Origin of the sequence: Pseudomonas sp. PDM27 (genome assembly GCF_019219205.1) — a bacterium.
GTDB lineage: Bacteria > Pseudomonadota > Gammaproteobacteria > Pseudomonadales > Pseudomonadaceae > Aquipseudomonas > Aquipseudomonas laurylsulfatiphila.
Genome location: NZ_JAHUWF010000003.1, coordinates 1 through 57,114, shown reverse-complemented (window position 1 = coordinate 57,114; position 57,114 = coordinate 1). Strand labels below are relative to the sequence as shown.

Genomic DNA, 57,114 nt, shown 5'->3' with positions numbered 1-57,114 from the left:
AGGAAGGAGCGCAGATGCTCGCTTCTCGTCGGGTGGCGCAACTTGCGCAGCGCCTTGGCTTCGATCTGACGAATCCGCTCGCGGGTCACGTCAAACTGTTTACCAACCTCTTCGAGGGTGTGGTCGGTATTCATGTCGATACCGAAACGCATGCGCAGTACCTTGGCTTCACGGGCAGTGAGGCCGGACAGCACTTCGCGAGTCGCTTCTTTAAGGCTCTCAACGGTTGCAACATCGATTGGCGACTGCATGGTCGAGTCTTCGATGAAGTCACCCAGATGGGAGTCTTCGTCATCACCGATCGGGGTTTCCATGGAGATCGGCTCTTTAGCGATCTTCAATACCTTGCGGATCTTGTCCTCAGGCATTTCCATGCGTTCGCCCAGCTCTTCCGGGGTCGGTTCGCGACCCATTTCCTGCAGCATCTGCCGGGAAATGCGGTTGAGCTTGTTGATCGTCTCGATCATGTGCACCGGAATACGGATGGTGCGGGCCTGGTCGGCGATCGAGCGAGTGATCGCCTGACGGATCCACCAGGTGGCATAAGTCGAGAACTTGTAGCCGCGACGGTATTCGAACTTGTCTACCGCTTTCATCAAGCCGATGTTGCCTTCCTGGATCAGATCGAGGAATTGCAGGCCACGGTTGGTGTACTTCTTGGCGATCGAGATCACCAGACGCAAGTTGGCTTCAACCATCTCTTTCTTCGCGCGGCGGGCCTTGGCCTCACCGATCGACATGCGACGGTTGATGTCCTTGATCTCGGCGATGGTCAAACCTGTTTCGGTTTCCAGCGCAGTCAGCTTCTGCTGGCAACGGACGATGTCCGGCTGCAGGCGGCCAATGGCTTCAGCGTATTTGCTTTTGCCTTTGGCCAGGGCGTCACTCCAGCTTTCGTCGACTTCGTTGCCCGGGAACTGGCGCAGGAAGTCTGCACGCGGCATGCGTGCATCACGAACGCAGAGCTGCATGATTGCACGCTCTTGCTGACGCAGGCGATCCAGGGCGCTGCGAACACGCTCGACCAGGGCTTCGAATTGCTTCGGCACCAGTTTGATCGGCATGAACAGGTCGGCCAGGGCCAGCAACTCGGCAATCGCTGCCTTGTTGTGACGACCGTGCTTTTTCAGCGCCTTGCGGGTGATTTCCATCTGATCGGCCACGGCGCCAAAACGCTGGGCGGCGATGATCGGATCCGGACCGCTTTCGGCTTCTTCCTCGTCATCCGAGGCTTCACCGTCTTCGTCGTCGGTGTCGTCATCCGCCTTGACGGCTTTCGCGTCAATCGGTGGCGGCACTTCTGCCGCAGGCGGCGCGATGCCGTCGTCCGGGTCGATATAACCGCTCAGGACGTCGGACAGGCGGCCACCTTCGGTGGTGACGCGGGTGTACTCGGAGAGAATATGATCAACCGTGCCAGGGAAGTGCGCGATGGCGCTCATCACCTCACGGATGCCCTCTTCAATACGCTTGGCGATTTCAATTTCGCCTTCACGCGTGAGGAGCTCCACCGTACCCATTTCGCGCATGTACATGCGCACCGGGTCGGTAGTGCGACCAATGTCGGTCTCGACCGCAGCCAACGCTGCAGCGGCCTCTTCGGCTGCGGCTTCGTCGGTATCGGCGTCGGCCAGCATAAGGGAATCCTTATCTGGCGCAACCTCGAATACGTTGATCCCCATGTCATTGATCATGCGGATGATGTCTTCCACCTGTTCCGGATCTGAAATATCCTCCGGCAGGTGGTCGTTGACCTCCGCGTAAGTCAGGTAGCCCTGCTCACGACCAAGTGTGATCAACTCTTTGATACGAGACTGCTGTTGCGCTTTTCCGGACATAACACCCTATCCACTGAAGGTCTTGGCGGGCAAAAAACAAGCCGAGGATTATACCTGAGCTATGACCTCACGCGCCAGTTGAGGTCGGGTTTGATGCGGAAACATTGCGACTTAAAAGGTCGCGCAGTTGGTTTTTCTCTTCGGTGCTCAATTCACTTTGACGTGCTTTTCGAAGAAGTTGTTCCAGGTTTCGCTCGCGTTGGCGGGCTGACAAGCTAGTAATGGTGTCGAAAAACTGTTGTTCAAGGTTGTCTCCATCAATCAGCCATTCCTTTTCCGCCAGGGCCTTGAGCAAGCGGCCCTGCTCTGTGCCGTGCCAGCGGGCAATCAGCTGAATTGAGTTTAGCTTGGGATTCTTCTGCACGGCCTCGAGCAGCGCCACCAGCAATTGTGTGTTGGTGTGATCCTCGGCGGCGAAGTGCCCGGCATCCTCGACTTTCTCGGCCAGTTGCGGGTGATGCAGCAGCGTGCGCAAGGCGGCGAGGGTCGGCGGTTCTACGGCGGCGGGCACCCGTGGCGCGCGGGGTTGATCGCGATCACCGCCCCGTTTGCCATTCTTGTCCCACGGTTTCTTGTCCCATTTCTTGCCTCCTGCACCGGGCTTCTTTGGCGTCCATTCCTGCTGCGGCACATACATGTCCTGTGCCTGCGGCTGATGATAGTCGCTGTAATCGGGCATCGCGTCGTAATCGATGCCCGGATCGTAGGCCGGCGGTGCTTCCTGCGGGGCGCTTTGTGCCAACTGGCTCACCGCTTCGCCGCTCAAGCCGGTGATTTCGCTCAGGCGCTGGCGCATCAGGGTGCGCAGGTTGGCGCCCGGGACTTTGTCGATCAGCGGTGCGGCGAGGGTGGCCATGTGGGCCTTGCCCTCGAGCGAGCGCGGGTCGGCTTCTTCCGTCAATTGCTGGAAGAAGTAATCGGCCAGAGGTTGTGCATGCTGGTTGATCCGTGCGCGGAAGGCGTCAGTGCCTTCGGAGCGGACCAGGGTGTCCGGATCCTCGCCCTCGGGCAGGAACAGAAAACGTGCACGACGACCGTCCTGCAGGCTCGAAAGTGTTGCCTCCAGTGCTCGCCATGCCGCATTGCGACCAGCCTGATCGCCGTCGAAGCAGAACAGCACGCTGGGCACGACGCGAAACAGCCGCTTGAGGTGCTCTTCGCTGGTGGCGGTACCCAAGGTCGCGACGGCATTGCGCAGGCCTTGCTGGGCCAGGGCAATGACGTCCATGTAGCCCTCGACGACGATGATCTCGTCGAGGTTGCGGTTGGTCTTGCGCGCTTCGTACAGGCCGTAGAGTTCCTGGCCCTTATGGAATACCGGGGTTTCCGGGGAGTTGAGGTACTTCGGCTTGTCGTCGCCCAATACCCGGCCGCCAAAGGCAATGACACGCCCGCGGCTGTCGCGGATCGGGAACATCACTCGGTCGCGGAAGCGGTCGTAACGTTTGCCGCTTTCGGCGTTTTCGATCAGCAGGCCGGCATCGATCATGGCTTTTTGTTGCAGGGTATCGCTGCTCAAGTGCTTGAACAGGTTGTCCCAGCCGGGCGGTGCAAAGCCCAGGCCGAAGTCCCGGGCGATTTCGCCGGTCAGCCCGCGACCTTTCAGGTAGTCCACGGCGGCCTTGCGCGATGGATGGCTTTTCAAGGCCTGGCGATAAAAGTCGGCGGCGGCGCTGAGCAGCGGATACAGCGGCGAATCGGTCGGCTGCCGCGGCTTGTGCGGGCGGCCGCTTTCTTCGCGGGGGATTTCCATGCCGGCGGCTTTGGCCAGTTCTTCGACCGCCTGGACGAAATCCAGGTTGTCGTGGTCCATGATGAAGCCGAGGGCGTTGCCGCCAGCGCCGCAGCCGAAGCAGTAATAGAACTGCTTGTCGGGGCTGACGCTGAACGAGGGTGTCTTTTCCTTGTGGAACGGGCAGCAGGCGGTGTGGTTCTTGCCGGCTTTTTTCAATTGCAGGCGCGAGCTGACCACATCGACGATGTCGGTGCGGTTCAGAAGGTCGTCAATGAAGCTCTGGGGAATTAGCCCGGCCATGGCGTTCTCGTCATCTGCGCTGAAAGGAGCCCGAAACGTACGGCGACCGAACGCGGGCATTGATTGAGGCGCGCAAAGTATGCGGCTCGACCAGTGTCGTCTGCGAAATCGCTGTCGGGAAGTGTATCTGCCGAAAATCCACTGACGTTAATGCCATTCAGTATTCGACTGTTTGAATGTGTTGCGCTGAATCCGCTGCGGCCAATCACAGGCCTCGGATAGCTCATCATTCGGCACGCAAGCAGGTGCCTTGGGCTGATCGTCGTGAGAGGAATCAGTGGGTGTGCTCGTCAGTAGCCTTGAAAGGCTCGTCAGAAAAGACGTGCACCGCTGGCAAAAGAGCCAGGTCTGACGCGGTGAAGCAGATTTGTCTCGGTCGCGTCTGCGGCTTCGACAGTGAAGCATCAAGCGTTTTACGCAAATGCCATAAGCCCGGCTGAGGGCCGGGCTTGGCAGAAGCTTGCTACGGTCGTCTGTGTATTAGTACAGACGAACGGCGCGGCGCTGTTCGCGCTGAACTTTCTTGGCGTGACGCTTAACAGCAGCAGCTGCTTTGCGCTTACGCTCAGAAGTTGGCTTCTCGTAAAATTCGCGGCTACGAACTTCAGCCAGTACACCGGCTTTTTCGCAGGAGCGCTTGAAACGACGCAGAGCTACGTCGAAGGGTTCGTTCTCTTTTACTTTGACGGCTGGCATCCAGAGCTACCTTCATTCATTACCGGGGTCAACATCCTCGCGGCAAAAGAGCACTTGAAGACGTCGGTTTTTAAGGGTTGCGGATGTTAACCCCTCATCGCTCGGAATGCAAAGCCTCTGATCGAAAACCGCTGGTCGGGGCATCCCGCGACGACTATTATGCGCGCCTTCGAATTCAGCCTAAACAAGGCGCAAACCCATGCTAGTACTGGGATTAGAAACCTCCTGCGACGAAACCGGCGTCGCATTATATGACAGTGAACGCGGGCTGTTGGCCGATGCGCTTTTCAGTCAGATCGACCTGCACCGCGCCTATGGTGGCGTGGTGCCAGAGCTGGCTTCGCGCGATCACGTCAAACGCATGCTGCCCTTGATTCGTCAGGTGTTGGCCGAGGCCGACTGCGTGCCGACCGAGATCGACGCCATCGCCTATACCGCGGGTCCTGGCCTGGTCGGTGCCTTGCTGGTGGGGGCTTCCTGCGCCCAGGCGCTGGCCTTTGCCTGGGGCATTCCGGCCCTCGGCGTACACCACATGGAAGGCCACTTGCTGGCACCGATGCTGGAGTCGCAACCGCCGGAATTCCCGTTCGTCGCTTTGTTGGTCTCCGGTGGTCATACGCAGCTGGTTCAGGTCGACGGAATTGGTCAGTACACGCTCTTGGGCGAGACCCTGGATGATGCGGCCGGCGAAGCTTTCGACAAGACGGCCAAGATGATGGGGCTCAATTATCCGGGGGGACCTGAGATCGCTCGCCTTGCAGAGCAGGGTGTTGCAGGGCGTTTCGTCTTCCCGCGTCCGATGTGCGACCGCCCGGGCCTGGATTTCAGCTTCAGTGGCCTGAAAACCTTTGCGTTGAATACCTGGCAACAATGCGTCAGTGCCGGGGACGACGGCGAGCAAGCCCAATGCGACATCGCACTGGCGTTCCAGCAGGCCGTGGTGGAGACTTTGACCATCAAGTGCAAGCGTGCCCTTAAAGCCGCCGGCATGAAGCGCCTGGTGATCGCCGGGGGCGTCAGTGCCAACAAGGCGTTGCGCACTTCTCTGGAGAAAATGCTCGGCGATATGAAGGGCGATGTGTTTTATGCCCGTCCGCAGTTCTGTACCGATAACGGCGCGATGATCGCCTTTGCCGGCTGCCAGCGCTTGCAGGCTGGTCAGCAGGAAAGCCTGGCGATCAGTGTGCAGGCACGCTGGCCGATGGAGCAGTTGTCGGCGTTGTGATGAGCGGTGCTCATGTCCGGCCGCTAGAAATGCCGTTCGCGCCCGGCAAACAGGTCGCGTAGATTGCCGCGATGGCGCCAGACGATCAGCCCGGTGAGCGTGCTCATGGGCAGCAGGGCCGCTGGTTCTTGCCAGGCCAGCAACGGCAGGGTCAGCGGCGTGGCGATCAGGGCGGCCAGGGAGCTGGTGCGGGTCAGGTAGAACGTCAAGAGCCAGGCGCAGACCGCCAGAAGGGCGGCGGGCGGATACAGCCCCAGCAACATGCCGGCAGCGGTGGCGACACCCTTGCCGCCGCGAAAGCGGAAGTACAGCGGAAACAGGTGGCCGATGACGGCATAGACGCCGATCCAGGCTTGCTCCTGCTGCGAAAGGCCCGCAAGGCGCGCTATCAGTACCGGCAGCAGGCCTTTGCAAAGGTCGCCGAGCAGGGTCAGGATGGCGAGTTTCTTGCCGGCCAGGCGCAACATGTTGGTGGCGCCGGCATTGCCCGAGCCACTCATTCGCGGATCGGGGTTACCGGTCAGGCGGCTGAGCAAAATGGCAAAGGACAGAGAGCCGAGCAGGTAGGCGAGGATCGCCAATAACCAAAACATGCTAACTATTCCGGGCGAGGAAGCCCTGATTCTAACGGCGCATTGCGCCCTTGTCGTGTAGCGGAGAGAAGTGCTTGGACAGAGTGTTTATCGAGGGCCTGGAAGTCGACACGGTGATTGGTGCCTACGACTGGGAGCGAGGCATCCGACAGTGCTTGCGTCTTGACCTGAGCTTCGCCTGGGATAATCGCCCGGCCGCGGCCGGTGATGACCTGACCCTGGCGCTCGACTACGCCAGTGTTTCCTCGCGCATCCAGGCGTTTGCCGAGCAGGCGCAATATCAGCTGGTCGAGACTTTTGCCGAGCGTCTGGTTGAAGTGCTGATGAGCGAATTCAAGATCACCTGGGTGCGTCTGAAGCTGACCAAGCCAGGCGCGGTCCCGGCTGCCACTGGTGGTGTGGGCGTGGAGATCGAGCGCGGATGTCGCTGACTCAGGTGTACCTCGGGCTCGGTAGCAATATCGAGCGTGAAACCCATTTGCGGGCGGGGCTCGATGCATTGGCGGCGTTCCTTGTCGATATCCGCTGTTCGGCGGTGTTCGAAAGCCAGCCGGTGGGCATCAAGAGCGGGCCGTTCTTCAATTTCGTGGTGTCGGCGTATACCGATCTGCCGCTGATGGAGCTTGATCGTCGACTGAAGTTCATCGAGGCGGATAACGGTCGTTACGCACCGGATCGCCGAGGTTTGCCGCTGGATATCGACGTGTTGTTGTTCGGGGAGCTGGTGGGCAACTTCGATGGCTTGATTCTGCCGCGGGCCGAAATTCTGAAAAATGCCTTTGTGTTGTGGCCGTTGTCGCTGATCGCGCCAGACAGAGTGCATCCAGGTGTAGGCAAAAGTTTTGCTACTTTGTGGGGTGAAGCTCAGATCGATCAGGTCTTGGCGCCGGTGGCATTCGAGTGGCGCGGCGAACAGTTGACCCCTTCGAATTTGTTGTAAGGCAAAAGATCGCAGCCTTCGGCAGCTCCTACAGAGGATTGATGTGCACCCTGTAGGAGCTGCCGAAGGCTGCGATCTTTTGCTCTTCAGGCATTGTCTTTGTAGGCCTTCAACGCCTTGAGCCGCTCACGCTTGATCGCCTCACCCAACTCCGGCCCCTTGAACCCCTTCTCCAGCAACGGCTGAACCGCAACGGTTCGCGCCGCAGTCGCCGCCCCACGCAGATAATCCGCCTGTGGATAACTTCTCTGCTCCAGTCCTTCGCGTCCGCGCGCATCCATTTCGCATGCCGCGATGAACTCCTCGAACCGCTGTGGCCGACGGTAAACGTCGAAACTTTGCAACAATTCCAGCAATGTCGATGGTTTCAACTCCAGGGCGCGATGCCCGTGGGTGTGGTACTCGCCCACCAGCATTGCCAGTTCCTGGCAGTCTCTCGGCGCCTTGAAGCGTTCGTTGACCGCTTTGATCAGCTTCAGGCCCTTGAACTCGTGGGCAATGTGCCGCGGCCATTCCTCCTCTGGCGTCAGGCCCTTGCCCAGATCGTGCAGCAGGCAGGCCCAGCGCACGCTCAGCGGCTGTTTGTGCAGTGCTGCTTGCTGCAACACGCTCAGGGTGTGTGCGCCAGTATCGATTTCCGGGTGATGGGCCGGGGGCTGCGGGACGCCGAACAGTGCGTCGACCTCCGGCATCAGCACCTTGAGTGCGCCACATGCACGCAACACCTCGATAAACATCTGTGGCTGATCTTCCATCAGGGCGCGGGAGATTTCCTTCCAGCTGCGCTCGGGAGTCAGCGCCTCAAGCTCGCCTGACTCGCTGAGTTGACGCATCAGTTCAAGGGTTTCCGGGGCGACGGTAAAACCCAGCGCGGCATATCGCGCGGCAAAGCGGGCTACACGCAGGACTCTGAGCGGATCCTCGGCAAACGCCGGGGAAACATGGCGCAGCAGGCGCGCTTCGAGATCGCGCTGGCCGTGGTAGGGGTCGGTCAGGTTCTGCTGATCGTCTTCGGCCATGGCGTTGATGGTCAGGTCGCGACGGATCAGATCTTCTTCAAGGGTGACTTCAGGACTGGCGTGAAAAGTGAACCCGCCGTAACCGCGCCCGCTTTTGCGCTCGGTGCGGGCGAGGGCGTATTCCTCACCGCTTTTTGGATGAAGGAACACCGGGAAATCCGCGCCCACCGGACGAAAGCCCTTGGCAAGCATTTCTTCGGTGGTGGCGCCGACCACGACCCAGTCGATATCGGTGACCGGTATACCCAGCAGGCGATCACGTACCGCACCGCCGACTTTATAAATACGCATAAAAAACCTCCGTTAGCTCGACAGGATAACCCTTGCATCGAGCTTTCGGAGGCGCAAAGCGGATCAAAGATGGATGACAGCCAGGTCCAGTCGACCGTAATCACCTTCGCCGTGCTCGTTTCGGGGCGGCACATGGTGGGTTTTCATCACGGTGTCCCCTTGCAGGGTTTCCAGGTGAATGTCGAAACCCCAAAGGCGGTGCAGGTGTTTGAGCACTTCTTCGGTCGAGTCGCCCAGCGGTTTGCGGTCGTGTTGCTGGTGACGCAGGGTCAGGGAGCGGTCGCCACGCCGGTCGATGCTATAGATCTGCACGTTAGGTTCGCGATTGCCCAGGTTGTACTGCGCGGCCAGGGTTTCCCGGATGATGCGGTAGCCACCTTCGTCGTGAATGGCGGGCACCAGCAGGTCGTCCTTCTGATCGTCATCGAGAATGCTGAACAGCTTGAGGTCGCGGATCACCTTGGGTGAGAGGTACTGCAGGATGAAGCTCTCATCCTTGAAGCTGCTCATGGCGAACTTGATGGCTGCCAGCCAGTCGGTACCGGCAATGTCGGGGAACCAGCGGCGATCTTCTTCCGTGGGCTCTTCGCACATGCGACGGATGTCACGGTACATGGCAAACCCCAGGGCGTAAGGGTTGATGCCGCTGTAGTAGGGGCTGTCGAAGCCAGGCTGGAACACCACGCTGGTGTGGGACGTCAGGAACTCCATCATGAAGCCGTCGGTGACCAGGCCCTCGTCGTACAGATCGTTCATCAGGGTGTAGTGCCAGAAGGTGGCCCAACCTTCGTTCATCACCTGGGTCTGGCGCTGTGGATAAAAATACTGGGCGATCTTGCGCACGATGCGCACGATTTCCCGCTGCCATGGTTCCAGCAGCGGCGCATGTTTTTCGATGAAATACAGGATGTTTTCCTGAGGTTCGGCGGGGAAGCGCGCGTTGTCCTTGTCGCTGTACTTGTCCGCGCCCTTGGGAATGGTGCGCCACAGATCGTTGATCTGTTTCTGCAAATGTTCCTCCCGGTCCTTTTGCCGGCGGCGCTCTTCTTCCGCAGAAATCGGATAGGGGCGTTTGTAGCGGTCGACGCCATAGTTCATCAGTGCATGGCAGGAGTCGAGCAGGTCCTCGACCGCGTCGATGCCGTGGCGCTCCTCGCATTGCATGATGTACTGCTTGGCAAACACCAGGTAATCGATGATCGAGCTGGCGTCGGTCCAGGTGCGGAACAGGTAATTGCCTTTGAAAAAGCTGTTGTGCCCGTAGCAGGCATGGGCCACCACCAACGCCTGCATGCAGATGGTGTTTTCTTCCATCAGGTAGGCGATGCACGGGTCGGAGTTGATCACGATCTCGTACGCCAGACCCATCTGGCCGCGGGTGTAGGATTTTTCAGTGCTGAGGAAGTGCTTGCCGTAGGACCAGTGGTGATAACCCAGAGGCATGCCGACGGAGGCGTAGGCATCCATCATCTGCTCGGCGGTGATCACTTCGATCTGGTTCGGGTACGTATCGAGGGCGTAACCCGCCGCAATGCGACTGATTTCGCGGTCGTACGCCTGGATCAGCTCGAACGTCCATTCGGAGCCGGTGGAAATGGGTTGGCGCTTCTGCTCTTTGGCGGTCATGTCACTAACCTGCGCTGGAAGAGTTCACGGAAGACCGGATAGATATCCCCGGCCGAGACCAGTTGTTGCTGGGCAAACGTGTCGGAAAAGGCTTCGGCGATGCGCTCGTATTCGAACCAAAGGGCCTGGTGTTCGCGCGGGGTGATCTCAACGTAAGTGTAGTACTGCACGAATGGCATGATCTGGTTGATCAGGATGTCGCGGCAGATCGGAGAGTCGTCGTTCCAGTTGTCGCCATCGGAGGCCTGGGCGGCGTAGATGTTCCACTCGTTGCTCGGATAGCGTTCGGCCATGATCTCCTGCATCAGTTTCAGGGCGCTGGAGACGATGGTGCCGCCGGTTTCCCGGGAGTAGAAAAACTCTTCTTCATCCACTTCGCGGGCACTGGTGTGATGGCGGATGAACACAACGTCGATCTTGTCGTAGTTCCGCTTGAGAAACAGGTACAGCAGGATAAAGAAGCGCTTGGCGATGTCCTTGGTCGCCTGGGTCATCGAGCCGGACACGTCCATCAGGCAGAACATCACGGCCTTGGAACTGGGGTTGGGCTGCTTGATGAGCAAGTTGTACTTGAGGTCGAACGTGTCGAGAAACGGCACACGGTGAATGCGCGCGCTGAGTTTTTCGATTTCAGCTTCGATTTCCTGAATATCGCCGAAGTTGTCTGGTTCTTCCTGCTTGAGTCGCAGAAGTTCTTCCTTGGCTTCGCGCAGTTTTGCCCGGCTGCTGCCGGACAGGGCGATGCGCCGGGCGTGGGCTGAACGCAGGGTGCGGATGATGTTGATCCGCGACGGGTTGCCCTCGTTGCTGATCCCGGCCCGCACGGTCTTGAAGGTGTCGGTGCCGGTCAGGTTGCGCTTGACCAGGTTGGGCAGTTCGAGATCCTCGAACATGAACTCGAGGAACTCTTCCTGGGTGATCTGGAAGACGAATTCGTCCATCCCTTCACCGGAATTGCCAGCCTTGCCGGGGCCTCGACCGCCACCGCCTCCTGGTGGGCGGGCGATGTGTTCGCCACTGGTGAACTCCTTGTTGCCCGGGTGCACGACCGTCTGCTTGCCACCACGACCGTGGTGAAGCACCGGCTCGTCGATGTCGCGGCCGGGAATGCTGATTTGTTCGCCGTGTTCCATATCGGTAATGGAGCGCCGGCTGACCGCCTCTTCGACAGCCTTTTTAATGTGATCACGGTAGCGCCGCAGAAACCGCTGGCGGTTCACCGTGCTCTTGTTCTTGCCATTGAGACGTCGGTCGATCACATAGCTCATGACTGCTCCTTAGAAGCTGTCCTGAAAGGGGCGAGCGGTGATACAGCATCGAACCGAGAGCCGAGGGATATTGCACGCTCCCCCAAGCGCCTTGGATGCTGCCTGAACTCGCTACCGACTTTCGAACACCTTCCAGAGGCCTGTGTAACAGAAAAAGCGCACACAGGTCTCTGGCTGACGACAACCGGTCTGACCGGCAGCGGGTTATTGTGATTTTCTGACCCGCAGGTACCACTCGGACAGCAGCCGTACCTGTTTGTCGGTGTAGCCCCGCTCGACCATCCGTGTGACGAAGTCGTTGTGTTTTTGCTGGTCCTCCTTGCTGGCCTTGGCGTTGAAGCTGATGACCGGTAGCAGGTCCTCGGTGTTGGAGAACATTTTCTTCTCGATGACCACCCGCAGTTTTTCGTAGCTGAGCCAGGTCGGGTTCTTGCCGTTGTTGTTGGCCCGGGCGCGCAGGACGAAGTTGACGATTTCGTTGCGGAAATCCTTCGGATTGCTGATGCCGGCCGGTTTTTCGATTTTCTCCAGTTCTTCGTTCAGGGCTACGCGGTTGAGGATTTCGCCAGTTTCCGGGTCGCGGTATTCCTGGTCCTGGATCCAGAAGTCGGCGTACAACACGTAGCGATCGAAGATGTTCTGGCCGTACTCGCTGTAGGACTCGAGGTAGGCAGTCTGGATCTCCTTGCCGATGAACTCGATGTAGCGCGGTGCCAGGTACTCCTTGAGGAAGCGCAGATAGCGTTCGCGGGTCTCGGCCTGGAACTGTTCCTGTTCGATCTGTTGTTCCAGCACATAGAGCAGATGTACCGGGTTGGCGGCAATTTCGTGCGGATCGAAGTTGAACACCTTCGACAGGATCTTGAACGCGAAGCGGGTCGAGAGACCGTTCATGCCTTCGTCGACACCGGCGTTGTCGCGGTATTCCTGGATCGACTTGGCTTTCGGATCGGTGTCCTTGAGGTTCTCGCCGTCGTACACGCGCATCTTCGAATAGATGTTGGAGTTTTCCGGTTCTTTGAGACGCGAGAGCACGGTGAACTGGGCCAGCATCTTCAGGGTGTCCGGCGCGCAATGCGCCTTGGCCAGCGAACTGTTGAACAGCAGCTTGTCGTAGATCTTCACTTCGTCGCTGACCCGCAGGCAGTACGGCACTTTGACGATGTAGATCCGGTCGATGAAGGCTTCGTTGTTCTTGTTGTTGCGGAAGGTGTGCCACTCCGATTCGTTGGAGTGCGCCAGCAGGATTCCGGTGAACGGAATCGCGCCAAGGCCTTCGGTACTGTTGTAGTTGCCTTCCTGGGTGGCGGTCAGCAACGGGTGCAGCACCTTGATCGGTGCCTTGAACATTTCGACGAATTCCATCAGACCCTGGTTGGCCCGGCACAGGGCGCCCGAGTAGCTGTAGGCGTCGGCGTCGTTCTGCGGGAACTCCTCCAGTTTGCGGATATCGACCTTGCCCACCAGTGCCGAAATGTCCTGGTTGTTTTCATCACCAGGCTCGGTCTTGGCCACGGCAATCTGGTTGAGGATCGACGGGTAGAGTTTCACCACGCGGAACTGACTGATGTCGCCACCGAATTCGGCCAGGCGCTTGGTCGCCCATGGCGACATGATGGTGTTGAGGTAGCGCCGTGGAATGCCGAAGTCTTCCTCAAGGATCGCTCCATCTTCAGTGGAGTTGAACAGACCCAGGGGTGACTCGAAAACCGGCGAGCCCTTGATCGCGTAGAAGGGCACTTTTTCCATCAGCTGCTTGAGCTTCTCGGCCAGGGATGATTTACCGCCACCGACAGGGCCGAGCAGGTACAGGATCTGTTTCTTCTCTTCCAGGCCCTGAGCGGCGTGGCGGAAATACGACACGATCTGGTCGATGCATTCTTCCATCCCGTGGAAGTCTTCAAAGGCCGGATAGCGGCGGATCACCTTGTTGGAGAAGATGCGCGAAAGCCTCGAGTTGGTCGAGGTGTCGAGCAGTTCCGGTTCACCGATGGCCAGCAGTAGACGCTCGGCGGCGGAAACGTAGGCGCTGCGGTCTTTTTTGCACAGCTCAAGATACTCTTGCAGTGAGAGTTCTTCCTGGCGTGTGGACTCGAAGCGTTGTTGGAAGTGGCTAAAGATACTCATGACGTCACCTCGCTCGATACGTGGAGCCGACGCCGGATCACTCAGTCGATGCTGGCAGCAACCGAACAGGCGATTGCTGTTTACCCCCCAGAACTCTCCCGGAGCTGACGACTCCGAAAGCTACTCCCGATGACCCGTGCGCCGGTGTACCGGCTCTCCCCTGTTTTGGATGGCCTGGGCTTAAGGATAGTTGGGAATTCGGGAGGTAAAGGCGAGATACGTAATTAGTTGTGGCAGACCGTTCGTCTGCCACCGCGCTAGCCCGCGGGAGCCGGGGCCTGCAACGTTACAAAAAAATTATTCGGCAGTGCCTTGCGCCGTTTCTGCAGGATAGGTCGTACGCCACAACTCGAATCCGCCATCCATGCTGTAGACGTCGGAGAAGCCCTGGCTGATCAGGTAGGCGGCCGCACCCTGGCTGGAATTGCCGTGATAGCAGACCACCACGGTCGGCGCGTCGAGGTCGGCACCCTGGATGAAAGCGTGCAGGGAATGATTGTCCAGATGCTTCGAGCCTGCGATATGCAGGGCGGCAAAAGTGGCCGGGTCGCGGACGTCGACCACCACTGCGCCTTGTTCGCGCAGGGCCTGGGCCTGTTCCGGGGGGATACGTTTGAATTCGCTCATGGCGGGCTCCTGTGGCTCGGCTGAATGGGCAGTCTAGCGCGGTGCGCTGGCTGGCGATGTTTGGGGAATGGATGAGGCGACTGGCGGCACGGCATGGCCGTGTTCGTCGCATTTGCAGGACAGGCGCTCAAAGCTGTCGACGTTCATCAGGGTCAGGGCACCGCCCCAGACGCAGCCAGTGTCGAGGGCCGAGATGCCAGGCTCATTGATATTGCCTTCCAGTGCTGCCCAGTGGCCGAAGATGATCTTCAGACCCTTGGTCTTGCGTTCCTTGTGCTGGAACCAGGGTTTGTAGCCGGGGGGGGCGGTACCGAGGCCTTCCTTGCTCTTGAGGTCGAGTTTGCCTTCGGCGGTGCAAAAACGCATGCGGGTGAAATAGTTGGTGATCACCCGCAGGCGCGTCACGCCTTTGAGGTCGTTGTCCCATTTCGCCGGATCGTTGCCGTACATGCCATCGAGGTAGGGCGGCAGCAGGTTGTCGTCACGCAAGGCGGTCTCGACTTCGGCAGCACACTTCAAGGCTTTGCGCAGCGACCACTGGGGTGGAATGCCGGCATGGACCAGTGCCACGTTGCGCTGTTCGTCGTAGTGCATGAGCTTTTGCTGGCGCAGCCATTCGAGCAGTTCGGCGCTATCCGGCGCTTCGATGATCTCGTGCAGGGTATCGGCCTTCTTCAGGCGTTCGATGTTGCGCCCGGCCGCCAGCAGGTGCAGGTCGTGGTTGCCGAGCACGCACACCAGCGATTCGCGGATGCTATAGAGGAAGCGCAGGGTTTCCAGCGACTGCGGGCCGCGGTTGACCAGGTCGCCCACCAGCCACAGGCGATCGCGTTGAGGGTCGAACGCCACTTGTTTGAGCAGGCATTGCAGGGCCTGAAGGCAGCCTTGCAGGTCGCCGACAGCGTAGGTTGCCATCAGTGCAGGGCTCCGGGCACCGCCAGGCGGAAGGGTGCGATGATGGCATCGAAATGTTTGCCGTCGTCGGAAAGCATCTGATAGGTGCCTTGCATGGTGCCGACCTTGGTGGTCATGACCGTGCCGCTGCTGTAGGTGTGGCTCTTGCCCGGGTCGATCAGCGGCTGCTGGCCTACCACGCCTGCGCCGCGGACTTCTTCCACATGCCCGTCACCATCGGTGATGACCCAGTGCCGTGAAAGCAGTTTGGCGGGCATTTCGCCATTGTTTTGCACGGTAATGGTGTAGGCGAAGGCAAAGCGGTCGTGCTCGGGTTGCGATTGTTCTGCCAGATAGCGGGTGACGACGCTGACGTCGACCTGATAACGAGGATCGGACATGCAAGGGGCCTTAAAAACGAAGCGGGACGCGGGGCGTAGCTGATGGAGTTCAGTCTAGGCCAAGTATCGGGTAGTAGACCAGAGTGGCGTCCTACCCGATAGCGCTCATCGCCTGTCAGTCAGTGGCAGGCTTTTGTGGCGCTTGCTCGCTGAGCTTGTCAGCCAGGCGCACGAAGGCGGCCAGGTCGAGCTGCTCGGGACGCAGGCTGCCATCGACGCCGGCGGCTTCGATCTCGGCATTGCTCAGCAGCAGTTTGAGGGTGTTGCGCAGGGTTTTGCGGCGCTGGTTGAACGCTTCGCGCACGACGCGCTCGAGCAGGCGGTGATCCTTGGCCGGGTGCGGCAGAACCGCGTGGGGCACCAGACGCACAATGGCCGAATCGACTTTCGGTGGCGGGTTGAACGCGCCCGGGCCAACGTTGAACAGGTGCTCGACCCGGCAATGGTACTGAACCATGATCGACAGGCGGCCCCAGTCACCACCACCCGGACCGGCAGCCAGGCGCTCGACCACTTCCTTTTGCAGCATGAAGTGCATGTCGCGGATCAGGTGCGAGTTGTGCAGCAAGTGAAAAATCAGCGGCGTGGAGATGTTGTATGGCAGGTTGCCGACCACTCGCAGGCTGCCTGGCGCGGCATTCAGGCTGTTGAAATCGAACTTCAGCGCATCGCCCTGATGCAGGTTGAAGTTGCTCTTGCCGGCAAACTGCTGGTTGAGGATCGGGATCAGGTCCTTGTCCAGTTCCACCACGTCGAGTTGCGCGCCGCTGCTGAGCAGGCCTTGGGTCAGTGCGCCCTGGCCCGGGCCGATTTCCAGCAGGCGGTCTTCTGCCTTGGCATGAATGGAGCGCAGGATGCGGTCGATAACGCCGGCATCGTGCAGGAAGTTCTGGCCAAAGCGTTTGCGCGCCTTGTGTTGGTAGTGCTCGGTCATAAACGGGTCTCGGCCATCTGGTAGGCGGTTTCCAGGGCGACTTGCAGGCTGCCGGTATCGATCTTGCCGCTGCCGGCCAGATCCAGGGCGGTGCCGTGGTCGACCGACGTACGGATGATCGGCAAGCCGAGGGTCACGTTGACTGCCGCGCCGAAGCCTTTGTACTTCAGTACCGGCAGGCCCTGGTCGTGGTACATCGCCAGCACTGCATCGCAGTGCTCCAGATATTTGGGGGTAAACAGAGTGTCGGCGGGCAGGGGACCGCGAAGGTCCATGCCCTCGCCGCGCAGGCGCTCTAATGTGGGTTCGATGATATCGATTTCTTCATGGCCCAGGTGTCCGCCTTCACCGGCATGCGGGTTGAGCCCGCAGACCAAGATGCGTGGCCGGGCGATGCCGAACTTGTTTTGCAGGTCGGCGTGCAGGATTCGCGTGACGCGTTCCAGGCGCTCCGACGTGATGGCATCGGCAATCTCGCGAAGGGGCAGGTGAGTGGTCACCAGGGCCACGCGCAAGCCACGAGTGGCCAGCATCATCACCACTTGCGCGGTGTGGGTCAGGTCGGCAAGGAATTCCGTGTGCCCGGAAAAGGCGATGCCGGATTCGTTGATGACGCCTTTGTGCACAGGCGCGGTAATCATGCCGGCAAAATCCCCGCTGAGGCAGCCTTGGCCGGCGCGGGTCAGGGTTTCCAGGACGAACGCAGCGTTGGCCTTGTCCAGCTGTCCAGCGATGACCTTGGCGTTGAGCGGTGTGTCCCAGACATACAGGCTGTTGGCTGGCGCGGGTGCATCCGGCCAGTTGTCCGGGGTGACCGGCAGCAAGTCGACCGCCACGCCCAGTTGCGCGGCCCGCTCGATGAGCAGGTCGCGGCTGGTAATGGCAATCAGGGGATGGGGCTGGGCTTGCGAGGCGAGCAGCAGGCACAGGTCGGGACCTATGCCGGCTGGTTCACCGGGTGTCAGCGCGAAACGTTGGGGTTTCACTGCGCTGCCTGGTCGGCGCCAGGGAGTTTGATTTCCACGTACGCTTCGTCACGGATCTGACGCAGCCAGGTTTGCAGCTCTTCGTCGTATTTGCGGTTACGCAAAACGGTCATGGCTTGCTGCTCGCGAGCCTGGCTGGTGCTGTCGGTGGCGCGACGGCCAAGGACTTCCAGGACATGCCAGCCGTATTGAGTCTGGAACGGCTTGGACAGCTGACCTTGCGGGGTCTTGGCCATCACTTCGCGGAACTCGGGCACCAGCGCGTTCGGGTCGATCCAGTTCAGGTCGCCGCCGTTGAGGGCGGAACCCGGGTCTTCCGAGTAGTTTTTCGCCAGCTCACCGAAGTCTTCGCCTGCCTCGATACGGCTGTAGAGCGACTCGGCCAGGGCCTTGGTTTTCGCTTCGTCGCGGATCGGGCTCGGCTTGACCAGGATGTGACGCACATGCACTTCGTCGCGCATCTGGGTCTCGCCGCCACGCTTGTCGAGGATCTTCAGGATGATGAAGCCGCCCGGCGTGCGCATTGGCTGGGTGACATCACCCACCGGCATGGTGCTCAGCAGGCGATCGAACGGCGGCGGCAATTGAGCGGCTTTACGCCAGCCCATGTCACCACCTTCCAGAGCGGTTTCGCTGGCGGATTTGGCGATTGCCAACTGACTGAAGTCAGCGCCTTGCTTGAGCTGCTGGTAAATCGCATCGGCCTGTTTGGCGGCACTCTGAATCGCTTCGGAGTTGGCGCTTTCCGGTGTAGGAATCAGGATGTTGGCCAGGTGGAACTCTTCGGACAGCTGCATTTTGCCCAGGTCAGACGCCAGGAAGTTCTTCACTTCCTGCTCGGAGACCTGAATGCGTTCGGCGACCCGACGCTGGCGCACGCGGCTGATGACCATTTCGCGGCGAATCTGCTCACGTGCGTCTTCATAGGACAGACCGTCGCGAGTCAGGGCAGCGCGGAACTGCTCGATCGACATGTTGTTGCGCTGGGCAATGGTGCCGACGGCCTGGTTCAACTCTTCATCGGTAATGCGGATGCCGGAACGCTCGCCGATCTGCAATTGCAGGTTTTCGACGATCAGGCGTTCAAGTACCTGCTGCTCCAGCACGCTGGCCGGCGGTACGGCAGAACCACGCTTGGCAATGGTTTGCTGAACTTCATGGACGCGTCGGTCCAGTTGGCTCTGCATGACCACGTCGTTGTCGACGATGGCCACCACTTTATCGATGGACTGCACGGCGGCACTGGCCGCCGTACTCAGGAACAGCGCGCCCAGCATCAGCGGGCGCAGACAATCAGAAAGCTTGGTCTTCACGTTCACGATAACCTTGAATGCCTTTGTCGAGGAAGCTCTCTGCCTTGGCGCCGGTGAGGCCGCCGAGTCCCTTCAGAACAATTTGGAGGAAGACGCCATGGTCGCCTTTTTCGTTTTCCGGTGCCTGCTGGCTGAACTCGTCGTAATCAACGAAGTAACGGTTGATCAGGCGCAGTTTCCAGCAGCAGCTGTCGTACTCGAAACCACCGAAGGCTTCCAGGGTACGGTTGCGGTTGTAGTCATACTGCCAGCGGCTGATAGCGCTCCATTGCGGCACGATCGGCCAGATCACCGAGAAGTCGTGCTGTTCGATCTTGTAGTAATCCTTCACGTAGCCAGGCTGCCCAGGGGTGCCGTAGTCGCCGCCGAACTGCCATTGACCGGTGTTCTGGTTGTAGATCACCTGGTCGTTACGATAGCGATAGCCGAGGTTGACGATCTTGTTCGGGTTGTCTTCAGGCTGGTAGTGGAACATCGCGCTGCCCGAGCGAGGGCTGTGGCTGTCCGGGTCCCAGTTGTAGTCGGCCGTGGTACGCCAGTCGCGGTTCCAGCGATATTCGTATTCCAGTGCGTACGGCGAAACGCTGGCTTGGGCATCGGCGCGGAGTTTTGGATCGACCCCCGGCAACTGGACTTCGCGGTCCTTGAAGTACAGGGCCTGGCCGACACTGATCCGTTGACGTTCGAAGCCGTTGTCTTCGATCCAGCGGCTGGTCACGCCCAGGGACAGTTTGTTCTCGTCGCCGACACGGTCGGAGCCGGAGAAGCGGTTGTCACGGAACAGCGACGCATAGTTGAAGGTGTATTCGCTGGTGTCGAATACCGGGATGTCTTCCTGATCGACCTCAGGCACGTACAGGTAGAACAGGCGCGGCTCTAGAGTCTGGCGGTAGTTCTTGCCGAAATACTGGGTATTGCGATCGAAGTACAGGCCGCTGTCGATGCTGGCGATCGGCACGCCGCGGTTCTGGTTGCTGTCGAACTGACCGTTGAAATTTTTAGTCCCGTTGAGAGCTGCGTTTTGATTTTGAGCCGCGATCTGACTTTTGCCCAGACCGTCCAGATCCAGTTGGTACTGGGTGTACTGGTACTTGAGCTTCGGTGTCAGGAAGCCGTAAGTCGTGTTCATCGGCAGGCTCATGGCGGGCGCAAGATTCAGGCGGTCACCATTGGCGCGAGCCAGGCCTTGAACGTTGTTATCGATACGGGGTTCACCTAAGCCATCTTCGTCAAAGTAGGTCCCGCTCTGCAGATCCCGGTCAAACCGCACGAGCTCGGTGTTGTACGTGAAGTCCAGGCCTTCCGGATGGTAAGGCAGCATACCGTCGAGGGTGAGCTGCGGCAGGCGGTCGTACGGGGTAATGTTCGCTACGCTCGCCAGTTCGTATGCCTGGGCGTTCGCGCGAGCGGTATAGCCCTCGCCGCGATAGGTCACGGAACCCTGCTGGTTCACGTAGTCGTTGCTTTTTATGCCAATCTGGTCGGTCTGCAGATCCTGGAAGTAATACGGATCGCTGATCTTGGTGTAGTCGACTTGCGTGAGTACTCGCGAGTCGAGGCCACCCTTGTGCTGCCAGTTGTACATGTAGCGGGTTTTTTCGGAGTCTGACTGCTTGTCGCGCTCGTTGCTTTCGTCGTTGAGGTACGCCGCACCGAACTGGCCTTCGCTGGACTTGGTCAGGTAGCGGAACTCGCCTTCCATCAACAAGCCGTGCTTTTCCATGTAGCGCGGGTACAACGTGGCATCGTAGTTCGGCGCCAGGTTGAAGTAGTACGGGGTGACCAGCATGAAGCCGGTATCGCTGCCGGTGCCGATGGTCGGCGGCAGGAAGCCGGACTGGCGGCGGTCGTCGATCGGGAAATAGATGTACGGCGTGTACAGGACCGGAATGTCCTTGACCCGCAGCGTCACGTTGGTCGCCGTACCGAAACCGGTGGCCGGGTTCAGGGTGATGTTGTTGCCCTTGAGTTGCCAGGCGTTGCTGTTCGGTTCGCACGTGGTGTACGTACCGTCCTTGAGGCGGATGATCGCGTTCTCGGCACGTTTGGCGTACAGCGCATTACCGCGGATGCGTGATTTGTGCATCACGTATTCGGCGTTGTCGACCTTGGCTTCACCGGTGTCGAGCTGCACGTCGGCATGGTCGCCGACGATCAGGGCGCCGTTGTCGCGAATGCGCACGTTGCCATTCAGTTCGCCACGGCTCTCGGCCTGGTACAGGTTGGCTTCGTCGGCTTCGACCTGCATGCTGCCCTGGCGCATGACGACGTCGCCGGCCAGGGTCGCGACCTGCTCATCCTGCTTATAGCGGGAGGCTTTTGCGCCGATAAAGGTAGGCGCGTCACTTTTATCCGTCTTGTCATTCATGCCAGGACGAATCGGTTCGATATAGGAACCAGAGCAATAAGGACCGGTTTCGGCCAATTGTGCGGCGGTGAGCTGCTCGCGGGGAACCCAGTCGAGGTGACTGTAGTCTTCGCTACGCGACTTCAGGCCACGGCCTTTGGATTCGGTGACCAGCACCGGCTTGGCGCCAGTGTCTTCACTGGAACCGTTCTCGGCCGGGGCTTCGCCGGTGGCGGAAACTGCGCTGCCGTCATGGACGGGACGCGGTGGCAATGCAGCCGCCGGCGTCTTTGGTGCGCAGTCCCAGGAACCCGAAGCAGAGACTGTGCAGTCAAACTGTTCCGCGGCGACCACGTAGGAAGTGGCAAGGGGTTGCAGCGCCAGCAAACTGCCGGTAACCAACAACGGAAATTTTTTACGAAACGCGGGGGATTTCAATGCCATCTTATTAGTCCGGGCTTCCTGCGTGCCATCTGCCCGCGGTGTGGGCCGCACGCCTCTCGATGGTCTGAAAAAGATGCTGGATAATAAAGCATGACCCGCTTGACGGCTAGCGCCGTCGGAGACCCTTGCAATGCCTGATCAAGATGTACGCTTGCAACACCTGAAAGTTTGGCTCGATGAACAATTGGCGACCCTGTTTGCCGAGCAGGGCTGGGGCGTCGTACCCCCGGCCACGTTGACCGCGGCCAGCAGCGACGCGAGTTTCCGGCGGTATTTCCGCTGGGAAGGCGATGGCAGAAGTTTCATCGTGATGGACGCGCCACCGCCCCAGGAGAACTGCAAACCCTTCGTGGATATCGCCTTTTTGCTGGCGAAATCCGGAATAAATGTGCCGAAAATTTATGCCGAAGACCTGGAACGCGGGTTTCTTTTGCTCAATGACCTGGGCAACAAGACCTATCTGGACGTCATCGACAGCGAAAACGCCGACGATTTGTTCAAGGATGCTCTGCAGGCGTTGCTGGCTTTCCAGCAGTTGCCGATGGTCGCGCCGCTGCCGAGCTATGACGTGGCATTACTGCGTCGCGAACTGGAACTGTTCCCCGAGTGGTACGTGAAGCGCGAATTGGGCATCGAATTCGACGCGGCGCAGCAAGTGCTCTGGCAGCAGGTCAGCGATCTGTTGATCGACAGCGCCCTGGCACAGCCAAAAGTCCTGGTGCATCGCGACTACATGCCGCGCAACCTGATGCTCAGCGAGCCCAACCCCGGCGTGCTGGATTTCCAGGATGCGGTATATGGCCCGGTGACCTACGACGTGACCTGCCTGTTCAAGGACGCCTTCCTCAGTTGGCCCGAAGAGCGCGTACACGGCTGGCTGGAAAGCTACTGGCAGCAGGCGGGGGCCCTCGGAATTCCGGTTCAGCCCGAGTTCGAGGACTTTCTGCGTGCCAGCGACTTGATGGGCGTGCAACGTCACCTGAAAGTCATCGGTATTTTCGCGCGCATCTGCCATCGCGACGGCAAACCGCGTTATCTGGGCGATGTTCCGCGCTTCTTTGCCTATATAGATGCCGTGATCGCTCGCCGCCCCGAACTGGCCGAGCTGGATGTGCTGCTGGCCAGTCTGCGTGCCGGAGTGAAAGCATGAAGGCAATGATTCTGGCCGCGGGCAAAGGCGAGCGCATGCGTCCGCTGACCCTGACCACGCCAAAACCGCTGGTGCGTGCCGGCGGCGTGCCGCTGATCGAGTATCACCTGCGGGCGCTGGCTGCCGCCGGGTTCACCGACATCGTGATCAATCACGCCTGGCTCGGTCAGCAGATCGAAGACTATCTGGGCGATGGTTCGCGTTATGGCGTGAGCATCCAGTACTCGGCGGAGGGTGAACCCCTGGAAACCGGCGGCGGGATTTTCCGCGCCTTGCCGTTGTTGGGGGATGAAGCCTTTGTGGTGGTCAACGGCGACATCTGGACCGATTACGACTTCAGTGTGCTGCACCAACCCATCAACGGTCTGGCGCATCTGGTGCTGGCCAGCAACCCGCCGCATCATCCGGCCGGGGACTTCAGCCTGGTCGGAAACCAGGTGCACGACGGTCAACCGCAGGCTACCACCCTGACGTACAGCGGCATCGCCGTGTTGCATCCGCAGTTGTTCGACGGTTGCACCGCCGGGGCCTTCAAGCTCGCGCCGCTGTTGCGCAAAGCCATGGCTGACGGGCTGGTGACCGGCGAGCAGTTGAGGGGACACTGGGTCGATGTCGGCACTCACGAACGTCTGGCCGAAGTTGAAACATTAATAGAAGCGAGCCGCTGACATGCTGTGGCCAGGGACTCTGATCGGAGCCGGAGCAGGCTTTGCCATAGCCAGTATTCCGGGGGCCATGCTCGGCGCGTTGTTGGGGCAGGCGCTGGATCGGCGCTTGCACCTGCAGAGCTGGGGGCATTTGCGGGAAAAACTGGGCGGCCGCCCGGTGCTGCGCAACGATGAATTGCTGTTTGTCCTGCTGGGACGCCTGGCCAAGTGCGACGGCCAAGTGATGGCCGGGCACATCGAACAGGCCCGGGCGGAAATGCGTTCGCTGGACATGTCCGAGCCGGCTCAGCGCCGTGCAATTGCCGCGTTCAACCGTGGCAAGTCGGGCCGCGACCGGCTACGCGGTTATCTGCGTCGCCTGAGTGCCCAGCCCCACGCGGCGGAAGGCGTGTTACGCGCCTGCTGGCGAATGGTCTGGGCCGATGGTCGTGCCGGCAGCGGTGAGCGTGAGTTGATCCGCCAGTGGGGGCAGTGGCTGGGCTGGACGCCGCACCAGGTGCAGGCGTTGGCCCACGATTATGAGCCGCAGAAACGGCCATTGGGCAACAGCGTGCCAAGCTATCAGGACGCCTTGAAGCTGTTGGGAGTGACGGCCACCACTGAACCGGCGCAGATCAAGCGTGCCTACCGGCGCCTGCTCAGTCGCCATCATCCGGACAAGATCGCCGGCAGTGGCGCAACGGCGACGCAGGTGCGTGAGGCCACCGAGCGAACGCGTGAACTGCATAGTGCCTATACGCTGATTCGGGAGCGGCGGGACTTTCGCTAGGCCGGAAAACTTGCGTCGCCAGTGATACCGCTATCGCGAGCAAGCTAGCTCCCACAGGTTTGATGTCGTCCGCCATTTCGTGATCGACATAAAACCTGTGGGAGCGGGCTTGCTCGCGAATGAAGCGCCTCGGTCTGTCAGTCCGCCGGGTTCTGTGGATTCAACCAACCCCGCACCCGCCGGAACAATTGCTCCTGTTCGGCCTTGCTATCGGGCAGGGCCTTGAGCGCGACCTGACTGAACGTCGAGGACTTCAAGCGTTTGCTGGCCTGCAGGCGTTCCAGCGCGGCGTTGCGGTCCAGCGCTTTGTCCTTGTAGTAAATATCGGCGGTCGGCAGCTTCAGGGACGGGGTCAGTTCCGCCAACTCGGGCTTCTCTGCCACTGGTGTGCGAGTGGCGACCATGACCAGTTTCTCGACTTGCGATGGTTGCTTCTCGCTCAGGTAGCGCGCCGCCCAATAGGCACCCGTGCCATGCCCCAGCACCACGATGCTGCGGGCGCTTTGTTGTTCGGCAAACGCGATCGCGGCGTCGATCCGGGCGAAGATGCGCTCGGCATCTGCTTTGGATTGTTCTTCGGTGGTTTCGGCGATGGCCTTGTCGGCCACATCGGCCTCGCCACCGGCCACCTGTTCGATCGGGGCTGCGGTGGTCGAGTCCTTGCTGCCGGCTTCGGGGGCTTTGGGAGCCGGCGTTGCCTCCACGATTCGTGGCGCAATGGCATCGCTTTGCAGGTCCGGCAAGGTGATACTCAGGCTGCTCCACTCGGCGTCCGGCAATTTGCGCCGCAACGGACCGACCGCTTGCGGCCAGTCAACGGTTTCGCCGGCGCCCGGGATGATAATCACCGCGCCTTTGGGTTCGGCGGTATTGGCCGGTTTCCACAATGCCAGAAAAGTCTCGGTGCCCGCTTGCAGTTGTTGCTGTTCCTGAGCCGGGATTTTTCGCTCGAGTGCAGTCGCTTCTTCCTGACTACGCTCAGGCAGCGGCTGACGTTCGAGTGGTTTTTCTTCGGCGGCCTTTTCTGCTGCGACAGGCGCCGGTTCGGCCGCCTCGACGGAAAAAACGCAAGGCAGGATCAGCGACAGGCACAATGCTGGCAGTGCCAGGCGGTAGACAGGGGGCATCGGATATTCCAGGCCAGAAGTTGTTCCGGCAGCCTAATGGGTTGGTCAGTATTTGTCAGTGTGTGAGAGTTCAATGATGCGTTTTCGCTGCCTGTGGGTTATCGGCTGTTTGTGGTTTCCCTTGATGGGTTGGGCGGCAGTCGTGCCCCCGGCGCACGTTGCCCAACTGACCCCGAAGCAACAGCATTGGCTGACGCAGCAGGGCGAGTTACGGGTCGGACTGGTGTTGCAGGCACCCTATGCGCAATACGATCGCCGCTTGCAGCGCCTGTCCGGGGTGAATGTCGACTTGATGAAGCGGCTGGCAAAGACCCTCGACGTCGAGCTGAGCTGGCGCAACTTTTCCGACCTTGAACAACTGGAAGCTGCCGCACGCGAAGGCGAAATCGACATCGCCCCGGGACTGACCCAGACACCTGGCGGGCTGCGCCTCTGGCAATTCTCCGACCCCTACATGCGGGTGCCGCAACTGGTGGTCAGCGACCAGAAAAGCGCCGGGGCAATCGAACTGGAAAAGCTCGACAGCCAGACCCGCGTCGCCGTGCGCATGCCCAGCGCCATCGCCGATTACCTGCACAGCAACTATCCGCACCTGAATCTGCAGGGCGTGCCGATGGAGCGCCAGGCATTGCAGTTACTGACGGGCCAGCAGGCGGCTTATGCGGTGGTCGATGAAGCGCAATTGGGGCGCCTGTCCGTCGAACCGGAGTTTGCCGGGTTGGTGGTGGTCGGGGATGTCGGCCTGCCGCAGCTGTTGCGGGTAGCCACGCGTCGCGACAAACCGGAACTGGCAGGTATCGTCGAAAGCGCATTGCGGGCGATTCCGGCCAAGGATCTGGAGCAACTGCACAATCAATGGCTGCAACCCAAATATCCACGTCTCACCGAGTCGCGGGGGTTCTGGCAAAACCTCTGCCTGTTGCTGGCCGTGCTGGCGTTGAGTTGCGTGGCTATCGTGTTCTGGCAGCGTCGCCAGCAGCACAACCTGGAACAACGCCTGATGGCTGCACAGGAAGATATTGCCTTGCGTGCCGCCAGCGAAGAGGCGCTGCGGCTGACCCAGTTTTCCATCGATCAAAGCACCGTCGGCATCCTCTGGGTCAACTGGGACAGCCACGTGCGCTACGCCAATCGTGCGGCGGAAAACATGCTCGGCTATCCATCCGGCGCGCTCATCGATCGGCCCTTGATCGATTTCGAACCCGGCCTGCACATGGATCGTTGGCTCAATCTGTGGAAGCGCGCCCGGGCCAGTGAAGAGGGCCCGCAAAGCTTCGAAACCAACTGCGTGCGCGCCGACGGCAGCATCCTGCCGGCCGATGTTTCGTTGAGCTTTCTACGTTTTCGCGATGGCGAATACCTGGTGGTTTACCTCAACGACGTCACCGAGCGGCGCCGCGCCCTGGCCGCCTTGCAGGAAAGCGAGGCGCGACTGCAGGGCATCGCCGCCAACGTTCCGGGGCTGGTTTTCCGCCTGGAGCGGGCACCGGTGACTGGCCAGATCGACTTTGCCTACATCAGCGAAGGCAGCGAAAGCCTGGTGGGTTATTCACCGGCCACGCTGGCGCATCGCGACAAAGGCCTGCGCAGCCTGGTGCATCCGGATGACAAGGCGAGTTATCACCAGACCCAGGACCATGCGCTGGATACCGACAGCGACTGGTCGTGGCAAGGGCGAATCCTCACGCGTCAGGGCGAGCAGCGCTGGGCGGAAATCAAGGCCATCACCCGCCGGCTGGAGGACGGCGCCTATGTCTGGGACGGCATCGTCTGGGACATCAGCGAGAGCAAGCGCATCGAGCTTGAACTCGCCAGCTCCCGGGAACAACTGCGTGAGTTGTCCGCGCACCTGGAGAGCGTGCGCGAAGAAGAAAAAGCGCGCATTGCCCGGGAAGTTCACGATGAACTGGGGCAGATGCTGACCGTGCTCAAGCTGGAAACGTCCATGTGCGAACTGGCTTACGCGCAACTTGATCCGGGCCTCAACGAGCGCCTGGGCAGCATGAAGCGCCTGATCGCCCAGCTCTTCCAGTTGGTTCGCGACGTGGCGACTGCCTTGCGCCCGCCGATTCTCGATGCCGGCATTGCCTCGGCCATCGAATGGCAGGCCCGGCGATTCGAGGCGCGTACGCAGATTCCGTGTCTGGTGCAGGTGCCGGACAATCTGCCGGTGCTCAGCGATGCCAAGGCCATCGGCCTGTTCCGGATCCTTCAGGAAGCACTGACCAATGTCATGCGCCATGCCCAGGCGCATACTGTTGAACTGACACTGGCGCTGGAAGGCGACGAGTTGTGTCTGACGGTCGCCGATGATGGCGTAGGATTTGTTGCTGCGCCTGGCAGGCCAACGTCCTTCGGGATCGTCGGAATGCGTGAGCGGGTGTTGATCATGGGGGGGGAGTTATCCCTTGAGAGTGAGCCGGGTGAGGGTACGACGCTGAGTGTGCGAGTGCCGCTGGACGAAGCCTGAAGAATTTTTGGTATCTGTGCTGACGCTTTCGCGAGCAGGCTCGCTCCCACAGGGGAAACGCATTCCAAATGTGGGAGCGGGCTTGCTCGCGAATGATCTTGAATCTGGAGAAGAACGTGATCCGTGTACTGGTAGCCGAAGACCACACCATTGTCCGCGAAGGCATCAAGCAGCTGATTGGCCTGGCCAAGGACTTGCTGGTGGTGGGGGAGGCGAGCAATGGCGAGCAGTTGCTCGACACCTTGCGTCATGTGCCCTGCGAAGTGGTGTTGCTGGACATTTCCATGCCGGGCGTCAATGGCCTGGAAGCGATTCCGCGGATTCGCGCCCTGAACAATCCGCCGGCGATCCTGGTGTTGTCGATGCACGACGAAGCGCAAATGGCCGCCCGGGCGCTGAAGGTCGGGGCCGCCGGTTATGCAACCAAGGACAGCGATCCGGCACTGTTGCTGACCGCCATTCGCAAAGTGGCGTCAGGCGGGCGTTATATCGACCCGGAACTGGCTGATCGCATGGTCTTCGAAGTCGGCCTGACCGACTCGAGGCCATTGCATTCGTTGCTCTCCGAGCGCGAGTTTTCCGTGTTCGAACGCCTGGCCCAGGGCGCCAACGTCAACGACATTGCCCAGCAACTGGCACTGAGCAGCAAGACCATCAGCACCCACAAGGCGCGGTTGATGCAGAAGCTCAACATCACCTCGCTAGCGGAACTGGTGAAGTACGCGATGGAGCACAAGCTGCTCTAAACACTACCGCCTTACCTTGTGGGAGCGAGCCTGCTCGCGAAAGCGTCTGATCAATCTATATTCATGTCGACTGACACACCGCCTTCGCGAGCAGGCTCGCTCCCACAGGTGTCGTGGTGGCATGTCCATTTGCGACACGCTTGGCAGCGCTTTTGCCTTTGCTGGCGGCCTGCAGCTGACCGCCGGTCACTGCGTTTGCCAAAACGCGCCATCCTTGTAGGGCAATCCCTACCCCCAACCTTCCATCCGGCTGAGGCGAATCTCTCTTGCCCCCCGATTTGCGTGGTCCCCAGCGTCCACTAGGCTTAACCCCACAGCAGTCATCAATAACAAAGGTGTGGGTATGAGCCAGGTCGATTCAAGCGCAGGGGCCAATGATGTTCTGGTCAGCTTTCGTGGAGTGCAGAAGAGCTACGACGGCGAGAACCTGATCGTCAAAGACCTCAACCTGGACATTCGCAAAGGCGAATTCCTCACGTTGCTCGGGCCGTCCGGCTCCGGCAAGACCACCAGCCTGATGATGCTCGCCGGCTTCGAAACGCCGACCGCGGGCGAAATTCTGTTGGCCGGACGCGCCATCAACAACGTGCCGCCGCACAAGCGCGACATCGGCATGGTGTTTCAGAACTACGCCTTATTCCCGCACATGACGGTGGCCGAGAACCTGGCGTTCCCGCTGACCGTGCGCGGCATGAACAAGAGCGATGTCAGTGCCCGGGTCAAGCGCGTGCTGAGCATGGTCCAGCTCGACAGCTTCGCCCAGCGTTACCCGGCGCAGCTCTCCGGTGGTCAGCAACAGCGTGTGGCATTGGCCCGGGCACTGGTGTTCGAGCCGCAACTGGTGCTGATGGACGAACCCCTCGGTGCACTCGACAAACAACTGCGTGAACACATGCAGATGGAAATCAAGCACCTGCACCAGCGCCTGGGCGTCACCGTGGTCTACGTGACCCACGATCAGGGCGAAGCCCTGACCATGTCCGACCGTGTGGCGGTGTTCCATCAGGGCGAAATCCAGCAGATCGCGCCGCCGCGCACCCTCTACGAAGAGCCGAAAAACACCTTCGTCGCCAACTTCATCGGCGAGAACAACCGTCTCAATGGCCGCCTGCACAGCCAGACCGGCGACCGTTGCATTGTGGAACTCGGGCGCGGCGAGAAGGTGGAAGCCCTGGCGGTCAACGTTGGCCAGACCGGCGAGCCGGTGACCCTGTCCATTCGTCCGGAGCGAGTGAGCCTCAACGGCTCCAGCGACCAATGCGTCAACCGCTTCTCCGGGCGGGTCGAGGAATTCATCTATCTGGGCGACCACGTCCGGGTGCGCATGGAAGTCTGCGGCAAGACCGACTTCTTCGTGAAACAACCGATTGCCGAGCTTGATCCTTCGCTCGCCGTCGGCGACGTGGTACCGCTTGGCTGGCAGGTCGAGCACGTTCGTGCACTCGATCCCCTTCTAGAGGCGAACTGATCGCCCCGGCAATACCAACACCAACCCTGCACGTGGAGAGAACAATAAATGTTGAGATCCCTGAAATTCACCGCTTTGGCACTGGGCATGATGGGCGCGGCACACGCAATGGCGGCCGGCCCTGACCTGACCGTGGTGTCCTTTGGCGGGGCGAACAAGGCGGCTCAGGTCAAAGCCTTCTACGCACCGTGGGAAGCGGCAGGCAACGGCAAGATCGTGGCCGGCGAGTACAACGGCGAAATGGCCAAGGTCAAGGCCATGGTCGACACCAAGAGCGTGTCCTGGGATCTGGTAGAGGTTGAGTCGCCGGAACTGTCCCGTGGTTGCGACGAAGACATGTTCGAACAGCTTGATCCGAAGTTGTTCGGCAAGACCGAAGACTACGTCAAGGGCGCCATCCAGCCGTGCGGCGTGGGTTTCTTCGTGTGGTCGACCGTGCTGGCCTACAACGCCGACAAGCTGAAAACCGCACCGACCAGTTGGGTGGACTTCTGGGACACCAAGCAGTTCCCGGGCAAGCGTGGCCTGCGTAAAGGCGCCAAGTACACCCTGGAATTCGCACTGATGGCCGACGGCGTTGCGCCGAAGGACGTCTACAAAGTGCTGGCCGGCAAAGACGGTCAGGACCGCGCGTTCAAGAAGCTCGATGAACTCAAGCCGAACATCCAGTGGTGGGAAGCCGGTGCACAACCGCCGCAATACCTTGCTTCCGGTGACGTGGTCATGAGTTCGGCCTACAACGGCCGGATCGCTGCCGTGCAGAAAGAAAGCAACCTGAAAGTCGTGTGGAACGGTGGCATCTACGACTTCGACGCATGGGCCATTCCAAAAGGTCTCGATGCCAAGCGCGCTGAAGCGGCGAAGAAGTTCATCGCCTTCTCGGTAATGCCACAGCAGCAGAAGACTTACTCGGAAAACATCGCCTACGGCCCGGCCAACACCCAAGCCGTACCCTTGCTGGCCAAGGATGTCCTGAAAGACATGCCGACCACCCCGGAAAACATCGCCAACCAGGTGCAGATCGACGTCAGCTTCTGGGCTGACAACGGCGAGCAACTGGAACAGCGCTTCAATTCCTGGGCGGCCAAGTAAGACCGCACCGCGGGCTTACGCTGTAGGAGCGAGCTTGCTCGCGAAAGCGGTGGGTCAATCAACATAGATGTTGAATGTGATGGCCTCATCGCGAGCAAGCTCGCTCCCACAGGTTGCGGTGTTTCAACACAACAGAGGTGGTTCTCCGCCTCTGTACGATCAAAGATTCCCGGAGTACGTCATGGCTATCGCCGTTCCCCTGAACGAGGGCACCAGCCCCACCTTGAAGCAGCGGCTCAAGCACGCCGAGCGGGTCAACCGCTGGAAGGCCCAGGCGTTGATCGCGCCGCTGGTGCTGTTTCTGTTGCTGGTGTTCCTGGTGCCAATCGTGGCGCTGCTCTACAAAAGCGTTGGCAACCCGGAAGTGGTCGGCGGCATGCCGCGCACCGTGACCGCCATCGCCAGCTGGGACGGCCGCGGCCTGCCCGCTGAACCGGTTTACAAAGCGGCGGCCGAAGACCTCGCCGAAGCCCGCAAGAATCAGACACTGGGCGATCTGTCCAAGCGCCTGAACATGGAGCTGGCCGGCTACCGCAGCCTGCTGACCAAAACTGCCCGCGCCTTGCCGCTCGCCACCGAGCCGGCCTCTTATAAAGAAGCGCTGGAAGGTCTCGATGAGCGCTGGGGTGACCCGGCCTACTGGCAAGCGGTGCGCCGCAACACCAGCAGCATCACCCCGTATTACCTGCTGGCAGCTGTCGATCATCGCATCGACGACCTCGGCGAAATCGCCCCGGCCACCCCGGATCAGGCGATCTACCTCGACATCTTCGCCCGCACCTTCTGGATGGGCCTGATCATCACCGTGATCTGCCTGGTGCTGGCGTATCCACTGGCTTACCTGCTGGCCAATCTGCCGTCGCGCCAGAGCAATCTGCTGATGATCCTGGTGCTGTTGCCGTTCTGGACCTCGATCCTGGTGCGGGTCGCGGCGTGGATCGTGTTGCTGCAGTCGGGCGGCCTGATCAACAGCGGCCTGATGGCCATGGGCATCATCGACAAGCCGATCGAACTGGTGTTCAACCGCGTCGGTGTCTACATCTCGATGGTGCACATCCTGCTGCCGTTCATGATCCTGCCGATCTACAGCGTGATGAAAGGCATCTCGCCGACTTACATGCGCGCCGCGATTTCCCTCGGCTGCCATCCGTTCGCCAGTTTCTGGCGGGTGTACTTCCCGCAGACCTATGCCGGCGTCGGTGCCGGTTGCCTGTTGGTGTTCATCCTCGCCATCGGCTACTACATCACCCCGGCATTGCTGGGCAGCCCGAACGATCAGATGGTCAGCTACTTCGTCGCCTTCTACACCAACACCAGCATCAACTGGGGCATGGCGACCGCACTCGGTGGGCTGCTGTTGCTCGCAACGGTCGTGCTTTATCTGATTTACAGCTGGCTGGTGGGCGCGAGCCGCCTGCGCCTGAGCTAAGGGGAGAACGAAATGCTGAGTCCTTACATGTCGCCCATCGAACGGGTGTGGTTCTACAGCTTGCGGATTCTCTGCGGCTTGATTCTGTTGTTCCTGATCCTGCCGGTACTGGTGATCATTCCGCTGTCGTTCAACTCCGGCAGTTTCCTGGTGTACCCGCTGCAAGGTTTCTCGCTGCAGTGGTACCACGATTTCTTCGCCTCGGCGGAGTGGATGCGCGCCCTGAAGAACAGCATCATCGTCGCCCCGGCGGCCACGGTGCTGGCCATGGTCTTCGGTACATTGGCGGCCATCGGCCTGACCCGCGGCGACTTCCCCGGCAAGGCGCTGGTGATGGCGCTGGTGATTTCGCCGATGGTGGTGCCGGTGGTGATCATCGGTGTGGCCAGTTACCTGTTCTTCGCTCCGCTGGGGCTGGGTAACAGCTTCTTCTCGCTGATCGTGGTGCATGCGGTGTTGGGTGTGCCGTTTGTGATCATCACCGTGTCGGCGACCTTGCAGGGGTTCAACCACAATCTGGTGCGGGCTGCAGCGAGCCTGGGCGCTTCGCCGCTGACCACGTTCCGCCGGGTGACCTTGCCGCTGATCGCGCCGGGCGTGATCTCGGGGGCGCTGTTCGCCTTCGCGACGTCGTTCGATGAGGTGGTGGTGACGCTGTTCCTCGCCGGCCCTGAACAAGCGACCCTGCCACGGCAGATGTTCAGCGGCATCCGCGAAAACCTCAGCCCGACCATCGCCGCCGCCGCGACGCTGCTGATTGCCTTCTCGGTGATCCTGTTGCTGACCCTGGAATGGCTGCGTGGGCGTAGCGAGAAACTGCGTACTGCGCAGGTCTGAAGCCACGCCCCGATCACCTGTAGGAGCGAGCCTGCTCGCGATGGTCGTCAACGATAACGCTGGAAGCCTGACACCCAGCGGCGTTTTCAAGTCCATCGCGAGCAAGCTCGCTCCTACATGGGTTCTCCAGTGTCTGTTCGGTCATTCACGACCCGAATGGCAGACAAACCCCAATCCCCAGCTACTATTGTGCCCAGCTCCCCTACCTATAAGAGGCTGCGCACATGAGTCTTTCCTCTTTCAAGATCGCTCACAAACTGATCACCGGCGCAGGTGCCATCGAGCAGCTGTCCGCCGAGCTGGCGCGTCTGGACATTGATAATCCGCTGATCGTCACCGATGCCGCCCTGGTCAAGTCCGGTACGGTAGAACTGGCGCTGGCGCAGTTGGGCGAACGCAGCTACGAGATTTTCGACCGGGTACTGCCGGACCCGGAAATTGCCATCGTCGAAGATTGCATGCAGGTGTATCGCGAGGGCGGGCATGACGGCCTGATCGGCCTGGGCGGCGGCAGTGCCATCGACATTGCCAAGAGCGTGGCGGCCTATGCCGGATACCACGGTGCGCTGGAGGATCTGTTCGGTATCGATCAGGTCCCGCGCAAAGGCCCGCCGCTGATCGCCATCCCGACCACGGCCGGCACTGGTTCGGAAGTGACCAACGTCGCCATCCTTTCCGACAAGGTCGCGCAACTGAAAAAGGGCATCGTCAGCGACTACCTGTTGCCGGATGTGGCGCTGGTCAGTCCGCAAATGACCCTGACCTGTCCGCGCAGCGTCACGGCGGCCAGCGGCGTCGATGCACTGGTGCATGCCATCGAGTCCTATCTGTCGGTCAATGCCTCGCCGATTACCGATGCCCTGGCCATCGGCGCCATCAAGTTGATCGCCAAGGCCCTGCCCAAGGCCTACGCCAATCCGTCGAACCTGCAAGCCCGGGAAGACATGGCCACCGCCAGCCTGATGGCCGGCATGGCGTTCGGCAATGCCGGGGTCGGCGCGGTGCATGCGCTGGCGTATCCGTTGGGCGGACGCTTCAACATTGCCCATGGCGTGAGTAATGCCTTGCTACTGCCCTATGTCATGACCTGGAGCAAGATGGCCTGCATCGAACGGATGCAGGATATCGCCGAGGCCATGGGCGTGAAGACTGCTCATCTGAGTGTCAACGAAGCGGCTGACAAAGCCGTGCAAGCCATGACCGAGCTGTGTGCCGCCGTGGAAATTCCCCAGGGCCTGCGCAGTTTCGGTGTACCCGAGGACGCCATCGCGTCCATGGCCGTGGAAGCGGCGGGGATCGAGCGCCTGATGCGCAATAACCCGCGCAAGTTGAGTGCCGTCGATATCGAGAAGATCTATCGCGCGGCGTACTAGAGACTCTGCCGTTGATGGATGATGGCAAGGTCCAATCATCGCGCTCACGGTGCGCGCGTCAAAGCATGAGGTATACAATGCGCGCCATCGTGATTCTGCTCAGAAAAGGTGCGTCATGCAGCCCTTCGTAATTGCTCCGTCGATTCTCTCCGCCGACTTCGCCCGCCTGGGTGAAGAAGTGGACAACGTCCTGGCCGCCGGCGCCGACTTCGTGCATTTCGATGTCATGGATAATCACTACGTACCGAACCTGACCATCGGCCCGATGGTCTGCTCGGCACTGCGCAAGTACGGCGTGACCGCGCCGATCGACGCGCACCTGATGGTCAGCCCGGTGGACCGCATCGTCGGCGACTTCATCGAAGCCGGTGCGACCTACATCACCTTCCACCCGGAAGCCACCCAGCACGTCGACCGCTCCCTGCAACTGATCCGCGAAGGCGGCTGCAAGTCGGGCCTGGTGTTCAACCCGGCGACCCCGCTGGACGTCCTCAAGTACGTGATGGACAAGGTCGACATGATCCTCCTGATGAGCGTCAACCCGGGCTTCGGTGGGCAGAAGTTCATCCCCGGTACCCTCGACAAACTGCGTGAAGCGCGGGCCTTGATCGATGCGTCGGGCCGTGACATTCGCCTGGAAATCGACGGCGGTGTGAACGTCAACAACATTCGCGAAATCGCGGCGGCTGGCGCTGACACCTTCGTCGCCGGTTCGGCCATCTTCAATGCGCCGAACTATCAGGAAGTCATCGACAAGATGCGCTCCGAACTGGCGCTGGCTCGCCCATGAGTGGCTTTGAGCAGCTGTTCCCGGGGCAATTGCCACGGCTGGTGATGTTCGATCTGGACGGCACGTTGATCGATTCGGTCCCGGACCTGGCAGTGGCTGTGGACAAGATGCTGCTCAATCTCGGTCGCCAACCCGCCGGCCTGGAAGCAGTGCGCGAATGGGTCGGCAATGGCGCGCCGGTACTGGTGCGTCGTGCGCTGGCCGGCGGCATCGATCATTCGGCGGTCGATAACGCCGAGGCCGAACGGGCGCTGGAGTATTTCATGCAGGCCTATAGCGAGGGCCATGAGCTGACGGTGGTTTACCCCGGCGTGCGCGATACCCTCAAATGGCTGCAAAAGCAGGGTGTCGAGATGGCGCTGATCACCAACAAGCCGGAGCGTTTCGTCGCGCCGCTGCTGGATCAGATGAAGATCGGCCGTTATTTCCGCTGGATCATCGGCGGCGACACCCTGCCACAGAAAAAACCCGATCCGGCCGCGCTGTTTTTCGTGATGAAAATGGCCAACATTCCGGCTTCGCAGTCGTTGTTCGTCGGCGATTCACGCAGCGATGTGCTGGCGGCGAAAGCGGCGGGGGTCAAGTGTGTGGCCCTGAGCTACGGCTATAACCACGGCCGGCCAATCGCCGAAGAGTCGCCGGCGCTGGTGATCGACGACCTGCGCAAACTAATTCCCGGTTGCCTGGATCCGGCCGCTGAGATAACGTTGGCCGACGCTGTCAAACCCCCTTCTGGAAACGCCATCGTGGTGGTCACTCGCAAACTCTGGATGAAAGTCATCAAGGCCCTGGCCCGCTGGCGTTGGCGCGCCTGACTTGATCCTGGCCGGTTTCCGGCGCGTTTGCATACCTGACTGTTCGACCCTCAAGCCACGAGGCACCTCATGATCCGCGAAGAATTCCTGCGTTTGGCCGCTGCCGGCTACAACCGCATTCCGCTTGCCTGCGAAACCCTGGCCGACTTCGACACGCCGCTGTCGATCTACCTGAAGCTGGCCGACGAGCCCAATTCCTACTTGCTGGAGTCCGTACAGGGCGGCGAGAAGTGGGGCCGTTACTCGATCATCGGCCTGCCGTGCCGCACTGTGCTGCGGGTTCACGACCATCACGTCAGCGTGACCGTCGACGGCGTCGAGACCGAAAGCCACGACGTGGAAGACCCGCTGGCCTTCGTCGAAACCTTCAAGGCCCGCTACAACGTGCCGACCATCGCCGGCCTGCCGCGTTTCAACGGCGGCCTGGTGGGCTACTTCGGTTATGACTGCGTGCGTTACGTGGAGAAGCGTCTGGGCAAATGCCCGAACCCGGATCCGCTGGGCGTGCCGGACATTCTGCTGATGGTCTCCGACGCCGTCGTGGTGTTCGACAACCTCGCTGGCAAGATGCACGCCATCGTCCTGGCCGACCCGGCGCAGGAAGATGCCTTCGAGCAGGGCCGCGCGCGCCTGGAAGAGCTGCTGGAAAAACTGCGCCAGCCAATCACACCGCGCCGTGGCCTGGACTTCAGCCAGCAACAATCGGCTGACCCGGTATTCCGCTCCAGCTTCACCCAGGACGATTACGAAAAAGCGGTCGATACCATCAAGGAATACATCCTGGCCGGTGACTGCATGCAGGTCGTGCCGTCCCAGCGCATGTCGATCGACTTCAAGGCTGCGCCGATCGATCTGTACCGCGCGCTGCGCTGCTTCAACCCGACGCCTTACATGTACTTCTTCAACTTTGGCGACTTCCACGTCGTCGGCAGTTCGCCGGAAGTGCTGGTGCGGGTCGAAGACAACCTGATTACCGTGCGCCCGATTGCCGGCACCCGCCCACGCGGGGCCAATGAAGAAGCTGACCTGGCACTGGAAAAAGACCTGCTGTCGGACGACAAGGAAATCGCCGAACACTTGATGCTGATCGACCTCGGTCGCAACGACACCGGTCGCGTCTCGGAAATCGGCTCGGTGAAGCTCACCGAGAAAATGGTCATCGAGCGTTATTCCAACGTGATGCACATCGTGTCCAACGTTACCGGGCAACTAAAGGCCGGGCTGACGGCAATGGATGCGCTGCGGGCAATTCTGCCGGCGGGCACCTTGTCTGGCGCGCCGAAGATTCGCGCGATGGAAATCATCGACGAACTGGAGCCGGTCAAGCGTGGCGTCTACGGCGGTGCGGTCGGTTACTTCGCCTGGAACGGCAACATGGACACCGCGATTGCGATCCGCACGGCGGTGATCAAGAACGGCGAGCTGCACGTGCAGGCCGGTGGCGGCATCGTCGCCGACTCGGTACCGGCATTGGAATGGGAAGAAACCCTGAACAAGCGCCGCGCAATGTTCCGCGCCGTGGCCCTGGCCGAACAAACCCCGAACACCTGAGTTCACCGCTAGCCCTGTGGCGAGGGAGCTTTTGTGGCGAGGGGGCTTGCCCCCGTTGGGTCGCAAAGCGGCCCCCTGCATTCGTTCAGGCGACAGCGTTTACGACTGCTTCCCAGCCGAACGCGAGCAAGCTCGCTCGCCACAATAAGTGTTCAGCATAAAAAAACGCGGCGCCTGTGAGGGCGCCGCGTTTTTTATTGCCTGACCATCAGAAGTCCAGCGCAACACCTACGTTGATGCCTTGTTGGGTGAAGTCATCGTCCCTGCGAATGTTGTAGCTGGCGCGCAATGCCAGGTCGCGGGTGAGGTTATGGCTCACCCCCAGGTTCACACGCTGCAAGTGGCTTTGCGGGGTGTAGCCTTCCAGCGTGAACTGGTTGTTCGGCAGGCTGTTGAGGTTGATGCCCACGTCCTGGGTATCGTCGTTGTACTCACGCTCGATTGCCGCTTCGCCGAACACCTGGGTTTGCGGGGTGATCTGGTATTTGCCCTGCAGGCCAGCACCCAGGCGCCGGGAAATCACTTCCTGATCGGCAAAGGTCAGCGCCGTGGAATCGTTGCCGTCCTCCGAGTAGCCGTCGACTTTCGCCTTGGAGAAATCAGCGCTGATAAACGGCGACACGTGCCAAGGGCTGCTGGCATGTTGTGCAATGTCGTAACCCAGGCGAGCGCTGAAGGCTTCGATGTAGCCGCTGGTATCGCCTTTTTCACTGCGTTCGTTGACACCCAACTGGAACTTGCGCTTGAGGCTGTCGTAATCCAGATGGCCGGCCGTCAACGCCACGTCAGCCCAGACACGGTTTTGCTGGTATTGGGCGAATGCCGTGCCCAGGTAAGCGTTGAGCTTGTAGTCGGAGTCGTTGCTGCCGGCTTCGAGTTTCTGGTTATAGAAACCCGCCGCCAGGCCGACGCGCCAGGCATCATCGATGCGGTAGCTGCCACCGATGTTCAGGTTGGCTCCGTTGCCGTCGGCACTGACCGCGCTGTCCTGGCTGTCAAAGTCCTGATGCTGTCCGCCGCCAGAAACAATGGCTCGCCATTGGCCGACGCCCTGCCAGTTTTGCCAATCGGCCAGCCACTGGTTGCGCAATTCATCCTGATGCGCGCGCACGGTGCCCTGGGCCATTTCCGGCAGTAATGTCAGCTCCCACGGTGCTGCCAACAGGGAGTACGCGTAGTCGGCAATCAGACGCTGCCCGGCTTCTGTGGGGTGCACGGAGTCGTTGTAGATCAGTTTGGTCGGGTCCGGCGTGGCGCTGTTGATGCCGTAACGGGCATTCTCGGTACAACCGTTGCCGCTGAAGCAGGTGGTGATGAGGTTCTGGTCGGTGGCCAGGCCAAACTGCGCCGGGTTGGCGAACGTCTCTTTGAGCAGTACCGGAATGTTGAGCGGGATGACTTCGGCATTGATGTTCTGCAGTCGGCTTACCAGTTCACTGTTGAACTGGGCACTGAGTTGGGACGTGAACGCTTGCAGCGGGGTGCCGTTGAAAGCCGGGGTAAAGCCGATATCGGGCAGCAACCAGACCATGACGTATTTGGCGCCGGCGGTTTGCAGCGTTTGCACGCTGTCGGCCAGTCGGTCGGCGGCGGCACTGGCCTGGGGCAGGCTGGTGACGCGACCTTGCAGGAAGTCGTTACCACCACCCGACAGGTAATACAGTGCGTTCGGGTCGGCACGGAAGTTGTTCGACGGCAGGTATCCGGCGCGGGTGCGTTCGCCGGTGGCGGAAACGCTGGTGATCGAATCCAGGATCTGATCCGTGCGGTAACCGCCGACGGCCCAGTTGTTGCCATCGGGCTGGCCATTGTTGGCACGCACCGCCGAAGATGATGACGCGGTCTGGTCCGCTGAGAACCCGAGTTTTCCACCCAGTATCTGCGTGGAATTGAGCGAGCGGACTTCGCCGCTGCCATCCAGATATACCGGTCCTGTCCGGTTGGTAAAGCGCTGCGTCGCCCCGGCAGGCCCGCCGGTGTCGGCAAAGGTCCCGGCGTCGTTGAGGCTGTCCCCGAAGACCACGAAATTTGTATAAGGATTGGGTGCGGCGTTCGCCTGGGCGCATGCCATCGCGAGCAAGCATCCTGCGAGCGGTACAAACAACGACTGTTTGATCATGAGCAAGTCCGTTTATTTATTGTTGTAGTGAACGAAACGACAGTACCAAAAACTTTCGGCCTTTTGCCATCTGTCGCGAAGCCTTTGATAGTTTCGCGGGCAGTAGCCCCGGCGATATTGCACGCTCTGCCCAGCTAAGTTACTGTGCCGGGACGTACGAACGAGACCTTCCCCGTGTTGATCATCAGCAAACTCCTGGATCAAGTCATCAAGGCACACGCCCGCTGGCGTTGGCGCGCCTGAATTCTTTTGCCGGCCTCGCCGGACCTGTACCGCTTCGCCTTCTTTACCTGTTTGAAATGCCGCTTTGCTGGCGCTACTCCAGCACCTGACAAAGCGCAGCGCTCTGCGGGTCAATCATTCGAAGGCCATCTTTAAAGTCAGTGAATTCAAGAGGTTCTTAACGCCATGTTGCTGATGATCGATAACTACGACTCCTTTACCTACAACGTTGTGCAGTACCTGGGCGAGCTCGGCTCCCAGGTCAAAGTCGTGCGCAACGATGAACTGACCATCGCTGAAATCGAAGCCCTCAATCCAGAGCGCATCGTGGTGTCCCCCGGTCCTTGCACCCCGACCGAAGCCGGCATCTCGATTGAAGCGATCAAGCATTTCGCCGGCAAACTGCCGATTCTTGGCGTCTGCCTGGGTCACCAATCCATTGGCCAAGCCTTTGGTGGCGATGTGGTGCGCGCCCGTCAAGTGATGCACGGTAAGACTAGTCCGGTATTTCACGAGGACAAGGGTGTATTCGCAGGCCTGAATCGTCCGCTGACGGTGACCCGCTATCATTCATTGATCGTCAAGCGCGAAACCCTGCCCGATTGCCTGGAGCTGACGGCCTGGACCCAGCTTGAAGACGGCTCGATCGACGAGATCATGGGCCTGCGTCACAAGACCCTGAACATCGAGGGCGTGCAGTTCCACCCTGAATCGATCCTCACCGAGCAGGGCCACGAACTGTTCGCCAACTTCCTCAAACAAACCGGCGGCACGCGCTAAGGACTTATCATGAACATCAAGACAGCCCTGGGCCGTATCGTCGATCACCTCGACCTCAGCACCGATGAAATGCGCGATGTGATGCGCGAAATCATGACCGGGCAATGCACGGACGCACAGATTGGTGCGTTCATGATGGCCATGCGCATGAAGAGCGAAAGCATCGACGAAATCGTCGGTGCGGTGTCGGTGATGCGCGAACTGGCGGACAAGGTCGAACTCAAGACCCTCGACGGTGTGGTCGATGTGGTGGGCACCGGCGGCGACGGCGCCAATATCTTCAACGTGTCGACTGCTTCCGCTTTCGTGGTTGCCGCTGCTGGCTGCACCGTGGCCAAGCATGGCAACCGTGCAGTCTCGGGCAAAAGCGGCAGCGCCGATCTGCTGGAGGCGGCCGGCATCTACCTGAACCTGACGCCGGTGCAAGTGGCGCGCTGCATTGACAACGTCGGTATTGGTTTCATGTTTGCCCAGACTCACCACAGCGCCATGAAGCACGCCGCAGGTCCGCGCAAGGATCTGGGGCTGCGAACGCTGTTCAACATGCTCGGCCCGCTTACGAATCCGGCCGGTGTGAAGCATCAGGTGGTAGGCGTATTCACCCAGGCCTTGTGCCGGCCGCTGGCGGAAGTGTTGCAGCGTCTGGGTAGCAAGCATGTGCTGGTGGTGCATTCGAAGGATGGCCTGGACGAATTCAGCCTGGCTGCACCGACTTTTGTCGCTGAGCTGAAGGATGGCCAGATCACCGAGTATTGGGTCGAGCCCGAAGACCTGGGCATGAAGAGCCAGAGCCTGCACGGCCTGGCAGTGGAAAGCCCGGCGGCGTCCCTGGAGCTGATTCGCGATGCCCTGGGCAAGCGCAAGACCGAGAACGGTCAGAAAGCGGCCGAAATGATCATGCTCAATGCCGGTGCCGCACTGTATGCGGCCGACCATGCCAGCAGTTTGAAAGAGGGAGTTGCACTTGCGCACGATGCGCTGCACACCGGTCTTGCTCGAGAAAAGCTAGAGGAATTGGGTGCATTTACCGCGGTATTCAAAGTGGAGAATGAAGGATGAGTGTACCGACGGTTCTGGAAAAGATTCTGGCACGCAAAGTTGAGGAAGTGGCCGAGCGTAGCGCTCGCGTCAGCCTCGCCGAGCTGGAAAACCTGGCCAAGACGGCCGATGCACCTCGTGGTTTTGCCAAGGCATTGCTGGCTCAGGCCAAGCTGAAGCAACCGGCAGTCATTGCTGAAATCAAGAAAGCTTCCCCGAGCAAAGGTGTGATCCGTCAGAATTTCGTTCCCGCCGATATCGCCAGAAGCTACGAGAAGGGCGGTGCGACCTGCCTGTCGGTACTCACCGACATCGACTACTTCCAGGGCGCCGATGCGTACCTGCAGCAGGCCCGCGCAGCGTGCCAACTGCCGGTGATCCGCAAGGACTTCATGATCGATCCTTACCAGATCGTCGAAGCCCGTGCCCTGGGTGCCGATTGCGTGCTGTTGATCGTGTCCGCGCTGGATGACGTGAAAATGGCCGAGCTGGCGGCCGTGGCCAAAAGCGTCAACCTTGATGTGCTGGTGGAAGTCCACGACGGCGATGAGCTGGAGCGGGCTTTGAAAACCCTCGATACTCCGCTGGTCGGCGTGAACAACCGCAACCTGCACACCTTCGACGTCAGCCTGGAAACCACCCTCGACCTGTTGCCGCGGATTCCGCGCGATCGTCTGGTCATCACCGAGAGCGGCATTCTCAACCGCGCCGATGTCGAACTGATGGAAATCAGCGACGTCTACGCGTTCCTGGTCGGCGAAGCATTCATGCGCGCCGAAAGCCCGGGTACCGAATTGCAGCGACTGTTCTTCCCCGAGCGTGGCGTTCCAGTCAGCGGCTCGACCCTCGACTAAACACATCTTCACAGGCAAACCGCTTCCACTGTGGGAGCGGGCTTGCCCGCGAAGAGGCCCGCAAATCCCCTAGAGACCTCAGGTCTGTCGGAGCCTTCCATGTCGCTGCCAACCTCCCTGACCATCGAAGCCGGCCTGCAGGCCGAACAAGATCTGTTGGCCTCGGTGTGCGCCGGCGACGCGGAGTTCGGCCTGCTGTTCTGGCAACCGAGCGATCAGGCATTGGTCATGCCGCGCCGCTTGAATCGCTTGCCGGGTTTCGAGGCTGCCTGTGAAGTGTCGGCAGCAGCAGGTTGGCCGGTGCTGCTGCGCGATACCGGCGGCGAACCGGTTCCACAATCCGCCACAACGATCAATATCGCCCTGGTTTACGCGCCTCCACGCAGCGAAGGTGATTTGAACCGCATCGAAACCGGTTACCGGCGCCTCTGCGACCCTATCTGCCAGTTGCTGGATGAATTGGGTGGCACGTCGTCCCTTGGCGAAATCGACGGTGCGTTCTGCGATGGCCGCTTCAACGTCAACCTCGACGGGCGCAAAATGGTTGGCACCGCCCAGCGCTGGCGCCAGAGCCAGGGTGGCCAGCGTCCGGTGGGCCTGGTGCACGGTGCGATGTTGATGGATGACGAACGGGCGTCAATGGTCGCCGCGGTCAATCGCTTCAACGAGGCCTGTAGTCTGGAGCAACGAGTACGCGCCGAAAGCCACATCGCATTGCATGAGAAGTTCACGGCACCCGATGCACTGGCGCGCCTCGACGAACTCTATCGGTTGATGCTGGCACAGATGTTCAGCGGCTAGGTTTCGAGCCTAACGCGTACCGAAGACCACCATGGTCTTGCCTTTGACGTCCACCAGGTTGCGTTCTTCCAGATCCTTGAGCACGCGACCGACCATCTCCCGGGAACAACCGACAATCCGCCCGATTTCCTGACGGGTTACCTTGATTTGCATGCCATCGGGGTGGGTCATGGCGTCTGGCTGTTTACACAGCTCCAGCAGGCAGCGGGCAACGCGGCCGGTCACGTCAAAGAATGCCAGGTCACCGACCTTGCGTGTGGTGTTGCGCAGGCGCTGTGCGATTTGTCCGCTGAGGACGTAAAGAATGTCCGGATCCTGCTGGGACAGCTCGCGGAATTTTGCGTAGCTGATTTCCGCAACTTCGCATTCGACCTTGGCCCGCACCCAGGCACTGCGCTCCTGCTCAAGGCCGGCTTGCTCAAACAGGCCCAACTCACCGAAAAAGTCCCCGGCGTTCAGGTAGGAAATAATCATTTCCCGCCCATCGTCATCCTCGATCAGGATGGTGACTGAGCCTTTGATGATGAAGAACAGCGTTTCCGAGCGGTCACCAGCACAAATGATGTTGCTCTTGGCCTGATAGCGGCGGCGCTGGCAATGCATCAACAGCTTGTCGAGGTTCTTGATCTTGGGGTTGGGGGCAATAGCAACCATGGTTGTATCCCGAAAAGACTGCACGGTGTGGTTTTTATAAATAGCGAACGCTGGAGTGAGGCTGGCCATGCGCCATTGAATTGGCGTCAGCTTACCAGACACTTCCTGAAATATTCGAGCATTTACCTACAAGGCAGTGGGATATGTCCTAGGACGCCGGGCGCTGTCAATCTCGGGGGCTGTGCTAAGCTGGCGACCCTTTTTTATACAGTGGAGTCTTGGCGATGAAGGCACGCATCCAATGGGCTGGCGAAGCCATGTTCCTCGGCGAATCCGGTAGCGGTCATGTCGTGGTCATGGACGGTCCGCCCGAGGCCGGCGGACGTAACCTGGGTGTCCGGCCGATGGAAATGCTGCTGCTGGGTGTCGGCGGTTGCAGCAATTTCGATGTGGTCAGTATCCTCAAGAAGTCCCGCCAGGCCGTCGAGAGCTGCGAAGCCTTCCTCGAAGCCGAGCGCGCGACCGAAGATCCAAAGGTTTTCACCAAGATCCACATGCACTTCGTGGTCAAGGGCCGCGGGCTGAAAGAGGCCCAGGTCAAACGCGCCATCGAATTGTCTGCCGAGAAGTATTGCTCGGCCTCGATCATGCTCGGCGCGGCTGGCGTGGCAATTACCCACGACTACGAGATCATCGAACTCGGTTGAATCGACATTCAACTATCATAAATGCAGTGCAGACTCTGGCGAACACAAGCTGACGTCTGCATAATGCGCCACTTTTTTCAGGGTAGTGGCCCGTCAGCCGACAGGCCTCGCACCCGAACAGACAACCAAAATCGCCATCGCGAAGAGGTGTTAACCGTCCTACGCAGGTGCGTTGTTCGCATCTGACGGGCATGCTTGATCACGCGGCCGGGCCGCAAACACATAGAGAGTTTTTAACGGTGAAAAGCAAACTCAAGCTCCACGGGTTCAATAACCTGACAAAGACCTTGAGCTTCAACATCTATGACATCTGCTACGCGGAAACCCCGCAAGACCAGCAGGCATACGTCGAGTACATCAATAAAGAGTACAACGCGAAACGCCTGACGCAGATCCTCACGGAAGTTGTCGATATCATTGGTGCCAACATCCTGAACATTGCCAGTCAGGACTATGAGCCGCAGGGCGCCAGCGTCACGATCCTGATCTCCGAAGAGCCGGTAACCCCGACCGACAGTCAGATCGAAGAGTCTCCGGGCCCGCTGCCCGAAATCATTCTGGCCCACCTCGACAAGAGCCACATCACGGTGCACACCTACCCGGAAATCCATCCGGTCAGCGGTATTGCAACCTTCCGTGTGGACATCGACGTGTCGACTTGCGGGGTCATTTCACCGCTTAAAGCGCTCAACTTCCTGATTCACCAGTTCGATTCGGACATCGTGACCGTGGACTACCGTGTGCGCGGCTTCACCCGTGACGTTGAAGGCAAAAAGCACTTCATCGACCACGAGATCAACTCGATCCAGAACTACCTCTCCGATGACACTCGCGACGCGTACCAGATGACCGACGTGAACGTGTACCAGGAAAACCTGTTCCACACCAAAATGCTGCTGAAGAACTTCGAACTGGATAACTACCTGTTCGGTGACGCCACCAGCAACCTGTCCTCTGAGCAACGCGCCCAGGTGACCGAGCGGGTGAAACACGAAATGCTCGAAATCTTCTACGCGCGCAACATGGCGTAAGATTCTCGAACACAAAAAAGGCGACTCCCTCACGGCAGTCGCCTTTTTTATTGCCCAAGTGCAGCCCCTATGGGAGCGGGCTTGCCCGCGAAGAGGCCCTCACAGGCGACCGGGAAATCAGATCCGGTAAGTACTCTTGGTCATCACCTTGGCCATCAGACTCATCCCGAACTTCACCGGCGCCGGAAAGCGGAACCCGCCAGCCTCCAGCGCGCTTTCGGCATGCTGTTCTTCATCGATACGCATCTGCTCAAGAATCGCCCGGGATTTTTCATCCTCGGCCGGCAATTGCTCCAGGTGTTCGTTCAGGTGTTTGCACACCTGGTCTTCCGTTGCCGCCACGAAGCCCAGGCTGACTTTGTCGCTGATCAGGCCGGCCACAGCGCCAATTCCGAACGACATGCCATAAAACAGCGGATTGAGGATGCTGGTGTGGCTACCCAGTTGATGGATGCGTTGTTCGCACCAGACCAGATGATCGATTTCTTCTTCGGCGGCATGTTCCATGGCGGCACGCACCTGCGGCAGTCTGGCAGTCAGCGCCTGCCCCTGATACAGCGCCTGGGCGCAGACTTCGCCGGTATGGTTGATGCGCATCAGGCCGGCAACGTGGCGCGTGTCTTCGTCGCTCATTTTTGCATCGGGCTGCACGATGGCCGGCGACGGACGGTACGGCTGGCCGCTGAAGGGCAGCAGGGTGCGCATCGCGGCATCGGCTTGCAGCAGAAGGCGGTCAATGGGCGAGTAGTGACGTTGGGTAGTCATGCTGACCTCCGGGGAGAATTTCGGCGGCCAGTTTAACCCAATCGGCCGGGGATGGTTTGCGCTGGGTCAAAAGCGAAAAAAGATCGCAGCCTTCGGCAGCTCCTACAGAGATCGGTGTAGGAGCTGCCGAAGGCTGCGATCTTTGAGGGCTTGGCGAATCAGCCCGGCGGCCAGTGCATCTGGCGCTGGCCAAGCACGTGCATATGAATGTGGTAGACGGTTTGCCCGCCTTCTTCATTGCAGTTCATGACGACGCGGAAGCCTTTTTCGCAGCCCAGTTCCAAGGCCAGGCGCTGGGCGGTGAACAGAATGTGTCCGGCCAGTGTCTTGTCGTCCTCCGTCAGATCGTTCAGGGTGCGAACCGGCTTCTTCGGGATCACCAGGAAATGTACCGGTGCCTGTGGGGAAATGTCGTGGAAGGCCAGTACCTGGTCGTCCTCGTAAATGATCTTCGCCGGGATTTCCCGGTTGATGATCTTGGTGAACAGAGTATCCACAGCTGTTTTCTCCGTTGTTTGGGCTGGCCTGAGTGTACTCATGGCGTATGCCGGCGCCCAGCCTTTTACCTTGAGTTGGATCAGCGCGGGCAGTAGGCCTTGTTGACCATGCCGGCGATTGTGCGAGTCAGCCAGCGTGAGCCGAGCCTTGGCAGGAAGGCGAACCAGCGGTTGCGCCGCCCCGGAATAATGATCGCTTGATTCTTTTCCAGGGCGCGCACGGTGTAGAGCGCCACTTCCTCGGGGCTCATCAGCAGTTTGCTGTTGGTCAGTTTGTCGCTGTCGAGTTGCGCGGTACGGAAGAACGCTGTGCGGGTCGGCCCAGGGCAGAGCACCGAAACCTTGATCGCGCACTTTTTCAGCTCGACGCGCAATCCCTCGGAAAAGTGCAGCACATACGCCTTGCTGGCGTAATAGGTGCTCATCCACGGTCCCGGCTGAAACGCTGCCACCGAGGCCACATTCAGAATCTGCCCACCGCCTTGTAGGGCCATGCTGTTGCCGATGGCATGGCACAGGCGGGTGAGGGCGAGGATGTTCACTTCGATCAGGTCTTGCTCGGTCATCCAGTCCTGGGCCAGAAACGGGCCGCATGTACCGATGCCGGCGCAATTGACTAACAGATCGATCTGCCGGTCGCCTTCTTCCAGCTCCAGCAGGAATCCTGACAGGCGCAACGGTTCGCCCAGGTCACAGGCACGGAACAGCACTTCCACGCCGAACCTTTGGGTCAATTCAATCGCAATGCTTTCCAGCTGATCACGTTGTCGGGCCACCAGAATCAGGCTGCGGCCGCGCCGGGCCAGCGCTTCGGCCATTGCCAGGCCGATGCCGCTGGAGGCGCCAGTGATCAGAGCGTAACGGGTCATGCAGTTCTCCATCGCAACAGCTCCGCGCCGCGACGCAGGTGTCACGGGCCAGGAGCGCTGTTCATTCTTTCGCAGAGTCTACAGGGGGCTGGGCCTCTTCGGCTGCATCGTCGGCGGAATTTGGCACTGGTTCGACTTCGACGTCGATTTCATCGGTGGTGACCGAACTGCTGTCGTAGCTGCTCTGGGCCGCGCTTTCGTATTCTTCCTGTATCGCCGAGAGACCACCGGCCAGGGAGCCGACCAGGATCAGTGCGATGACGACCAGCCACAGCGAAGACAATACTTTGACCGCAGTACTGTTTGGCGGAGGCGGTGGACCGTAGCGGTTGGCCAGTTCGTTGCCCGGTACGACCATGGTCACGAACGGAAAGAAAGTACCCACAAACGGCACCAGGTTCAGCAGCCACAGCCAGCCGGACCAGCCGACATCGTGCAATCGTTGAACGGTGATCTGGATGCTGACGAAGGCAAATCCGACAAACAGGATCAGGGCCAGCAAGCCGCCCAGGATCAGGCCGGCGGTTGAATCCGCACCGATGAGGGCCAGGGCGACCAATGCAAACACCCCGCAAACAGCCGAGAGCACCAGTGTCAGCACCAGCGTCCAGGCGAGGTAACGCAAGCGACCGATACGGCCATCGAAACTGAATGGCTTGAGCGTGGCGAATTCTGCCACGGCTTCGCCGACGGGCGCGCGAGGCGGAGCGTATGGAGACTGCGGTTCTGCCAATGCCGCCTGGCTGCTGGCCGGAGTATGGTCATGCACGTCGGCGAGGTTCAACTCGATCGGTGTTTCGGCTTCGATGCGCGCGTCGATACCGGTCTTGCTCAGCGCCTGGAGATAGGTCTGGGCATCGGCCTGCGACAGGTTGCGTTTGAGCGCTACCGGGCGCCCGGTGAACAAGCGCTCGATGGCTGTGACATCGCTTTTGAATAAATCGGCGAGATTGAGCTTTGCCGTGGTGATGTCGACACCGGGCAGCAAGGCACCTTCGAAGATGATCTTGAAACGATTTTCGCCCATGTGCGAGGCATCCTTGTCGCGAGAGGTTGAAAGAAGAAGATTGTGCCCAGGTAAGTGTAGGGCCAGCCGGGAGGGGCTGGCCAAGATTTACTGTCAGCGCGGCCAGCGTTTTGGCAGCTGGGCGGCATGCTCCAGGGCCTGGCGGTACTCGGCGTCGAGACGTGCAATCAACTGCTCGACACTCGGCAAGTCCTCGATTTCTCCCACGCCCTGGCCTGCAGACCAAACGGTTTTCCAGGCTTTGGCCTCATCGCTTACGGGTTTGAGCTTGGCACCGAAGTTGATCTCGCCCTTGCCCTGTAACGCGGCCATGTCGAAACCGGCGGCTTCCAGGCTCTGGCGCATGAAACTCGCGGGGACACCTGACACGGCTGGCGTATGGATGATGTCTGCGGCTTTGGATGTCAGCAGCATTTCTTTGTAGGCCTCGGGTGCGTGACTTTCGGTCGTGCCGATAAACCGAGTGCCAAAGTAGGCCAGGTCCGCGCCGAGCAATTGCGCGGCAAGAATTTCATGCCCGTGATTCAGGCAGCCGGCCAGCAACAGGGTCTTGTCGAAGAACTGGCGGATTTCGGCAATCAATGAGAACGGGCTCCATGTCCCGGCGTGTCCGCCGGCCCCGGCAGCCACGGCGATCAATCCATCCACGCCGGCTTCGGCCGCTTTCTCGGCATGACGACGTGTCGTCACATCATGGAACACCAGGCCGCCGTAGCTGTGCACCGCATCGACCAGTTCTTTCACGGCGCCGAGGCTGGTGATCACGATCGGCACTTTGTGCTCTACACAGATCTCCAGGTCCGCCTGTAAACGTGGATTGCTGTTATGCACGATCAGGTTCACGGCATAAGGCGCGGGGTTTTCCATGGTTGCCAGCCCGGCTTCGATCTCTTCCAGCCAGGCCTTGAAGCCGCTGCTTTCGCGCTGGTTCAGCGCCGGGAAGCTGCCGACCACGCCCTGACGACAACAGGCGAGTACCAATTGCGGATTGGAAATCAGGAACATCGGCGCAGCCACCACAGGCAGACGCAAACGTTGTTCGAGCAGAGCGGGCAGCGACATTGGAAGTACCCCGGTGAGTTGTGTCTATTGGGTTTAGAACGGCCGAACGACGACCAGAATTACGATTGCCAGCAATATCAGAACCGGAACCTCATTGAACCAGCGATAAAAGACATGGCTGCGGGTGTTTTCGCCACGGGCAAAACGTTTTACCTGGGCGCCGCACATGTGGTGATAGCCGATCAGCAACACGACCAGGGTCAGTTTGGCGTGTATCCAGCCACCCTGGCTGAAGATGCCTGGGTTGAGGTAGATGAGCCAGCCGCCGAAGATCAGCGTGGCGATCATCGCCGGGCCCATTATGCCCCGGTACAGCTTGCGCTCCATGACACTGAAGCGTTCCTTGCTGATCGTGTCTTCGCTTTGAGCGTGGTAAACGAACAGGCGCGGCAGGTAGAACAGGCCGGCAAACCAGCAGACGACGCTGACGATATGAAGCGCTTTGAGCCACAGATAAAGCATTTTTGGTTATTCCCCAATTCACGGTAGTGGGAATAGTAGAGGCTTGAGCGTCCGCACGTCACCTTGACGGTTGTCGCAGGGGCGCGCGGCCCCTATTATCGACGGCTTTCCAGTGGGTTCGTTGAGGGCAGGTTTATGGTCAAGGTCGGTATCGTCGGCGGCACGGGTTACACCGGTGTCGAACTGCTGCGTCTGTTGGCGCAACATCCGCAAGCTGAGGTGGTTGTCATCACTTCCCGATCCGAGGCTGGCCTGGCCGTAGCCGACATGTACCCGAACCTGCGAGGCCATTACGACGGCCTGGCGTTCAGCGTTCCGGACATCAAGACCCTGGGCGCCTGCGATGTGGTGTTCTTCGCCACGCCGCACGGTGTTGCCCATGCCCTGGCGGGCGAATTGCTGGCGGCCGGGACCAAGGTCATCGACCTGTCGGCCGACTTCCGTCTGCAAGACGCCGATGAATGGGCCAAGTGGTACGGGCAGCCGCACGGTGCACCGGAGTTGTTGGACGAAGCGGTCTACGGCTTGCCGGAAGTCAATCGCGAGCAGATCAAGAAAGCGCGCCTGATTGCCGTGCCGGGCTGCTACCCAACTGCCACGCAGTTGGGTTTCCTGCCATTGCTCGAAGCCGGCCTGGCCGATGCTGCGCATCTGATTGCCGACTGCAAATCCGGTGTCAGCGGTGCCGGTCGTGGTGCTTCCGTAGGTTCGCTGTACTCCGAGACGTCGGAAAGCATGAAGGCCTATGCGGTCAAAGGCCACCGTCATCTGCCGGAAATCCGCCAGGGGTTGCGTCGTGCCGCAGGCAAGGACGTCGGGCTGACCTTCGTTCCGCACCTGACACCGATGATTCGCGGCATTCACTCGACGCTCTACGCCACTGTTGTCGATCGCTCGGTGGACCTGCAGGCGTTGTTTGAAAAGCGTTATGCCAATGAGCCGTTCGTCGATGTCATGCCGGCCGGCAGCCATCCGGAGACGCGTAGCGTGCGGGGGGCCAACGTCTGCCGTATTGCCGTGCATCGCCCTCAGGACGGTGACCTGGTGGTGGTGCTGTCGGTGATCGACAACCTGGTCAAGGGGGCGTCGGGTCAGGCCGTGCAGAACATGAACATTCTGTTCGGGCTGGATGAGCGTCTGGGGCTCTCGCACGCAGGCATGCTGCCGTAAGGTTTATCGCGTACAGCAAAAGGCCCGTCTGACGGGCCTTTTTGCATTCCGGGCCGGCGATCGGATTGGTTGATATACCATAACAATAGTTGACCGCTTTTCTAGGAGAAGCGGATAATGCGCGTCATCACGCAATATGACGGCGTAACGCCGGGAGATAGTCAGCATGAGCGTTGAATCCTTCACCCCCACGGCTTTGCAATTCACCCACGGTGCCGCGCACAAGGTGAAGAGCCTGGTCGATGAAGAGGGGAATGATCGCTTGAAGCTGCGCGTATTCGTTACGGGCGGCGGTTGTTCAGGTTTTCAGTACGGTTTCACTTTCGATGAGGAAGTGGCCGATGACGACACCATCGTCGAACGCGAAGGCGTGAGCCTGGTGGTCGATCCGATGAGCTTCCAGTATCTGGCCGGTGCCGAGGTGGACTACCAGGAAGGTCTGGAAGGTTCGCGCTTCGTCATCAAGAACCCGAATGCGACCACCACCTGTGGCTGCGGTTCTTCGTTCTCGATCTGATCAGCGCACCTGTTTCACAGAACGCCGCACGGCCTCAGGGTCTTGCGGCGTTTTGCTGTGTGGAGGATTTATGCGGGGTAGATGGCGCCGAGTACGCGCAATCCACGGGCACCGGTAACGCTCGGACGGTTGGCCGCGATGCCTTCGAGGCAGCAATGAGCCAGCCACGCGAAGGCCATGGCTTCGACCCAGTCGGGGTCTACACCGTAAGTCGCGGTGCTGCTGACACTGGCGTTTGGCAGCAGGCCGGCCAGGCGGTTCATCAAGGCCGTGTTGTGGGCGCCGCCGCCGCAGACCAGCAGTTCCTGCGTGTCTGCCTGGGCGCTTTGCAGTGACTCGATGATGGTCAGTGCGGTCAGTTCAAGCAGGGTCGCCTGAACATCTTCGGCGCAGAAAGCTGGCAGCTGCGCCAGATGCTGCGTCAGCCATGGCAGGTTGAACACTTCCCGCCCGGTACTCTTCGGGCCTTTGGTCACGAAGAACGGGTCACTCAGTAGCGCATTCAACAGCACCGGTTGAATGTTGCCGCTGGCAGCCCATTGGCCATCACGGTCAAAGTGGTCGCCGCGTTGCTGGTGAATCCAGGCGTCCAGCAGCACATTGCCCGGGCCGCAGTCGAAACCGGCGACCGGCTTGCCGGGCTCGATCAGGCTGAGATTGCTGAAGCCGCCTACGTTCAGTACTGCACGATTCCCGATCCGTTCTTCAAACAGGGCTTCGTGAAAGGCGGGAACCAGCGGTGCACCTTGTCCTCCGGCAGCGACATCGCGGCTGCGGAAGTCGCTGACTACGGTGATGTCGGTCAGCTCCGTCAGCAGGGCCGGGTTGCCGATCTGCACGGTGAAGCCGCGTGCCGGTTCATGGCGGATGGTCTGGCCATGGCTGCCAATGGCACGAATGTCGTCAGGCTTCAGTTGCTGTTGAGTGAGAAGGGTGTGAATCCCTTGGGCTGCCAGTTTCACCCAGTTCTGCTGGGCGATGGCGGAGCGGGCAATTTCGTCCGGGCCGCTGGCGCACAAGCCAAGCAGCTCGGCGCGCAGGGAGTCGGGCATCGGGATGTAGTGGGAGGCGATCAGTCTGATCGCCGGGGCTTGCTCGATCAGCGCGATATCCAGGCCATCAAGGCTGGTCCCGGACATCACACCTATATAGAGCGCCATGACTTAACGCTTGCTCGAAGCCAGCATCGTGGCTTTTTCCTGATCCATGCGCGCCATCAGGGGCTGGCTTTGGGCGAGGAAGCGTGCGCGTTCGGCCTTGGCAATCGGATCGGCCATTGGCAGTTTCTGGCCCAACGGGTCGACGTGCACACCATTGACCTGGAACTCGTAGTGCAGGTGCGGGCCGGTGGAGAGGCCTGTGGTGCCGATATAGCCAATCACCTGGCCTTGTTTCACCGTGCCGCCAGTCTTCACGCCTTTGGCGAAGCCTTGCATGTGGCCGTAGAGCGTGGTGTAGGTATTGCCGTGTTGGAGAACGACGGTATTGCCGTAGCCACCCCGGCGACCGGCCAGCAAGACCTTGCCGTCACCGGCTGCCTTGATCGGCGTGCCGCGCGGTGCTGCGTAGTCGACGCCTTTGTGGGCGCGGATCTTGTTCAGGATCGGGTGTTTGCGGCCCATGGAAAATTTCGAGCTGATGCGGGCGAAGTCCACCGGTGTGCGGATGAATGCCTTGCGCATGCTGTTGCCGTCAGCGGTGTAGTAGCTGCTGTTACCTTGTTTGTTGGTGTAGCGAACGGCGGTGTAGGTCTTGCCGCGGTTGGTAAAGCGCGCCGACAGGATCGGGCCATTACCGACGGCCTTGCCGTTGACCACTTTCTGCTCGTAGATCACGTCGAATTCGTCGCCCTGGCGAATGTCCTGGGCGAAGTCCACGTCGTAGCCAAACACACTGGCCATGTCCATGGTCAGGCTGTGGGACAGGCCCGCTCGGGCCGCGGACTGCGACAGCGAGCTGTTGATCACGCCATGAACATAAGCGGAGCGCACGGTCGGTTTCGCTGTGATGCGATTGAACGTGTAGCCCTTGTCGTTTCTGGTCAGGCTGATGCTTTCGACGTCGTTGAGCTTGCTGTGCAAGTTGGTCAACTGGCCGTCAGGGCTCAGTTCGAATTCAAGTTTTTGGCCACGCTTGAGCTGGCTGAACTGCTTGGCCTGCTTGTCGCTGGCCAGTATTTCATGCACTGCAGTGGCTGGAAGCCCGACTTTCTCGAACAGCGTGGAGAGGGTGTCGCCCTTGGCGACGATCACTTCCCTGTGGCTTGCCGGCTTCTTTTCTTCAACTTCAACGACCGGCGCCGGTTCGGCTTGAGCGGCTTCCTGAGTGTCCTCGGCGCTGTTGTCGATCTGCGCGAAGGGGGATGTTGCAGGCTCATTTGTGGCTTGAGCGACGTCAGCAGCGTCTTGATCTTGTGTCAGTTGTTCAGCAGGACTTTCCAGTTCAAGACTCAGGGTCGTTTTTTTGGCTTCAACATCGCTGGAAGGGAATACCAGGAGCGCCAGGCTGAGAAGGGCGGCGATTCCACTTGCGGCGAGCAGGTGGGTCTTCGGGTAAAGCGGCGGCGCTTTAGACGATTCTTTGGTCATAAGTGGTTTTGACTTTGAAAAAGATGAATTGGAAAAGATGAATGACATGATGAAGATGAAATAACTGTATAAAATATAACCAAATCATCTCTGAAGCAAGTCCGTAGGTGCCCTACCTGCGGATTGGCGTCCGTGCGCCGGGCAAACCTTGTATTTGACGCGCGATCTTGTATGGTTGGTTCCCTTTGAATCTGAGCCTTGCGGGTCTGTTATGAAGTCGGTTGAAGAGCAGCTAGCGCTGATCAAACGTGGTGCGGAAGAACTGTTGGTCGAGTCCGAGCTGATTGAAAAGCTCAAGCGTGGCCAGCCCCTACGTATTAAGGCAGGCTTCGATCCAACGGCTCCGGACCTGCACCTGGGCCACACCGTGCTTATTAACAAGCTGCGTCAGTTCCAGGAGCTGGGGCACCAGGTGATATTCCTGATTGGTGACTTCACCGGGATGATCGGCGATCCGAGCGGCAAGAGTGCTACGCGTCCGCCGCTCACTCGCGAGCAGGTCCTCGAGAATGCCGAGACCTACAAGACTCAGGTCTTCAAGATTCTGGATCCTGCAAAAACCGAAGTGGCCTTCAACTCCACCTGGATGGATCAGATGGGGCCGGCCGACTTCATTCGCCTGACTTCGCAGTACACCGTGGCTCGCATGCTCGAGCGCGATGACTTCGACAAGCGCTACACGACCAATCAGCCAATCGCCATTCACGAGTTCCTCTATCCGCTGGTTCAGGGTTACGACTCGGTAGCTCTGCGCGCAGACGTCGAGCTCGGTGGTACCGATCAGAAGTTCAACCTGCTGATGGGGCGTGAGCTTCAGCGTGGTTATGGCCAGGAGGCTCAGTGCATCTTGACCATGCCGCTGCTTGAAGGCCTGGATGGCGTGAAGAAGATGTCCAAGTCCTTGGGCAACTACGTCGGCATCCAGGAAGCGCCAGGTGTGATGTACAGCAAGCTGGTTTCCATTCCGGATGCGCTGATGTGGCGCTACTTTGAATTGCTCAGCTTCCGCTCCATGGATGAGATCAATGCGTTCCGCGCTGATGTGGAGGCGGGTGCCAATCCGCGCGACATCAAGATCAAGCTGGCTGAAGAGATCGTTGCGCGCTTCCATGGTGAGGAAGCTGCGGCCAATGCCCATCGCGCCGCCGGTAACCGTATGAAGGATGGCGAGCTGCCGGATGATCTGCCGGAAATCGAATTGACTGCTGCCGAGGATATGCCGATCGCTGCCGTCCTTAATAAAGCAGGGCTGGTCAAGAATTCGGCGGTGGCTCGAGATCTCCTGGGTTCCGGTGGTGTGCGTATAGATGGTGAGGTTGTCGATCGCACCTTTATATATGCGCTGGGCGCGACCCATGTTTGCCAGGCCGGGAAGAAGGCATTTGCGCGTATTACGCTCAAGGCTGAATAAAGTTGGAATTAAGTGTTGACGGCGAATTTTAGAAGCCTATAATTCGCCCCACTTCCGGCGCAGTCGAAACGGAAAACTCCTTGATAAACAAAGAGTTACGCAGTTTTCGGCGGCAGGTTGCTTCAGGTCATCGAAGCGCCAAGGAAGTTGAAAAAGAGGTGTTGACAGCAGCGAGTAACGCTGTAGAATTCGCCTCCCGCTGACGAGAGATCGAAAGCGCAAGTGGTTGAAGTTGTTAAGGATTCCTTGAAAACTTCTGTAAAATATCACTTGACAGCAAATGAGGCTGCTGTAGAATGCGCGCCTCGGTTGAGACGAAAGATCTTAACCAACCGCTCTTTAACAACTGAATCAAGCAATTCGTGTGGGTGCTTGTGGAGTCAGACTGCTAGTCAACAGATTATCAGCATCACAAGTTACTCCGCGAGAAATCAAAGATGTAACCAACGATTGCTGAGCCAAGTTTAGGGTTTTCTCAAAACCCAAAGATGTTTGAACTGAAGAGTTTGATCATGGCTCAGATTGAACGCTGGCGGCAGGCCTAACACATGCAAGTCGAGCGGATGACAGGAGCTTGCTCCTGAATTCAGCGGCGGACGGGTGAGTAATGCCTAGGAATCTGCCTGGTAGTGGGGGACAACGTTTCGAAAGGAACGCTAATACCGCATACGTCCTACGGGAGAAAGCAGGGGACCTTCGGGCCTTGCGCTA

Annotated in this window: 51 protein-coding genes and 1 rRNA gene (1 of these 52 only partly in view); 26 read left to right on the top strand and 26 right to left on the bottom strand. The window is 59.8% G+C overall.

Going from position 1 to position 57,114, the window contains the following annotated elements; genetic code table 11:
• The 3 genes from rpoD to rpsU all read right to left on the bottom strand — a co-directional run.
• A protein-coding gene (gene rpoD / locus KW838_RS08105) for an RNA polymerase sigma factor RpoD (protein WP_007980239.1) crosses the window boundary here: on the bottom strand, positions 1-1,838 show its 5' portion. 10 nt of this gene lie to the left of the window's left edge; 1,838 of the gene's 1,848 nt are visible here — the first part of the coding sequence; its start codon is at positions 1,836-1,838; the stop codon falls past the left edge of the window.
• A 67-nt stretch (positions 1,839-1,905) separates the two neighbouring features.
• Positions 1,906-3,873 carry a DNA primase gene (gene dnaG / locus KW838_RS08100; RefSeq protein WP_007980233.1) on the bottom strand — a complete coding sequence of 656 codons (1,968 nt, stop codon included), beginning with the start codon at positions 3,871-3,873 and terminating at the stop codon, positions 1,906-1,908.
• Between the two features lie 480 nt (positions 3,874-4,353).
• Complete coding sequence (gene rpsU / locus KW838_RS08095; protein WP_002551877.1) at positions 4,354-4,569, bottom strand: 30S ribosomal protein S21; 216 nt, start codon at positions 4,567-4,569, stop codon at positions 4,354-4,356.
• Between the two features lie 199 nt (positions 4,570-4,768).
• Between rpsU and tsaD the strand changes: the two genes are divergently transcribed.
• Positions 4,769-5,794: a tRNA (adenosine(37)-N6)-threonylcarbamoyltransferase complex transferase subunit TsaD gene (gene tsaD / locus KW838_RS08090; RefSeq protein WP_102700179.1), complete on the top strand. Its 1,026-nt coding sequence runs from the start codon at positions 4,769-4,771 to the stop codon at positions 5,792-5,794.
• A gap of 23 nt (positions 5,795-5,817) precedes the next feature.
• Here the strand turns inward: tsaD and plsY are convergent, their stop codons facing one another.
• Complete coding sequence (gene plsY / locus KW838_RS08085) at positions 5,818-6,387, bottom strand: glycerol-3-phosphate 1-O-acyltransferase PlsY (RefSeq protein ID WP_007993197.1); 570 nt, start codon at positions 6,385-6,387, stop codon at positions 5,818-5,820.
• A 74-nt stretch (positions 6,388-6,461) separates the two neighbouring features.
• Between plsY and folB the strand changes: the two genes are divergently transcribed.
• Positions 6,462-6,818: a dihydroneopterin aldolase gene (folB, locus tag KW838_RS08080; protein ID WP_007980224.1), complete on the top strand. Its 357-nt coding sequence runs from the start codon at positions 6,462-6,464 to the stop codon at positions 6,816-6,818.
• Entirely contained in the window at positions 6,809-7,327 is a 519-nt protein-coding gene (gene folK, locus KW838_RS08075) for a 2-amino-4-hydroxy-6-hydroxymethyldihydropteridine diphosphokinase (protein ID WP_102700180.1), read from the top strand. The genes folB and folK overlap by 10 nt, the downstream gene beginning before the upstream one ends.
• An 86-nt stretch (positions 7,328-7,413) precedes the next feature.
• Here folK and KW838_RS08070 read toward each other — a convergent pair whose 3' ends face one another.
• From KW838_RS08070 to KW838_RS08020, 11 genes are all read right to left on the bottom strand, one after another.
• Entirely contained in the window at positions 7,414-8,637 is a 1,224-nt protein-coding gene (locus tag KW838_RS08070; protein WP_218500851.1) for a multifunctional CCA addition/repair protein, read from the bottom strand.
• Between the two features lie 63 nt (positions 8,638-8,700).
• A complete protein-coding gene (locus KW838_RS08065) occupies positions 8,701-10,263 on the bottom strand; it encodes a SpoVR family protein (protein ID WP_102700182.1) in 1,563 nt (520 codons plus the stop codon).
• Positions 10,260-11,531 (bottom strand): YeaH/YhbH family protein, encoded by a 1,272-nt coding sequence (locus KW838_RS08060; protein ID WP_007980218.1) that lies wholly within the window; start codon positions 11,529-11,531, stop codon positions 10,260-10,262. The genes KW838_RS08065 and KW838_RS08060 overlap by 4 nt, the downstream gene beginning before the upstream one ends.
• A 204-nt stretch (positions 11,532-11,735) precedes the next feature.
• The gene (locus tag KW838_RS08055) at positions 11,736-13,658 is read right to left on the bottom strand and encodes a PrkA family serine protein kinase (RefSeq protein WP_007980217.1); all 1,923 of its coding nucleotides are present in this window, start codon (positions 13,656-13,658) and stop codon (positions 11,736-11,738) included.
• 297 nt (positions 13,659-13,955) lie between these two features.
• The gene (gene glpE / locus KW838_RS08050; protein WP_104450002.1) at positions 13,956-14,285 is read right to left on the bottom strand and encodes a thiosulfate sulfurtransferase GlpE; all 330 of its coding nucleotides are present in this window, start codon (positions 14,283-14,285) and stop codon (positions 13,956-13,958) included.
• A 33-nt stretch (positions 14,286-14,318) separates the two neighbouring features.
• Positions 14,319-15,200 (bottom strand): symmetrical bis(5'-nucleosyl)-tetraphosphatase, encoded by an 882-nt coding sequence (locus KW838_RS08045; protein ID WP_015097067.1) that lies wholly within the window; start codon positions 15,198-15,200, stop codon positions 14,319-14,321.
• Positions 15,200-15,580: a Co2+/Mg2+ efflux protein ApaG gene (gene apaG / locus KW838_RS08040; protein WP_007980214.1), complete on the bottom strand. Its 381-nt coding sequence runs from the start codon at positions 15,578-15,580 to the stop codon at positions 15,200-15,202. The genes KW838_RS08045 and apaG overlap by 1 nt, the downstream gene beginning before the upstream one ends.
• Positions 15,581-15,695: 115 nt before the next feature.
• Positions 15,696-16,514 carry a 16S rRNA (adenine(1518)-N(6)/adenine(1519)-N(6))-dimethyltransferase RsmA gene (gene rsmA, locus KW838_RS08035; protein WP_095964085.1) on the bottom strand — a complete coding sequence of 273 codons (819 nt, stop codon included), beginning with the start codon at positions 16,512-16,514 and terminating at the stop codon, positions 15,696-15,698.
• The gene (gene pdxA / locus KW838_RS08030; protein WP_102700185.1) at positions 16,511-17,500 is read right to left on the bottom strand and encodes a 4-hydroxythreonine-4-phosphate dehydrogenase PdxA; all 990 of its coding nucleotides are present in this window, start codon (positions 17,498-17,500) and stop codon (positions 16,511-16,513) included. The genes rsmA and pdxA overlap by 4 nt, the downstream gene beginning before the upstream one ends.
• Positions 17,497-18,819 (bottom strand): peptidylprolyl isomerase SurA, encoded by a 1,323-nt coding sequence (gene surA / locus KW838_RS08025; RefSeq protein WP_173900815.1) that lies wholly within the window; start codon positions 18,817-18,819, stop codon positions 17,497-17,499. Before surA ends, pdxA begins: the two co-directional genes overlap by 4 nt.
• Positions 18,794-21,604: an LPS-assembly protein LptD gene (locus KW838_RS08020; protein ID WP_218500850.1), complete on the bottom strand. Its 2,811-nt coding sequence runs from the start codon at positions 21,602-21,604 to the stop codon at positions 18,794-18,796. The genes surA and KW838_RS08020 overlap by 26 nt, the downstream gene beginning before the upstream one ends.
• 130 nt (positions 21,605-21,734) lie before the next feature.
• Between KW838_RS08020 and KW838_RS08015 the strand changes: the two genes are divergently transcribed.
• From KW838_RS08015 to KW838_RS08005, 3 genes are read left to right on the top strand one after another with little or no spacing between them, the layout of a single operon-like run.
• Positions 21,735-22,754 (top strand): aminoglycoside phosphotransferase family protein, encoded by a 1,020-nt coding sequence (locus tag KW838_RS08015; RefSeq protein WP_116582246.1) that lies wholly within the window; start codon positions 21,735-21,737, stop codon positions 22,752-22,754.
• Positions 22,751-23,422, top strand: a complete 672-nt coding sequence (gene murU, locus KW838_RS08010) for an N-acetylmuramate alpha-1-phosphate uridylyltransferase MurU (RefSeq protein ID WP_102700188.1) — start codon at positions 22,751-22,753, stop codon at positions 23,420-23,422. Before KW838_RS08015 ends, murU begins: the two co-directional genes overlap by 4 nt.
• A 1-nt stretch (position 23,423) precedes the next feature.
• Positions 23,424-24,191: a TerB family tellurite resistance protein gene (locus KW838_RS08005; RefSeq protein WP_102700189.1), complete on the top strand. Its 768-nt coding sequence runs from the start codon at positions 23,424-23,426 to the stop codon at positions 24,189-24,191.
• 137 nt (positions 24,192-24,328) lie between these two features.
• Here the strand turns inward: KW838_RS08005 and KW838_RS08000 are convergent, their stop codons facing one another.
• Complete coding sequence (locus tag KW838_RS08000; protein WP_102700190.1) at positions 24,329-25,318, bottom strand: alpha/beta hydrolase family protein; 990 nt, start codon at positions 25,316-25,318, stop codon at positions 24,329-24,331.
• Positions 25,319-25,391: 73 nt separating this feature from the next.
• On the opposite strand from KW838_RS08000, the gene KW838_RS07995 reads away from it, so the two are divergent.
• The 10 genes from KW838_RS07995 to trpE all read left to right on the top strand — a co-directional run bounded on the left by KW838_RS07995 (position 25,392) and on the right by trpE (position 37,889).
• Complete coding sequence (locus KW838_RS07995) at positions 25,392-27,788, top strand: PAS domain S-box protein (RefSeq protein ID WP_218500849.1); 2,397 nt, start codon at positions 25,392-25,394, stop codon at positions 27,786-27,788.
• Positions 27,789-27,880: 92 nt separating this feature from the next.
• On the top strand, positions 27,881-28,534 hold the full coding sequence (locus tag KW838_RS07990; RefSeq protein ID WP_007993216.1) for a response regulator transcription factor: 654 nt from the start codon (positions 27,881-27,883) through the stop codon (positions 28,532-28,534).
• A 343-nt stretch (positions 28,535-28,877) separates the two neighbouring features.
• Positions 28,878-30,002 carry an ABC transporter ATP-binding protein gene (locus tag KW838_RS07985; RefSeq protein WP_095964077.1) on the top strand — a complete coding sequence of 375 codons (1,125 nt, stop codon included), beginning with the start codon at positions 28,878-28,880 and terminating at the stop codon, positions 30,000-30,002.
• 48 nt (positions 30,003-30,050) lie between these two features.
• Entirely contained in the window at positions 30,051-31,094 is a 1,044-nt protein-coding gene (locus tag KW838_RS07980; protein ID WP_102700192.1) for an ABC transporter substrate-binding protein, read from the top strand.
• Between the two features lie 181 nt (positions 31,095-31,275).
• A complete protein-coding gene (locus tag KW838_RS07975) occupies positions 31,276-32,523 on the top strand; it encodes an ABC transporter permease (RefSeq protein WP_007980201.1) in 1,248 nt (415 codons plus the stop codon).
• 12 nt (positions 32,524-32,535) lie between these two features.
• Positions 32,536-33,360, top strand: a complete 825-nt coding sequence (locus tag KW838_RS07970) for an ABC transporter permease (protein WP_007980200.1) — start codon at positions 32,536-32,538, stop codon at positions 33,358-33,360.
• A gap of 224 nt (positions 33,361-33,584) precedes the next feature.
• Positions 33,585-34,733 carry an iron-containing alcohol dehydrogenase gene (locus KW838_RS07965; RefSeq protein ID WP_218500848.1) on the top strand — a complete coding sequence of 383 codons (1,149 nt, stop codon included), beginning with the start codon at positions 33,585-33,587 and terminating at the stop codon, positions 34,731-34,733.
• Between the two features lie 115 nt (positions 34,734-34,848).
• Positions 34,849-35,523, top strand: a complete 675-nt coding sequence (rpe, locus tag KW838_RS07960; protein ID WP_007980198.1) for a ribulose-phosphate 3-epimerase — start codon at positions 34,849-34,851, stop codon at positions 35,521-35,523.
• Positions 35,520-36,338: a phosphoglycolate phosphatase gene (locus KW838_RS07955; RefSeq protein ID WP_218500847.1), complete on the top strand. Its 819-nt coding sequence runs from the start codon at positions 35,520-35,522 to the stop codon at positions 36,336-36,338. Before rpe ends, KW838_RS07955 begins: the two co-directional genes overlap by 4 nt.
• A 69-nt stretch (positions 36,339-36,407) precedes the next feature.
• A complete protein-coding gene (gene trpE / locus KW838_RS07950) occupies positions 36,408-37,889 on the top strand; it encodes an anthranilate synthase component I (protein WP_095964072.1) in 1,482 nt (493 codons plus the stop codon).
• A 208-nt stretch (positions 37,890-38,097) separates the two neighbouring features.
• On the opposite strand, the gene estP is transcribed toward trpE, so the two are convergent.
• A complete protein-coding gene (estP, locus tag KW838_RS07945; protein WP_218500846.1) occupies positions 38,098-40,008 on the bottom strand; it encodes an esterase EstP in 1,911 nt (636 codons plus the stop codon).
• Between the two features lie 408 nt (positions 40,009-40,416).
• On the opposite strand from estP, the gene KW838_RS07940 reads away from it, so the two are divergent.
• The 4 genes from KW838_RS07940 to KW838_RS07925 all read left to right on the top strand — a co-directional run bounded on the left by KW838_RS07940 (position 40,417) and on the right by KW838_RS07925 (position 43,703).
• Positions 40,417-41,010 (top strand): aminodeoxychorismate/anthranilate synthase component II, encoded by a 594-nt coding sequence (locus KW838_RS07940; protein WP_102700199.1) that lies wholly within the window; start codon positions 40,417-40,419, stop codon positions 41,008-41,010.
• A 9-nt stretch (positions 41,011-41,019) separates the two neighbouring features.
• Entirely contained in the window at positions 41,020-42,069 is a 1,050-nt protein-coding gene (gene trpD / locus KW838_RS07935) for an anthranilate phosphoribosyltransferase (protein ID WP_102700200.1), read from the top strand.
• Positions 42,066-42,902 (top strand): indole-3-glycerol phosphate synthase TrpC, encoded by an 837-nt coding sequence (gene trpC, locus KW838_RS07930; protein WP_218500845.1) that lies wholly within the window; start codon positions 42,066-42,068, stop codon positions 42,900-42,902. Before trpD ends, trpC begins: the two co-directional genes overlap by 4 nt.
• 99 nt (positions 42,903-43,001) lie before the next feature.
• Positions 43,002-43,703 carry a lipoate--protein ligase family protein gene (locus tag KW838_RS07925; protein WP_218500844.1) on the top strand — a complete coding sequence of 234 codons (702 nt, stop codon included), beginning with the start codon at positions 43,002-43,004 and terminating at the stop codon, positions 43,701-43,703.
• Between the two features lie 9 nt (positions 43,704-43,712).
• Here KW838_RS07925 and crp read toward each other — a convergent pair whose 3' ends face one another.
• Positions 43,713-44,357 (bottom strand): cAMP-activated global transcriptional regulator CRP, encoded by a 645-nt coding sequence (crp, locus tag KW838_RS07920; RefSeq protein ID WP_102700203.1) that lies wholly within the window; start codon positions 44,355-44,357, stop codon positions 43,713-43,715.
• A 224-nt stretch (positions 44,358-44,581) separates the two neighbouring features.
• Between crp and KW838_RS07915 the strand changes: the two genes are divergently transcribed.
• On the top strand, positions 44,582-45,004 hold the full coding sequence (locus KW838_RS07915; protein WP_003176451.1) for an OsmC family protein: 423 nt from the start codon (positions 44,582-44,584) through the stop codon (positions 45,002-45,004).
• A gap of 239 nt (positions 45,005-45,243) precedes the next feature.
• On the top strand, positions 45,244-46,035 hold the full coding sequence (gene speD, locus KW838_RS07910; RefSeq protein ID WP_007980189.1) for an adenosylmethionine decarboxylase: 792 nt from the start codon (positions 45,244-45,246) through the stop codon (positions 46,033-46,035).
• A 117-nt stretch (positions 46,036-46,152) separates the two neighbouring features.
• Here the strand turns inward: speD and coq7 are convergent, their stop codons facing one another.
• From coq7 to hemJ, 6 genes are all read right to left on the bottom strand, one after another.
• Positions 46,153-46,800, bottom strand: coding sequence for a 2-polyprenyl-3-methyl-6-methoxy-1,4-benzoquinone monooxygenase (coq7, locus tag KW838_RS07905; protein ID WP_007980187.1), 648 nt, complete (start codon positions 46,798-46,800; stop codon positions 46,153-46,155).
• A 158-nt stretch (positions 46,801-46,958) separates the two neighbouring features.
• Positions 46,959-47,297 carry a histidine triad nucleotide-binding protein gene (locus KW838_RS07900; RefSeq protein WP_095964066.1) on the bottom strand — a complete coding sequence of 113 codons (339 nt, stop codon included), beginning with the start codon at positions 47,295-47,297 and terminating at the stop codon, positions 46,959-46,961.
• 80 nt (positions 47,298-47,377) lie between these two features.
• Positions 47,378-48,166, bottom strand: coding sequence for an SDR family oxidoreductase (locus KW838_RS07895; RefSeq protein ID WP_033048446.1), 789 nt, complete (start codon positions 48,164-48,166; stop codon positions 47,378-47,380).
• Between the two features lie 61 nt (positions 48,167-48,227).
• Entirely contained in the window at positions 48,228-49,193 is a 966-nt protein-coding gene (locus KW838_RS07890; protein WP_218500843.1) for a DUF805 domain-containing protein, read from the bottom strand.
• Positions 49,194-49,286: 93 nt separating this feature from the next.
• Complete coding sequence (locus tag KW838_RS07885) at positions 49,287-50,255, bottom strand: nitronate monooxygenase family protein (protein WP_218500842.1); 969 nt, start codon at positions 50,253-50,255, stop codon at positions 49,287-49,289.
• Positions 50,256-50,288: 33 nt separating this feature from the next.
• On the bottom strand, positions 50,289-50,717 hold the full coding sequence (gene hemJ / locus KW838_RS07880) for a protoporphyrinogen oxidase HemJ (protein WP_007980176.1): 429 nt from the start codon (positions 50,715-50,717) through the stop codon (positions 50,289-50,291).
• A gap of 135 nt (positions 50,718-50,852) precedes the next feature.
• On the opposite strand from hemJ, the gene argC reads away from it, so the two are divergent.
• On the top strand, positions 50,853-51,887 hold the full coding sequence (gene argC, locus KW838_RS07875) for an N-acetyl-gamma-glutamyl-phosphate reductase (protein WP_007980174.1): 1,035 nt from the start codon (positions 50,853-50,855) through the stop codon (positions 51,885-51,887).
• Positions 51,888-52,053: 166 nt separating this feature from the next.
• The gene (gene erpA / locus KW838_RS07870; RefSeq protein ID WP_007906865.1) at positions 52,054-52,404 is read left to right on the top strand and encodes an iron-sulfur cluster insertion protein ErpA; all 351 of its coding nucleotides are present in this window, start codon (positions 52,054-52,056) and stop codon (positions 52,402-52,404) included.
• A 68-nt stretch (positions 52,405-52,472) separates the two neighbouring features.
• Here erpA and KW838_RS07865 read toward each other — a convergent pair whose 3' ends face one another.
• On the bottom strand, positions 52,473-53,564 hold the full coding sequence (locus tag KW838_RS07865) for an anhydro-N-acetylmuramic acid kinase (protein WP_218500841.1): 1,092 nt from the start codon (positions 53,562-53,564) through the stop codon (positions 52,473-52,475).
• 3 nt (positions 53,565-53,567) lie between these two features.
• Entirely contained in the window at positions 53,568-54,992 is a 1,425-nt protein-coding gene (locus KW838_RS07860; protein ID WP_218500840.1) for a peptidoglycan DD-metalloendopeptidase family protein, read from the bottom strand.
• A gap of 211 nt (positions 54,993-55,203) precedes the next feature.
• Between KW838_RS07860 and tyrS the strand changes: the two genes are divergently transcribed.
• Both tyrS and KW838_RS07850 read left to right on the top strand, forming a co-directional pair.
• A complete protein-coding gene (tyrS, locus tag KW838_RS07855; protein ID WP_102700209.1) occupies positions 55,204-56,403 on the top strand; it encodes a tyrosine--tRNA ligase in 1,200 nt (399 codons plus the stop codon).
• 494 nt (positions 56,404-56,897) lie between these two features.
• A 16S ribosomal RNA gene (locus tag KW838_RS07850) occupies positions 56,898-57,114 on the top strand; the annotation flags it as partial.

Bases quoted from the DNA above. Each gene is read 5' to 3' on its own strand.
- dnaG (WP_007980233.1), bottom strand. From the start codon at position 3,873: ATGGCCGGGCTAATTCCCCAGAGCTTCATTGACGACCTTCTGAACCGC.
- rpsU (WP_002551877.1), bottom strand. From the start codon at position 4,569: ATGCCAGCCGTCAAAGTAAAAGAGAACGAACCCTTCGACGTAGCTCTG.
- tsaD (WP_102700179.1), top strand. From the start codon at position 4,769: ATGCTAGTACTGGGATTAGAAACCTCCTGCGACGAAACCGGCGTCGCA.
- plsY (WP_007993197.1), bottom strand. From the start codon at position 6,387: ATGTTTTGGTTATTGGCGATCCTCGCCTACCTGCTCGGCTCTCTGTCC.
- folK (WP_102700180.1), top strand. From the start codon at position 6,809: ATGTCGCTGACTCAGGTGTACCTCGGGCTCGGTAGCAATATCGAGCGT.
- KW838_RS08070 (WP_218500851.1), bottom strand. From the start codon at position 8,637: ATGCGTATTTATAAAGTCGGCGGTGCGGTACGTGATCGCCTGCTGGGT.
- KW838_RS08065 (WP_102700182.1), bottom strand. From the start codon at position 10,263: ATGACCGCCAAAGAGCAGAAGCGCCAACCCATTTCCACCGGCTCCGAA.
- KW838_RS08060 (WP_007980218.1), bottom strand. From the start codon at position 11,531: ATGAGCTATGTGATCGACCGACGTCTCAATGGCAAGAACAAGAGCACG.
- KW838_RS08055 (WP_007980217.1), bottom strand. From the start codon at position 13,658: ATGAGTATCTTTAGCCACTTCCAACAACGCTTCGAGTCCACACGCCAG.
- glpE (WP_104450002.1), bottom strand. From the start codon at position 14,285: ATGAGCGAATTCAAACGTATCCCCCCGGAACAGGCCCAGGCCCTGCGC.
- KW838_RS08045 (WP_015097067.1), bottom strand. From the start codon at position 15,200: ATGGCAACCTACGCTGTCGGCGACCTGCAAGGCTGCCTTCAGGCCCTG.
- apaG (WP_007980214.1), bottom strand. From the start codon at position 15,580: ATGTCCGATCCTCGTTATCAGGTCGACGTCAGCGTCGTCACCCGCTAT.
- rsmA (WP_095964085.1), bottom strand. From the start codon at position 16,514: ATGACCGAGCACTACCAACACAAGGCGCGCAAACGCTTTGGCCAGAAC.
- KW838_RS08020 (WP_218500850.1), bottom strand. From the start codon at position 21,604: ATGGCATTGAAATCCCCCGCGTTTCGTAAAAAATTTCCGTTGTTGGTT.
- KW838_RS08015 (WP_116582246.1), top strand. From the start codon at position 21,735: ATGCCTGATCAAGATGTACGCTTGCAACACCTGAAAGTTTGGCTCGAT.
- murU (WP_102700188.1), top strand. From the start codon at position 22,751: ATGAAGGCAATGATTCTGGCCGCGGGCAAAGGCGAGCGCATGCGTCCG.
- KW838_RS08005 (WP_102700189.1), top strand. From the start codon at position 23,424: ATGCTGTGGCCAGGGACTCTGATCGGAGCCGGAGCAGGCTTTGCCATA.
- KW838_RS08000 (WP_102700190.1), bottom strand. From the start codon at position 25,318: ATGCCCCCTGTCTACCGCCTGGCACTGCCAGCATTGTGCCTGTCGCTG.
- KW838_RS07995 (WP_218500849.1), top strand. From the start codon at position 25,392: ATGATGCGTTTTCGCTGCCTGTGGGTTATCGGCTGTTTGTGGTTTCCC.
- KW838_RS07990 (WP_007993216.1), top strand. From the start codon at position 27,881: ATGATCTTGAATCTGGAGAAGAACGTGATCCGTGTACTGGTAGCCGAA.
- KW838_RS07985 (WP_095964077.1), top strand. From the start codon at position 28,878: ATGAGCCAGGTCGATTCAAGCGCAGGGGCCAATGATGTTCTGGTCAGC.
- KW838_RS07980 (WP_102700192.1), top strand. From the start codon at position 30,051: ATGTTGAGATCCCTGAAATTCACCGCTTTGGCACTGGGCATGATGGGC.
- KW838_RS07975 (WP_007980201.1), top strand. From the start codon at position 31,276: ATGGCTATCGCCGTTCCCCTGAACGAGGGCACCAGCCCCACCTTGAAG.
- KW838_RS07970 (WP_007980200.1), top strand. From the start codon at position 32,536: ATGCTGAGTCCTTACATGTCGCCCATCGAACGGGTGTGGTTCTACAGC.
- KW838_RS07965 (WP_218500848.1), top strand. From the start codon at position 33,585: ATGAGTCTTTCCTCTTTCAAGATCGCTCACAAACTGATCACCGGCGCA.
- rpe (WP_007980198.1), top strand. From the start codon at position 34,849: ATGCAGCCCTTCGTAATTGCTCCGTCGATTCTCTCCGCCGACTTCGCC.
- KW838_RS07955 (WP_218500847.1), top strand. From the start codon at position 35,520: ATGAGTGGCTTTGAGCAGCTGTTCCCGGGGCAATTGCCACGGCTGGTG.
- trpE (WP_095964072.1), top strand. From the start codon at position 36,408: ATGATCCGCGAAGAATTCCTGCGTTTGGCCGCTGCCGGCTACAACCGC.
- estP (WP_218500846.1), bottom strand. From the start codon at position 40,008: ATGATCAAACAGTCGTTGTTTGTACCGCTCGCAGGATGCTTGCTCGCG.
- KW838_RS07940 (WP_102700199.1), top strand. From the start codon at position 40,417: ATGTTGCTGATGATCGATAACTACGACTCCTTTACCTACAACGTTGTG.
- trpD (WP_102700200.1), top strand. From the start codon at position 41,020: ATGAACATCAAGACAGCCCTGGGCCGTATCGTCGATCACCTCGACCTC.
- trpC (WP_218500845.1), top strand. From the start codon at position 42,066: ATGAGTGTACCGACGGTTCTGGAAAAGATTCTGGCACGCAAAGTTGAG.
- KW838_RS07925 (WP_218500844.1), top strand. From the start codon at position 43,002: ATGTCGCTGCCAACCTCCCTGACCATCGAAGCCGGCCTGCAGGCCGAA.
- crp (WP_102700203.1), bottom strand. From the start codon at position 44,357: ATGGTTGCTATTGCCCCCAACCCCAAGATCAAGAACCTCGACAAGCTG.
- KW838_RS07915 (WP_003176451.1), top strand. From the start codon at position 44,582: ATGAAGGCACGCATCCAATGGGCTGGCGAAGCCATGTTCCTCGGCGAA.
- coq7 (WP_007980187.1), bottom strand. From the start codon at position 46,800: ATGACTACCCAACGTCACTACTCGCCCATTGACCGCCTTCTGCTGCAA.
- KW838_RS07895 (WP_033048446.1), bottom strand. From the start codon at position 48,166: ATGACCCGTTACGCTCTGATCACTGGCGCCTCCAGCGGCATCGGCCTG.
- KW838_RS07890 (WP_218500843.1), bottom strand. From the start codon at position 49,193: ATGGGCGAAAATCGTTTCAAGATCATCTTCGAAGGTGCCTTGCTGCCC.
- KW838_RS07885 (WP_218500842.1), bottom strand. From the start codon at position 50,255: ATGTCGCTGCCCGCTCTGCTCGAACAACGTTTGCGTCTGCCTGTGGTG.
- hemJ (WP_007980176.1), bottom strand. From the start codon at position 50,717: ATGCTTTATCTGTGGCTCAAAGCGCTTCATATCGTCAGCGTCGTCTGC.
- argC (WP_007980174.1), top strand. From the start codon at position 50,853: ATGGTCAAGGTCGGTATCGTCGGCGGCACGGGTTACACCGGTGTCGAA.
- erpA (WP_007906865.1), top strand. From the start codon at position 52,054: ATGAGCGTTGAATCCTTCACCCCCACGGCTTTGCAATTCACCCACGGT.
- KW838_RS07865 (WP_218500841.1), bottom strand. From the start codon at position 53,564: ATGGCGCTCTATATAGGTGTGATGTCCGGGACCAGCCTTGATGGCCTG.
- KW838_RS07860 (WP_218500840.1), bottom strand. From the start codon at position 54,992: ATGACCAAAGAATCGTCTAAAGCGCCGCCGCTTTACCCGAAGACCCAC.
- tyrS (WP_102700209.1), top strand. From the start codon at position 55,204: ATGAAGTCGGTTGAAGAGCAGCTAGCGCTGATCAAACGTGGTGCGGAA.